This is a genomic window from Peribacillus alkalitolerans (genome assembly GCF_010882125.1).
GTDB lineage: Bacteria > Bacillota > Bacilli > Bacillales > DSM-1321 > Bacillus_BN > Bacillus_BN alkalitolerans.
In genome coordinates this window covers 1-57,529 of record NZ_JAAGVZ010000006.1, presented here as the reverse complement: position 1 = coordinate 57,529, position 57,529 = coordinate 1, and the positions used below count along the sequence as shown (strand labels likewise).

Sequence of the window (57,529 nt, the reverse complement as noted above, 5' to 3'; positions counted from 1 at the left end):
CCGCTTTCTTTTCAGTGCTTTCTCTGAGTTTAGTAATGAAGATATTATCGCATTCTTTGAAAAACTAGGAGTGGGATTAAAGGAAGAGGATCATGGTAGGATGTTTCCTATCAGTGACGATGCCGGCAGCGTAGTCCAGGCTTTGCTAACTCGTCTAAAAGAATTGAATGTTAAAACGTTTACGAATTCTCCTGTACAAACAATCGATTTTGAACCTGAAGGCATTCACACTGTTCACTTAAAAGATGGACAAGTTTTCACTGCAAAAAGTGTCATTATAGCGGTCGGTGGAAAATCAGTACCACATACTGGATCTACTGGAGATGGATATGCATGGGCAAAAAAAGCGGGTCATACAATAACAGATTTGTTCCCAACGGAAGTACCTCTTCTATCAAATGAACGTTTTATTCAATCGAAAACCCTTCAAGGTCTAAGTTTACGTGATATTTCACTTTCTGTACTGAACCCTAAGGGAAAACCGTTGGTAACCCATCGAATGGACATGATATTCACCCACTTCGGCATTAGTGGACCGGCTGTATTACGTTGCAGTGGCTTTGTTGTCCAAGCGATGAAAAAATGGAAACTTCAAGAAGTGACGATGAAGCTAGATGCGATTCCTGATCAGAAAAATGAGGAGCTGTTCCAACACATCATTAAAACGGTAAAAGAAGAACCAAAACGCGCTATCAAAAACAGCCTTAAAGGGTTAGTACCCGAGAGATATCTCCAGTTCTTGATGGAAAAAGCAGGCCTTGATGGAAGCGAGCAAGGGGCATCCATTTCTAATGAAAAACTAAGAAACTTTGTATCTCTTTGCAAGGAATTCACTTTTACGGTAAGCGGGTCACAACCAATTGAAAAAGCATTTGTAACTGGTGGAGGGGTTTCGGTAAAAGAAATTCATCCAAAGGAAATGAGTTCAAAAATCATGGATGGCCTATTTTTCTGCGGAGAAGTATTAGACATTCATGGCTATACTGGTGGATACAATATTACTTCAGCATTAGTTACTGGACGACTTGCAGGGGTCAATGCAGCGAAGCATAGCTTACAAAGTAAGTATTAGAATTTAAGCCATTTTAAGTGGCTTTTTTTTTTATAAAGACATTAAAGCTGAAAGAGGTGTTGGGATTTGGCTTCAAGTATAAAAAATTCTTCGAAAAAATGGATTATCAAAAAGATTGATAACCTGTCAAATGTGGACTTGGGAGAATTATTATCCGAGAGTAAGGAGCAAGGCTTTCGATTTTTAGACCGATTATTGAATGATTACAAAGAAGGAAGGAATTGTTTCAGTCAAAAAGGAGAAATTCTCTGCGGTGTTTTTGATTCCGATGGAAGAATCATAGGTATAGGTGGAGTAAACTTTGAAAGTGAAGAAGTTTGTCGCTTAAGAAGGTTTTATATTCTTTCATCAGCTCGTCGATTAGGTATAGGTAAGGAACTTGTTCAATATCTAACAATATACTCCTCCCATCATTTCAAAGTTATGGTTTTGCACACAGATACAGAGAATGCTAGTAGGTTTTACGAGAGCATTGGCTTTCAACCTGATAGTCCCTATGAAAATACCACACATTTTAAGATCTTATAATAAAAGGGGCTGTCCACTAAGTCTCTAAAATGAAATCAGGACGGAGAAACGACCAGTTTTTCCGTCCTGATTTGTCCCTAAGTCATTCAAGGCATCGAATTTAAACCTTTTCGACTAATCACACTAGATGGCAAGCAACAAAATGATCGTTGCCAACATCGCGATACTCAGGTGCTTTTTGGGCACAAAGTTCTGTAGCCATCGGACATCTTGTACGGAATTTACAGCCCGAAGGTGGGTTTACCGGACTTGGGATATCACCTTTTAAGATGATTCGTTCACGTTTTGCTGTTGGATCTGGAATTGGTACGGCAGATAAAAGTGCTTTCGTATAAGGATGCAACGGATTAGTGAATAGCTCTTCCTTTGAAGCTAATTCTACGATATTGCCTAAATACATAATGGCAATTTTCGTGCATAAGTGCTCAACAACGCTTAAATCATGTGAAATAAAGAGATAAGATAACCCACTCTCTCGCTGCAGGTCACTAAAAAGGTTAATAATTTGAGCTTGAATAGATACGTCTAGCGATGCAACAGGTTCATCCATCACGATAAATTCTGGATTCAAAGCCATTGCACGGGCTATCACGATTCGCTGACGCTGCCCCCCGGAAAATTCATGTGGATATCGGTCAATATGATAAGGAGATAATCCACACTTTTCCATCACTTCTAACACCTTCTGACGGGCTTCGGTTTTGGAAACGAGTCCGTGTTCGATCATAGCTTCACCAATCGCTTCTCCCACTCGGATACGTGGGTTTAACGAACTAAATGGGTCCTGAAAAACAAGCTGTGTTTGGACGCGAAGGTTCCGTAGCTCTTTTTTTGTCAAAGAAAAAACATCTTTCCCCTTAAACTTTACTTCACCTTCTGTTTTATCATTCAGGCGTAAAATAGTCTTTCCAATCGTGGATTTACCACTTCCGGATTCACCAACGAGTCCAAAAATTTCCCCTTTTTCAATCTTAAAGCTCACACCGTCAACCGCTTTAACTGAATCTCCAACTTTCTTAAACATTCCCTTTGAGGAAGAATAATATTTTTTCAGATTGTTAACCTCTAATAATACTTCACTCATTCGTTTTCACCTTCTTCATATAACCAGCATGCTACCTTATGACTATTAGATGATTTGGTAAATACCGGTTGCTTTGTACGACAAATATCAGTTGCATATTCGCATCGGTCAGCAAAATAACACCCCTCTTTAAGATTGACCAGATTCGGGACTTGTCCTGCTATGGTATAGAGACGATCCTTTCGTTCTCCAATCACAGGCTTTGCTTTTAACAATCCTTTCGTGTAAGGATGCTTCGGATTGGAAAAAATCTCAAGAACTGTTCCCTCTTCCACCACTTTACCTGCATACATGACCACGACATAATCGGCCATTTCCGCTACAACGCCAAGGTCGTGGGTAATCATCAGTATCGATGTATTTATTTCCTTTTTAATATCACGTAAAAGATCTAAGATTTGAGCTTGAATGGTCACATCCAAAGCAGTCGTCGGCTCATCAGCAATGATAATCTTAGGGTTACAGCTTATGGCAATGGCAATCATTATCCGCTGTAGCATGCCTCCGCTTAATTCATGTGGATACATGTTGATAATCTTTTCAGCATTTGGAATTCCCAACATGGTGATAAGTTCCATTGATTTTTTATAAGCATCTTTTTTGCTTAACAATAAATGCTCCTGAAGCGGCTCAATCATTTGTTCCCCAATGGTAAAAACAGGATTTAACGAAGTCATTGGCTCTTGAAAAATCATGCCAATTTCATTCCCCCGCAGTCGTCGCATATCTTTTTTATTTAGCTTCAAGAGATTTCTTCCGGCAAAGTTTACCTCTCCACCTTCAACCTTACCATTCTCCGGAATGAGCTGCATAACCGATAAAGCTGTAATACTTTTACCACAGCCTGACTCTCCAACGATACAAACGGTTTCCCCTTCACGTATAGTAAAACTTACGTCATTAACTGCTTTTACGACGCCACTTTCCGTGTAAAAGTTCGTTTGTAAATGATTTACTTCTAATATCACGTCACTCATGTCGTCATCCCTACCTTCTCATTTTCGGATCAAGAGCATCTCTCAATCCGTCTCCGAGTAAATTAATCGATACTACCGTTAGAAAAATCGCTGTTCCAGGAGGAATCCAAAGCCATGGTCGTTTTCTGAAATCCATAAAGCTATTTGCTGCATCCATCATATTCCCCCATGATGGTGTTGGTGGTACAACACCAAGCCCAAGAAAACTCAAAGCTGACTCACTCAAAATAGCACCAGCCACATTTAATGTCGCAACCACTAGCAAAAGTGGCACCGTGTTCGGAATGAGATGATGTAAGATTTTACGTCGATCACTTAAACCAAGTACCTCAGTTGCCTGCATAAAAGGTTGTTCTTTCAAGGATAGGATTTGTCCGCGGACAAGTCTCGCAAGTCCTGGCCAACCAACAAAACTAAGCATTATCATAATGATATAAAGACGGTATTCAGCAGGGACTTTCCACTCCGATAAAATGGCCCCCATAATAAGGAGTAGTGGCAGCCCAGGTATTGACATAAGAATATCAGCCAGGCGCATTATGACCATATCGATAATGCCACGATAGAACCCAGAAATAGCTCCTAATAGAGAGCCAATCAGGATCGATAAAACCATAGATACAAGACCAATTGTTAACGAAATTTGCCCTGCCATCATTAGCCTAGTCAGTACATCTCGCCCATAATTATCCGTTCCAAGCCAATGATCCGAACTCGGTGGCTGATTCATTATTGATACATCAGTACGGTCGAGAATATAGGGTGAAAAATAAGGACCAATAAAACTTAATAAAAACATAAAAATCAAAAAGAACAAGCTAACCATTGCCAATTTGTTCTTTTTTAAACGGCGATAGGTCTGCTTCCACATCGAAGGAGATTTTATAATAGTATTCATTTTCTGATTAGGTACTGTGGGTTTGATTATTTCCAATCTGCTTCCCTCCTTTATTTCAATCTGATCCTTGGATCAACCGCTGCATAGGTGATATCTGCTAAAAAGTTTCCGATAATCGTTAAGCAAGAAAGAAACAAAGTAAATGCCATTAATACTGGATAATCTCGGAAACTAACAGATTCCATCTGAATTCTTCCTACACCAGGCCAATTAAAAATTTGTTCGATAATAATAGCACCTGAAAAAAGACCAGGCAATTCAAAAGCAAGAAGAGTAATGGTTGGTAGAATCGCATTCTTTAACGCATGTTTAAAAATGACCACTCGTTCCTTTAAACCTTTGGCACGTGCGGTTCGAATATAATCTTGCCGAATCACCTCAAGCATTCCAGTGCGAAAATATCGTGTTAATGACCCAATGCTTAAGAGAGTTAAAACAATAACAGGCAGAATCATATGTTTTCCTACTTCCAAAATATACGCATAACCCGTACTTTGACTTCCTGTATCAATCATCCCACCAATCGGTAGAATTTGTAGATCAACACCGAACCATTTAATAAATAGTAAACTAATAAAAAACGATGGAAATGACATAGCCGTAAAAACAAATAAAGTAACCAATCCATCAAACCAAGAATACTGTTTAATAGCTGATAATACACCTGTCAATAAAGCGATTGACCAAGTTAGGAATAATGAGAGTAAGGCGACTATAAAAGAATTCCATATATATTTATTAAGCAGGGAGATTACATTTTCCTGATGCTTTAACGAGTATCCGAAATCTCCTTGTAGAGCATTGCCTAGCCATGTAAAGTAGCGTTGTAACACAGGTTGATCTAATCCATAAAGGGCTTTTAATTCTTGAGCCCTTTGCGGAGATAAATTGATGTTTGAATCAATGTAATCACCTGGAAGCATGGCAAACAAGAAGAAAATGATAAATGATGTTCCAAATATAATAACAATCATTTGCAAAAATCTTTGTAAAATATACTGTTTCATCCGCTCTCCTCCATTGAATAAAGTGCCAAGCTCTTGCTTGGCACTTTATTGATTACTTCTTAATTGAAATGTTCGGCAAACTAGCTCCAATGCCAGTAAAGTTATCAGGTTGTAATCCTCTAATTTGTCCACTGATTCCTTTTGCACTTTGGCTATAGTTAACAAGAATGAATGGAGGGTCAATGCTCATTTCTTTATAAAGCTGGTGATAAATTTCTTTACGTTTTTCAATGTCTAATGTATTTAGTCCTTTTGCAATTAACTCATCTACTTTAGGGTTGGAATAACCTGAAATATTATTTGGATTATCCGTCGCAAACTCTTCAATAGGATCACTTGGGTCAAGAATTTGAGATGTTGAAACGGCTGCAAAGTCATAATCCTTTTCATTTAATTTTGCAACTAATGCATTAAAGTCCATAATTTCAGGTTCGAATTTAATTCCGATGTCTGCATAGTTTTCTTTTGCAATCGGGATAATTGGATCATCAGCAGCTCTTGTTAAATAGCTAATAGTGAATTTTTTGCCATCTTTCTCACGAATTCCATCTTTCCCAACTTTCCAGCCTGCTTGATCCAACAATTTCTTAGCCTCTTCGGCATTAAATTCATATTTATTAATTCCCTCATCATTAAATGCCCATGAAACTGGCGAAACTGGAATGGTCGCAACCTGTCCGTAGCCTTTAAATTTCACATCGACTATTTTTTGACGATCTAAGCCGTAAATAAGTGCTTGCCTTACCTCTTTATCTTTAAACTGTGGACGAGCATTATTTACATAAATATACCCATAATTATTTACAGGTCCTACTTGGATGTCTGCAAAACCTAAACTTTTCAATTGTTCCACCGTATCGTCATCTGCAGAGAAGCCAGCATAATCAAGCTCGCCTGTTTCAAATAACTGTAGAGAGGTGGATGTATCAATTACTTTATAAATTAAATTTTTCGTTTTTGGTTTACCTGAGTAGTAATTTTCATTCGCAACATAACGAATTTCTTGGCCTGGCACATATTTTTCAAATTTATAAGGACCTGTTCCAAGTGGTTTTGCATATAGGTCTTTTAAATAATCCAGTTTACCAAATTGATAGCCTTTTCCATAATAAGCCTTAGATAATACTTGGTCACCTAATAGAATTAGTGATTTAGCATTAACTTTTTCTGTCGTAATTTGAATTGTCACTTTATCGATTACTTTAATACCTTCAATGGATTGCGCTTTGCCTTCTTTATATTCTTTTCCTCCTTTAATAGCAGCAAGGGAAATATCTTGGTAGCCTGCGTATGCTGGATCATGTAAAAGCGTTAAAGTAAATGCGACATCATCAGCAGTCAAAGGAGAACCATCACTAAATTTCAAACCATTTCTTAAGTGGAATGTATAAGTAAGTTGATCATCCGATACATCCCATTTTTCCGCTAGAATCCCCACCGGTTTCCCGTCTTTATCTAGGTTTACTAACGATGCAAAAATCGGACTCGTTGCGTTTCCATCCCAGCCATTTTCATAGAAATACGGTAGAAATACTCCACCTGGTTCTGAAATGCCCGCAATAAACGTATCCTTTCTTGCTTTTGTTTTTTCTGGTAGTGCCGACAAGTCTGTTGCTTCATATTTTTGAATTTGAGCACTTGTAACATTTACACTTTCCGTTTTACCTTTCGGTGCATTTGATTCTTTTTCACTTGAACTGTTTAAAGCGCAAGCTGATAGAATCATAGAAAGCATGATGACAGAAATTATACTTATAAAACTCTTTTTCAACTCTTTCACCCCTGTGTAATATTTTTTAGTTTTGAATCTACCCAATCAGCTTTGATCTTTGCCTGTTATCCTCCTATGTATATCTTCAAAGTTTTAAAGTCGACCATTCCGATTGGTTTTATAAGAACAGATTTTACTCGCATAAGATAGGGGTGTCAATAATTCACTTTGAAAATTTTCAGATAAAAAAAGTGACTGCCAGAAAGTCAGTATAACCCCTAAAGTAGACACTAAAAAGCAACTAACTTTCTGGTATAACCCCTAAAGTAGACACTAAAAAGAAACTGACTTTTATCCCTCGTGGTAAATCAATATACATCTATTTTTTGGTTTTTTTATGTCTAAATTATTCAATAGTTTTCATAAATATGATTTTGAGTTATAGAAAAAGGCCGATATTTATTTCAAGAAGGGTTAACCCGTAGTCAAATCGCAGAGAAGCTTGATATTCCAACTAAGAAATTAATCAATGAGTGGGTTCTTAAATATGAAAGACTTAGAGAGGAAGGATTAAAAGACAAACGAGTTAAAAAGAAACCCTTAAAAAGAAAGCAACCGTCTGACCGCTCCCCTCTCATTCAACACTTTTCAAATCTTATAGTAAAAGGGAGGGACTTATTTATTAAGTCCCTCCCTTTTAATCATCCCCTATAAATAACCATCGCACTAAAACAATAAATTTGATCATCTTCATCTTCTTGGATGGCAGCAACATTGTATTTGATGTCAACTAACTGATCGTCATCTAAGTTATATAAAAAAGAGTTGATATCTTTTTCTAAATCCTTTTCGTGTTCGTGGTCGAATAATTTCACTTTAATCATACTCATGACTCTCCCCGTTTTTGTTTCCATTATTGACAGATTGGGAGAGTTTTAAAACAAGAGGTTTACAGTTTAATCTCTATTTCCCCAGACCAGCTATACATGCCACCCTCCATATTAATAGCCTTAAAGCCATTTTCCAGGAGATAACGACATACCATTTCACTACGCACACCAGCCGCACAGACGATGATATATTCTTTATCTTCCTCTAACTTTTCTAAGCTTGAAGGAATTTCATTCATACGAATATGCATGGCTCCTGGAATCATCCCGTTAGCTACTTCAAAATCCTCACGGACATCTATCAACAGGAGCTGCTTGCCCTGATCCAGAGATTGTTCCACCTCTGATGCACTGATTGTTTTGATTTCTTCCATTTTTTAAGTCCCTCGCTTAATCGATTAATTAGAAAACTTTGCTAACACCAAGCCTTAGCTTTAGCGATTGGCAAGTCGAATCCTACGTCAAACGACTTCTAAATTGGCGCAAGATATAAGTTTAAATAATAAAAGGACTAACCATAAAGATTAGTCCTTCCATTATAACAAAATTAGTTAGCAACAATATTTACTAATTTCCCTGGTACTGCAATGACTTTACGAACAGTTTTGCCATCGATTTGTTCTTTTACGCTGTCATTTCCTAATGCGATTTCTTCTAGGTTTTCTCTAGTTGCATCTGCAGGAACGACTAATTTAGCTTTTACTTTACCATTGATTTGAACGACGATTTCTACTTCATCATCCACAAGTTTCGCTTCGTCGAAAGCTGGCCAAGTAGCATAAGTAATACTTTCTTCATGACCTAGCTTATTCCAAAGCTCTTCCGCGATGTGTGGACAAATTGGAGAAAGAAGCTTAACAAATCCTTCTATATAAGCTTTTGGCAAGGCTTCTGCTTTATAAGCATCGTTGATGAACACCATCAATTGTGAAATGGCTGTATTGAAACGAATGCCCTCATAATCCTCTGTAATCTTCTTAACAGTAAGATGATATACTTTTTCAAGCTTGCCGGAATCATCGCTGTCTACCAATTTGCTTGTAATTTTCCCTTCATCATCTACTAATAAGCGCCATACACGATCCAAGAATCGACGAGAACCATCTAATCCATTTGTGGACCAAGCGATTGAAGCTTCCAAAGGTCCCATGAACATTTCGTAAAGACGTAATGTATCGGCACCATGGCTTTCCACGATGTGGTCTGGATTCACGACATTCCCCTTGGATTTACTCATTTTTTCATTATTTTCACCTAGGATCATACCTTGGTTAAATAATTTTTGGAACGGTTCCTTAGTTGGGACTACACCGATATCATACAAAAATTTATGCCAGAAACGAGCATATAACAAGTGTAGAACAGCATGCTCAGCACCACCAATATAGATATCGACAGGTAACCATTCCTTAAGCTTCTCTGCATCTGCTAATGCTTCTTCATTTTTTGGATCAATATATCGAAGGTAATACCAGCAGCTACCGCCCCATTGTGGCATTGTGTTCGTTTCACGGCGGCCTTTTCGACCGTTTTCATCCGTTACATTTACCCATTCCTCAATGTTTGCAAGCGGAGATTCGCCTGTACCAGAAGGTTTGATATCCTTTGTTTTAGGTAGAACAAGCGGTAATTGATCTTCGCTTAATGCTGTGCTTGTGCCATCTTCCCAATGGATGACTGGAATTGGCTCCCCCCAATAACGTTGACGGCTGAATAACCAATCACGTAAGCGGTAAGTGATTTTCTTTTCACCAATGCCTTTTTCTTGAAGCCAAGAAATCATTTTAGTGATGGCTTCTTCTTTACCCATTCCATTTAAGAAATCAGAGTTGATATGAGCTCCGTCTCCAGAGTAAGCTTCTTTTTCGATTTCGCCTCCAGCAACTACTTCCACAATCGGAAGGTCGAACTTTTTAGCAAATTCGTAGTCGCGCTCATCGTGGGCAGGAACCGCCATGATAGCACCTGTTCCATAGCTCATCAACACATAATCCGCAATCCAGATTGGCATTTTCTCACCGTTTATAGGATTGATAGCATACGCACCTGTAAAAACGCCTGTTTTGTCTTTGGCCAAGTCAGTTCTTTCTAAGTCACTTTTGCTTTTCACTTGGTCAAGATACGCTTCAACTGCATCTTTTTGATCAGCTGATGTAATTTTTTCAACAAAAGGATGTTCCGGAGCTAACACCGCATAAGTAGCTCCAAACAAAGTGTCAGGGCGAGTCGTGAAGACTGTGAAACTCTCACCATGGCCATCGATTCCAAAAGTTACTTCTGCACCTTCGGAACGTCCAATCCAGTTACGCTGCATTTCTTTTAAGCTTTCTGGCCAATCTAATTCCTCTAAATCCTCCAACAAACGGTCTGCATAGGCTGTGATTTTCAAAATCCATTGTCTCATTGGACGACGCTCAACAGGATGTCCTCCACGTTCACTCTTGCCATCGATGACTTCCTCGTTCGCCAATACCGTTCCAAGTGCAGGACACCAGTTCACTGGTACTTCATCAACAAATGCCAAGCCTTTTTCATACAACTTAGTGAAAATCCATTGTGTCCACTTGTAATAACTAGGATCTGTAGTATTTACTTCACGATCCCAATCGTAGGAGAAACCTAAGGCTTTAATTTGACGACGGAAAGTATCTATATTTTTCTCAGTGAATTCCGCTGGATCATTTCCTGTGTCTAATGCATATTGTTCTGCCGGTAAACCAAATGCGTCCCACCCCATTGGATGTAGCACATTGAATCCTTGCATACGCTTCATACGTGAAAGGATATCCGTTGCTGTGTAACCTTCAGGATGACCTACATGAAGCCCTGCACCTGAAGGATACGGGAACATATCCAATGCATAGAATTTTTGTTTTCCCTTTTCTTCTTGTGTTTTGAACGTTTTATTGTTCTCCCAATACTGCTGCCATTTCTTTTCAATGCCTTGATGATTGAAACTCATACATCTTCCTCCTACATTCAATATGTTCCTTGAACCGAATTAGGAAATGAGAAATAGAAAAACCCCTCATCCCTAAAAAAGGGACGAGAGGTTTGTATGTATTCTCCCGCGGTACCACCCTAGTTGGCGCAAAAAATGCACCCCGCTCGTTCATCCGTAACGTGGACAAAACGTCAGGCACTAATTTTACTTCATGCCTGCAGCTCCAAGGCGAGTTCACCATCAATCCCGGTTGGCTTGCACCAAACGCCAACTCTCTAAAACGGGTTCTAACAGTTACTACTCCTTATCAAAGCCTTTTATTAAATTTATCAGTTCATTATATGGTTATTCTAGACAATTCCAACTAAAAAAGCAAGAAGGCTTACCATCATACTTTTACTTTTTCTAATAGTATGAGCAGTAAGCCATTTCTGTTACAGCAATTTATGATATTAAGATGCTTGACCTTTCACATAAACGGTTTTCTCACGCTTTAATACTCGGTCATACACGATTGTTGTACCCATGGCCACAACGAACAGGATCATAAATGTCGCAAACATCAGTTGCATTCCATACCAATCCACTAAAAATCCGCCAAGTAAAGGACCAATCATCCTACCAGCTGTCGCAGTACTATTGACAAGACCTTGGTAAAATCCTTCTTTTCCTTTAGGTGACAACTCACTAGCAATTGTAGGGACTGCTGGCCAAACAAACATTTCTCCTATCGTTAAGATCACCATTGCAGTCAAGAAGCCAGTAAAGTTACCGGCAAATGAAGCAACCGCAAATGAGCCAATAAAAATGACCAAACCTATTAGGATTTGTTTCTTTAAATTTTTGGCAAACTTATTCACTAATCTATTCACAATCGGTTGACCTAAAACAATCAATGCTCCATTAATTGTCCACAATAAGCTATATTGCTTTAAAGAAATCCCGATATCCTGTGTATAACTTGCAATGGTGGTTTGCCATTGTACATAACCTACCCAGCATAGTAGATAACCTGTGCATAAAATAAGAATGGCTGTTAGTATCGACTTATTTTTTACAGGCTTTCCTTCCGTCATGATGTTAACAGATTGTGCATAATCGCTTCCCATATTCTTAAAGCCAAACAACACTAGTCCGAAGAAAATCACATACATTAGTGTATTCGCGATGAATATATAGTTAAAAGAGTAACTGGCAATTAAACCACCTAATGCTGATCCAATTGCTACCCCTAAGTTTTGTGCAACATAGACGGCATTGAAGGTCCTTCTTCCCCCTTCAGGCCAAACCGCTCCCGCAAGAGCATATATGGCTGGAAACACGATTCCGGAACCAAAACCAATAATGGTTAAAAAGATTACATAATAAGGCCAATCATGAAAAATACATAATCCTATTAACGCAATCAACGTTATGAGGATTCCTGTCAAAATCGATTTATAGCCTCCGACTTTATCATATAAGGTACCCCCGATCAGGTTTCCAAACACACTCGCAAATGAGTTGAGTAACAGAACAAAACCTGCGACTGAAAGAGATTTCCCTAACTCATTATGTAGATAAATCGTATTCAACGGCCATAAGAAAGAAGCTCCAGTTACATTGACCACCATACCGATCACAATAAGCCATAGATTTTTCGGCATATTTACCCTCCTTCTATTTCGAGTGCCAAAATAATTGTATGTGGCAGGAGTGAAAGTTGCAACGGAAATCTGTACCCATTGAAATAGTAAGTTTTTCATGAATTTTCTAATAACTTAAACCAGTAATTTATTAAGAATTATTAAGAATTTTGTCAGCCATTTCTTAAGATTCCTTTTGTACCATTGACAATATGTTACATACAGGAGGAATTAGTATGAGTTCATTATTCTTTATTAATCTATTCTTAACAAAGCCCAAACAAACAGGCGCAATTTTGCCTAGTTCAAAGTATCTTGCAAATAGAATGGTTGAGCATATAGACTTCAAGCATAGTGATTGTATTGTGGAATATGGTCCAGGCACCGGGATTTTTACAGACTTACTACTGGGATACCGTCATCCATTGACTACTTTGGTAATTATTGAAAATGATGAGGATTTCTATTTATTCTTAAAGCAGAAATATAAGAATGAGGAGAATTTGTTTATCATTCATGGATTAGCAGAAGATGCTAGCTACCATTTGGAGAGATTAGGGATCCAAAGTGTAAACTACGTGATTTCAGGTTTGCCGTTTGCCAACCTTCCACCCAATAAGTCCGAAGAAATAATGGCAAGCACATTGTCAATATTGGAGGAAACTTCTGGGACTTTCATTACATTTCAATATTCGCTGTGTAAATTACCTCTATTTAAACGTTTCTTTCCGTCAATAGATATAAAAAAGGTTCGAAGAAATATACCACCTGCTAATGTTCTAATTTGTAACACGAGCGCAACGCTAATATAACTGAAAAATCACATACTATCTGGAGTTATTTTTTCTTCTGTTTTAGACATTCACTTTCATCCTCTAACCTTTTAAATAAACCCCCAACCTTAAAAAGGCTGGGGGCTGAAAATAATCAATCTCCATTAAACATATCAAATAAGCCCCGAGCAATGCTACCTTCGTCCTTTGTCCCTCCACCAGCTGGCATTGCAGCAAACACTCTACTTGCCAAACGGCTGAAAGGTAACGATTGAATCCATACTGTACCTGGTCCTCGTAATGTAGCGAAAAATAGACCTTCTCCTCCGAATAATGCAGTTTTAACCCCTTTGACCATTTCGATATTATAGTCAACTCCGCTAGTCATGGCTACTAGACAGCCAGTATCCACACGGAGCAATTCGCCAGGTGCTAGTTCCTTTTTAATGATCGTACCTCCCGCATGAACGAAAGCCAGGCCATCTCCTTCAAGCTTTTGCATGATAAATCCTTCTCCTCCGAAGAAGCCAGCTCCAATTTTTCGTTGGAATTCAACTCCTACGGAAACTCCTTTAGCTGCTGCCAAAAACGCGTCTTTTTGACAAATAATTTTTCCGCCGAGCTCACTCAAATCCATCGGAATGATTTTCCCTGGATAAGGTGATGCAAATGAAACATGTCTCTTTTCGTGTCCATTGTTAGTAAATGTAGTCATGAAAAGACTTTCGCCCGTTATTACCCTTTTCCCAGCGCTGAACAATTTCCCCATCAAACCACCGCCGCCAGAAGCGGAACCGTCTCCAAAAATAGTTTCCATATGTATTTGATCTTCCATCATCATTAAACTTCCCGCTTCAGCTACAACTGTTTCCTTAGGATCCAATTCTACTTCCACAAACTGCATATCATCGCCATAGATCTTATAATCGATTTCGTGATTGTTCATAATAAACCTCCATTTGAAATAGTTAGAATACTTTTATTGTAAATGAGCAATTTAGTAATTGCTACTTTATATACTACGAGTAACTTATTCCCAAGTTTCAAATTTTTTTCCCAACTTATCGAACCTTCTTTTATCCTTCATTCATTAGAAATCTTGGCTATCGCCAAGGCTATGTCTAGTTCCCATAAACTTTAATCCTAAAATTAGCCACAAAGTCATCTTATTTCTTTGCTGCCAATTTATGCATAAAGTAAAGTAATAAATAGGTCATCCGAAAATTCGAATGACCTACCTTCATTTATTCTTGACGCTGCTTGGATTTTATCGGTTGGCCACCTGACTGCTCATATCTCTTTTTTGCTTCTTTTACTGGATCATAATCTTTCCCAAGCTCAACATCTTGATTGTTAATGCCATTACGTGTTTTTTGCTCTGGATTATTTTGTTTAGATCTTTTCTTCATGTGAACCTCCAGAATTAATGTTTTAAATGAGACATGTCACTTTGTAATTGCATAAGCTGCATTTTCATACGAGCTAACTGTTCACGTTGTTGACCGTTACAGCTATCATTCATTTTCTGTATTTCATAAATGGCCGATTCTAGAAGTTGTTGACTTTGCGTGAAATGTTCATCGTTGTAATGCTCTTGTTTCGAACCTTCTATATACTGCTCCTGAGCGATTCGGATTACATCCTCACAGTTCTGTACTAAATTTTCCACAGATTCTCTAGTAGCCATTTTTCGCCCTCCTGCATCTGTTTCACTTTCATCAACCAAGATTAAACAAACGTTTGAAAAACCATTGTGTGATGATTTAACCAACCATCCCTATTATCTTGCCTAATAAGGGTTACCCTTATTGAAAATAAAGTTGGAAAGGATGGAAGCTGACTTTAAGTGTATCCAACAATGTGCTATTGGTAGCAAGTTATGGTTCATGATAAAATAGTGGTTATGCTTATCATACCGAGCGGAAGTTTAAAAGGAGGTATTCATTTGAATAGTACCGTAACAAACCCATTTCCTTTTGCAAGTGACAATAAACGCTACCATACTTGGAATTATCATTTAAGAAATGTGTTTGGACATAAAGTATTTAAAGTCGCTCTAGATGGAGGCTTTGATTGTCCCAACCGTGATGGCACTGTCGCATTTGGAGGTTGTACCTTCTGTAGTGCCGCTGGGTCAGGTGACTTTGCTGGGGATCGTGCTGACGATTTAGAAAAGCAATTCACTGACATCAAAGATAAAATGCATCTAAAATGGAAAGACGGAAAATACATGGCTTATTTCCAAGCGTATACGAATACACATGCACCTGTTGAAGTATTACGTGAGAAATTTGAGGCGGTCTTAAAACAAGAGGGAGTAGTCGGATTATCCATTGCCACTAGACCTGATTGTCTTCCTGATGATGTTGTGGAATATTTAGCCGAATTAAATGAACGGACTTATTTATGGGTGGAGCTTGGTCTTCAGACGGTACATGAGAGAACGGCACTTTTAATTAACCGAGCCCATGATTACCAAGCCTATATTAATGGTGTTAACAAATTAAGGAAGCATAATATACGGATATGTTCTCATATTATCAATGGATTACCGTTGGAATCTCCTGAAATGATGATGGAAACAGCTAAAGAAGTTGCCAAATTAGATGTCCAAGGTATTAAGATACATCTTCTGCACTTATTAAAGGGCACTCCTATGGTTAAACAATATGAAAAAGGCATGCTTGAATTTCTTACGTATGAAGACTATGTAAGTTTAGTATGTGACCAGTTAGAAATTTTACCGCCTGAAATGATCGTACACCGAATTACTGGTGATGGCCCAATCGATTTAATGATTGGACCTATGTGGAGCGTCAATAAATGGGAAGTATTGAATGGAATCGATGCAGAACTAAAAAGACGCAACAGTTGGCAAGGCAAACATTACAATATGCGAGTTGAGGTATAACATGAAGCTCCAAAGAATTCTTCCATTCGCTCGTGAGTTATTGCAGATGGCCGTTCAAGAAGGAGACGTTGCTGTGGATGCTACAGCTGGAAATGGTCACGATACGTTATTATTGTCAAAGCTAGTGGGAGAAGCAGGACATGTTTTCTCGTTTGACATTCAAGAACAAGCCATTGAAAATACAAGGGCTAAATTAGCTGAAAATGAATTGAATCATCGTGTCACACTAGTCCATCATGGTCATGAACATATAAAAAAATATATAACAAAGGATTTATATGGGAAAGTGACAGGAGCCATTTTTAACCTAGGGTATTTGCCTGGCGGTGATAAATCCATTGCTACCTACTCACAGACAACCATAGATGCAATAGAGCAGTTGCTTGAGATAATGGCCCCAGAAGGAATCATTGTCCTTGTCATTTATCATGGTCATGAAGAAGGAGCGAAGGAAAAAGAAGACCTCCTCGAATTTGTTACTTCATTGCCACAAGATTTGGCACATGTCCTGAATTATAGCTTCATGAATCAAAAAAACAATCCTCCTTTTATTATCGCGATAGAAAAAAGAGGGAAATAAATAGTTTAAAAAGAGGTCATTGAACCTCTTTTTTTATTTTAGCTGAACAGAATTTCTTTTGTAGCCCTATAATCACTTGGCGCTAATCCTGCATATTTCTTAAAAATGCTGCTAAAGTAATTAGGAGTATTGAAGCCCAACTCATCAGAGATTTGTTCAATAGTTTGATTTGTATGCCGGAGCACCCAGATTGCCCTTTGTAACCTAACAAATGTTACATACTCCACAAAACTCCTGCCTGTCTCTTTTTTAAATAATCGACTAAAGTAGGTAGGACTAAAACTAGCCTGTCCTGCTGCTTCGGAAATCGGAATTTCATCCATAAAGTTAGAATTAATATAGTCAATGACTTTTCGTATCTGCTCGTTTTTAGTGAAATCATCATAATAGCGTAGCTGTAGTTTATTTGAAGGGGGAGTTCTTCTTGCTTTTAATGCTTCTCTATAAGCTTGGTGGAGTTTTAACGGATCTTGATAAATTGATCCCACCCCAATGTATAATTGGATTCCATATTCTTCTTTAAGTACATGGATAATATGAAGAAGGACGTTTTCCCCGTCCTTCCAGTCTTGGAAATGTGTATGCGCACCAGGAACTCTGAGAAGCATCAATAAATGTTTGCGAAAGGATATAAAGGAGGTTGCCCCTACCAGTTTGGCAAAGTGCTTTTGTAAGGTTCTTTGAATAAGGCTTGTAGCCTGCCATCCCTCTAATTTCTCCCTCTCAGGATCACAAACGAAACCTTGGATAAATACAACACAATTCGGGATAGTGATGTCTGTCAAAAATGATCTAGCTTGTACAACTTCTTGTTCGTTAGAGATTTCCCCTCTTAATAGTCGTCTTAAAAACGCCTCCTGAAAAGGGACATTAAACTCATGAAGTGATTTTTGCTGTTCAATTTCCTTGAAAATCCCTCTATAGTCCGTTACATCTTTTGATAAAAGGTGCACTTCCTCGACCACTTTTCGAATGTTACGGATAAAGCTATTCCTTTTTAATGGTTTTATGAACATGGATTGTAGCTTCAACTCAACGGCAATCGGAGAGGTATGGACCCACTCTTGCGATAATAAAGGAAAAATCATGCATTGCTGATTATTTTTCTTATATCTATGTATTTTGACCCAATCAAATAAATTTTCGATTTCCATTATAAATACATTTGGTTTTTTATTCGTTTTTGCTTCCCCAAATTGAAAGCGATCAGGATATACTTCATGAATCCAATTCATGATTTTTGCTTTTTCACCATCGTCATTAATTTGTAATTGGATGTGTAGCACAATGATATCCTCCTCAAATTACAATATTCCCCATAATCATCATACCACATAATTTTTAGAATTTAGCAAATATTTATACGTTTTGGACAATATTGTGTAAGGTATCTGTTAATCCTCTCGCGTAAAATGATGTAAAAATAACCTTTTTCAAAATATTTTGACAAAGGTAAACCATTTTAAGAGGGGGATTTATCATGGCAAATGAGTACTCGGAATATGCGTATGTAGAAGCCGGTACGATCGATGTTTCAGAGTTGGAACCATTGGATGAAACAACATCAAGAATCATGAAGGATGAATTCAAAACAGGATTCAGGCTAACCTTGTTTTACTATGTTTTTATATTAGCCATTCCAATTTTAAACTGGTATGCTGCAGATTTTATGTTTTCTAGAATGTGGGGCGGAATGACTTATTCCTGGTTTTTAACAAGCATTGTCGCCATGGCAATGGCTTTTGTGATCGCATTTATCCATACTAAGCTCTATGAAAAACGTGTTCAAAAATACGAAAGTCTTGATGAGAAATCAGCTGATGGGAGGAAGCTTGGATGATGGCCACACTATTAGAACCAAAAATGCTGATGACGATTCTCTTGATGGGAACGATCGTCTATATAACTTATTTGACAAAAAGAAATGCTACATCTTCTGACTTTTTCGTAGGAGGCCGTAGCTTTGGATGGTTTACAAATGGATCCGCTATCGGTGGAGATTATTTAAGCGCTGCAACTTTCCTTGGAATTGCAGGATTAACATTTCAATTGGGATACGATGGAGCTTACTATGCATTCTGCTTTTCAATCGGGCTGACTCTATTAGCAATCTTCGTCGCTGGTCCATTACGTCGATTTGGCGCTTATACTGTTGCTGATTTTCTAGCTTATCGTTTTCACAGTAAAAGAGCTCGTATTGCTGCAGTTGCAGTAGTCTTAGCCATCTCTGGATTTTACGCTGCACCTCAATTATTAGGAGCTGCACAAATTTTAAGTATGTTTTTTGGTACTAGCTATGAATTCGGAATTATCTTTACATGTACTGTAATGATTTTCTATGTAGGTATAGGTGGAATGAAAGGGACGACCATCAACCAAGCACTTGAGCTTTGGATTCGTCTAGGAGCATTCATCCTTATGGTTGCTGCTGCAATCTATGGCGGCTTACACTATGATAAGATTTTATTGGCGATAAATGAATTTACAGGAACTGTAAGCAATACTTCTCAATTTGCACTAGATGGTAAAGATGTTGCAGTAAACGGTGAGTCATGGACAGGAACTGGAAACTACTTCCCTACTTTTTGGCAAACCATTTCGATGACTATTGGTCTTTCATTAGGTACAATCGGTTTGCCTCATATCTTGTTACGTTTCTATACGAACCCTAGTGCAAAGGCAGCTCGTAAATCTGCACTTATGGCAATTGGAATTGCAAGCGTATTCTTCTTCTTCGCTGTATATCTTGGTGCTGTTGGCCGCTCCATTTTCATTGCTGGAGACGCAGGCGACCAAGTTATGAAGGACTTAGTAGCAGGTGGTAATAACATGGTTATCCCTTCTACAGCCCAAGCTTTAGGTGGAGAATGGTTACTAGGATTGGTTATCGCAGGTGCATTTGCAGCAATTTTCTCCAATCTATCAGGTTTATTTATCGCGAGCTCTGGAGCATTAGCTCATGATCTATATGCGTCCCTTTTCCGTAAGAATATTACTGAAAAACAACGTGTAGTTGCAGGTAAAGTATCAATATTAATCCTTGGTGTCCTTTATGGTGCATTAGGCTTAATGGTTAAAGAAGCATCTATTGGACACTTGGTTGCACTTGCATTCACTGTAGCTGCAAGTACGTTTACTCCAATCTTTATATTAGGAATTTGGTGGAGAGGGATGACAGAGAAAGGTGCCATCGCAGGACTTGTTATTGGTTTGGCCGTTTCCATGTACATGATTTTCTTGCCACAAACATTACCAACCTTCCTACAGTTTAAGGTTCCTGGGTTGATCACAGTTCCAATTGGATTCTTATCTGTATACATCGTTTCAAAATTGGATCGTAGAGTTCCAGCAGATGTTAATGAATTTATGAAAAAAGTACACTCAAAAGAATCTGAAGCAGCATAATAGAAAAGCGGAGAGCGCCCTGAAGATAGGTACGTCAGATAATAACCGCCACGTCCTGTGCGTCGCGGATGGCGCTTGAAGCTAGACACTGTTCTAAGATAAAAAAAATAATACTATCTAATAATAAAGCCCTAACCTTCATAGTAAGGTTAGGGCTTTTAGTTATGTTGCCCTTGCTTTTAAAGGCATGATTTTTTTAAAGTTCCTATACAAGCGAGCATTTATGTAAAAGAACATGGACTGAATCCCACCCTGTCTTACAAGTTTCCGGGAAAGTTTCTTTAAGTCCTTACGCTTTTCGACCTTGTCATCAGATAAATACAATCCCAACAGTCCTCTATGAATTAACCGATGAAATCTTTTGTGTGGCATGTGATCAAGAAACTGATCTGCTTTTTGTATGAAATGGGAAAGTCGATTATACATTTCTTCTTCGTTTGAATAATAGAAGCAAAAATTCAAATCCCCACCTTCAAGATCTTCTTCTTGATCGATAAAATAATCAAGCATTATATGAAGGCCTTGAATATATGGAAAATAGCCTTTTCGAATCATTTCTACCGATTCCTCTTTAAAGTCAGGCCTTAATGCATATGAAATTAAGCAAAAAATCCCTAGGGTCGATCCAGAACAAGCCGAAAACTCATACCATGACATTTCAGGAAGCTTGTCCTCATGACGATTAAACCATTTTTGAAGCCGTTCCACTCGCTCATCTTTGGTGACATGCTTATGTACCTGTAAATCACAATAATATCCACATAATTCTCTAAGTGGTTCTTCTATCATTTTGTAATTATGAAGGATTCGATTGAGTGACTGACATGTTTCTACCAAAGAAGCCAAATAGCCACCATCATCCTGCTCCTGTCTATAACGATAATAATTGGTAGGAGCCGATTCCTGAAGGAGGGCATGATACATGGATTCATGAAGAGCTTCAAAATCCTTTGGATCCATGGATGTACTTCGATCGCATAAATTATCCAAATAATCACTAATCGTTTGATACGCAATAATGAATCGGATCGCTTCAGTTTTTCGTTCTTCTGCAAGTAATGATAATATGGCACCACCTTCACAGTGGAAGTCTTTCCATTCAATACTGGCCATTGCTTGCTTTCGTAATTCTACATTCGGAATCCTTTCCGCTTTGCTTTTCCAAACATGTAACTCTTTGTGAACGAGTGGAAATATCTGTTTATATACCGAGTTCATCAAACGAATAGGTGTTGCAGGGATACCCATACCTTTACTCCTCTCAAACAATAAACCCTAATGTCCTTAAACGAGTTTCTACGAATCCTTTAGCATAGTTGAATACATCTTCTCTTTCAGGTTCATTGAAAATTTCATGATAAAGTTTCGGCCATTCTTTATATTGCTTATCACTCACTAATATTAAATTAAACCACTCTCTAACCAGCTTTTTATCTACAATTAAATCTTCTCCAGCCTGCATGAGCAAGATTGGTACATCTTCAATTTCGGGAATTTTTTCAAATGCTTCTTTTATATTTGTCACAAGTTCACGGTACCATCTGACCGATACTTTTGTGATATATAGCGTATCATTCACATCAATTTCCCGAACCTCATCATTACGTGTTGCCATCTGGATAGTTAATCCTGAATTCATGCGTAAGCTTGGCCACGCTACATTTAATAAATATAACATGGCATTTAATGGCTTAGCAGGTACATGAATCAAGCCTAGGCAAGGAGAGGATAAAATTAAACCACTTATGTTGAGGTTTTCTTCTTCTTGAAGAAGGCGAATTGAGACTAGCCCACCCATGCTATGCCCGTGAAGAAAAACCGGTAGGCCATAGTCAAAAGCCATTTCTAACCAAGTTTTCACTTCATGGAGGTATTCTTGAAAGGATTCGATATGGCCTCTTCTTGAGCGTGTTGTCATTCCTTGACCTGGCAAATCCCCCATGACGACATGATAACCAGCTAATCTCCACATTTCAACAAGCCATCTATATCTTCCGTGATGCTCCATAGCCCCATGTACGATGACGATCACTGCTTTGGGTTCGCCTTCAGCTTCCCATTTCCACATAAAAAGACCCCCTGTTAAGACTATACATTACAAAAAAATATTTAATAATTTATTCTTACCCACTTACTTCCTATCCAAATATGCTCTATTCTTGAAAAAGAGTGATTATCTTATTACATCATATTAACATACTACCCACACAAACAAAGGAGGAGACATTTTGAACATTTATCCCTACAAAGAAAAATCACCTGAAATTCATGATTCTGTATATATTGCCGATTATGCTGTGGTAACAGGTGATGTGAAAATAGGTGAGCAATCCAGCGTTTGGTTCAATACAGTGATACGCGGTGATGTCGCACCTACGATCATTGGAAAAAAGGTTAATATTCAAGATAATAGTGTACTCCATCAAAGCCCAAATAACCCATTAATCCTTGAAGATGAAGTCACAATCGGTCACCAAGTAGTTCTGCACAGCTGCAAAATTCGAAAAGGTGCATTGATTGGGATGGGATCGATTGTCTTAGACAATGCAGAAATAGGTGAAGGTGCCTTCGTTGGAGCAGGAAGCCTTGTTCCACAAGGAAAAGTAATCCCCCCGAATACCTTAGCTTTTGGTCGACCTGCCAAAGTCATTCGAGAATTAAATGAAGATGATATTAAAGATATGCTCCGAATCAATCGAGAATATGCGGAAAAAGGGCAATATTATAAATCGATACAAAAATAATGAACGACTTAATGGAGTTTTTCCTATAGAAAATTCTATTAAAAAATCTTGCGGTCAATACCGCAGGATTTTTTTCGTTGAAGAATTTTTTTACGGCTTCATTCTCATTTGATTTCAATATTTATCTCTTTCCATATTGCCGTTATCAATCTCCGTGAAAGTACAAAAAAACGGAGCCAAATTAGGCTCCGTTTCTCATTTAAATATTATTTTGATGCATCCGCTTTTAAAGCTACTGCTTTGTCAGTACGCTCCCATGGAAGATCTACATCTGTTCTTCCGAAGTGACCATATGCAGCCGTTTGTTTGTAGATTGGACGGCGAAGGTCAAGCATTTTGATGATTCCAGCTGGACGAAGGTCGAAGTTGTTACGAACAACGTCAACTAGTACATCTTCACTTACAGTTCCAGTACCGAAAGTATCTACTGAGATAGATACTGGTTGTGCTACACCAATTGCGTAAGCAAGTTGGACTTCAACTTTATCAGCTAAGCCAGCAGCTACGATGTTTTTTGCAACATAACGAGCGGCATAAGCAGCTGAACGGTCTACTTTAGTAGGATCTTTACCAGAGAATGCTCCACCGCCGTGACGTGCATATCCACCGTACGTATCAACGATGATCTTACGACCTGTTAAACCAGCGTCACCTTGTGGTCCACCGATAACGAAACGGCCAGTAGGATTGATGAAGTATTTTGTATTTTCATCGATTAATTCCTTAGGAACAACCGGATTGATTACATATTCTTTAAGATTACGTTGGATTTGCTCCAATGTAGCTTCTGGATGGTGTTGAGTAGAGATAACGATTGTATCGATACGAACAGGCTTATCATTTTCATCATATTCCACAGTAACCTGAGTTTTACCATCTGGACGAAGGTAAGGAAGAATCTCTTCTTTTCTTACTTCAGTCAAACGGCGTGCAAGTTTATGGGAAAGAGAAATTGGTAATGGCATAAGTTCTTTTGTTTCGTTACAAGCAAATCCGAACATAAGACCTTGGTCCCCAGCTCCAATTGCTTCAATTTGCTCATCAGTCATTTGACCTTCACGAGCTTCCAACGCTTGGTCAACACCCATAGCGATATCAGGAGATTGTTCGTCAATAGAAGTCAAAACCGCACATGTTTCAGAGTCGAAACCATATTTCGCACGAGTATAACCGATTTCCTTTACAGTTTCACGAACGATTTTTGGAATGTCCACATAAGTGGAAGTGGTGATTTCACCTGCTACTAAAACTAATCCTGTTGTTACGGATGTTTCACATGCTACACGAGCATTTGCATCATTTGCTAAAATCGCATCTAGAATGGAATCTGAGATTTGATCGCAAATTTTATCCGGATGGCCTTCTGTTACAGACTCAGAAGTAAAAAGTCGACGTTTTTTAGACATCTTGTTTCCTCCTCAAATAATAAAATATGGTTTGAGGCGCCAGCATGAAACACGCAATATGATTTCCATCAAGGCATTTCACAAAACGCATTACTTTAACCTCTAGTTTTGAACGGAACTCATTTCCCATTGTTTAGTATCCCTCAGAACACATCATTTATCATATGTAGTACTTTGGGAATCAAAGCCAATAAAAAAACCTTTCCCTGATTGCGAGGAAAGGTTGATTGTTTCAACATTTAGCCTTTCGCTCTTATCGTTCAAGGGCTTTTGCCTTGCCTCAGGTTAGCACCGTCGCTTTTAAAATGATCGATCATAGACCATTTTTTCATTCAGCAGGTTGCTGGGCTTCATCGGGCCTGTCCCTCCGCCAGCTCGGGATAAGAGAATCCGTACAAGGTAGAATCATATCGTAAATTATCGAATTATGTCAATGGTTTTTCAATAGATTTGTTTTGTTATTTTTTGTATTTACTTTTGAAAAAATTTATAACATGTTACGGCTTTTTGACAATTGAATTATAAACTCTATAATTTTACGTGAATGTTTTATACTATATAAATAAGGATACTTCTAATCCATATAATTGGGGGAACGTTTTTTTAGAAAAGTTATATATTAGTATAGACTATTCAAGTTAATGTGTTATACTATTTAAGAGCAAATTAATCAACGATAACTTAACAAAGGAAGGTATCTCATACATGAATTCAGTTAGCATTTCTAATGAGCTACACGATCTATTAAAGGGTAATAATGTAAGCGTTCAATTTTCTGTTCCACAACTAGTGGAAAAGGTATTAAACCGTAAAGAAGGAATTTTGACTTCAACTGGTGCAGTTAAAGCTGAAACTGGTAAGTATACAGGTCGTTCGCCTAAAGATAAATATATTGTAGAGGAAGCATCTACAAAGGACAAAATCGATTGGGGTCCAGTTAACCAACCTATATCCGAAGACGCGTTCTTAAAATTATACAATAAAGTCATATCATACTTAAAAGAAAAAGACGAACTTTTTGTTTTTAAAGGTTTCGCTGGAGCGGACAAGAAGTTACGTTTACCAATCCAAGTTATTAATGAGTATGCGTGGCATAATCTATTTGCCCACCAACTATTCATCCGTCCTAATGAAGAAGAATTACGTGGACATGAAGCAGAATTCACTGTTATCTCTGCTCCAACTTTCAAAGCAGATCCTGCTGTTGATGGTACGCTTTCTGAAACATTCATCATGATTTCATTTGAACATAAGACAGTCTTAATCGGTGGAACTGAATACGCAGGTGAAATGAAAAAGTCCATTTTCTCTGTAATGAACTACCTTCTACCTGAGCAAGAAATCTTACCAATGCACTGTTCTGCAAACGTTGGTAAAGAGGGTGATGTAGCCCTATTCTTCGGTCTATCCGGTACTGGGAAAACAACTTTATCAGCTGATACAAACCGCAAGCTTATTGGTGATGATGAGCACGGCTGGTCTTCAAACGGTGTTTTCAATATTGAAGGCGGTTGCTATGCAAAATGTATCAACCTATCTCGTGAGAAGGAACCACAAATTTTCGATGCAATCCGTTTTGGCTCTGTTTTAGAAAACGTTGTAGTCGATGAAGATACTCGTGAAGCTGATTATGATAGCAATGCACTGACAGAAAATACTCGTGCTGCGTATCCAATACAAGCGATTGATAACATTGTTGATCCTAGCATTGCTGGACACCCTAATACAATCATTTTCCTTACAGCAGACGCGTTTGGGGTATTGCCTCCAATCTCTATGCTGACTAAGGAACAAGCTATGTATCACTTCCTTAGCGGGTACACTAGTAAGCTTGCTGGTACAGAACGTGGAATCACTTCTCCACAAGCGACATTCTCAACTTGCTTCGGTTCTCCATTCTTGCCATTAGCGGCAACTCGTTATGCTGAAATGCTTGGTCAAAAAATTGACGAGCACAACGCAAAAGTGTTCCTAGTGAATACAGGCTGGACTGGTGGAGAATATGGTGTAGGGAACCGCATGAAGCTTGCTTATACACGTGCTATGGTACAAGCAGCGCTTGAAGGGGACTTAAATAATGTTGATACAATTACAGACGATATCTTCGGTCTGGAAATCCCTCAACACGTACCTGGAGTTCCTGATGAAGTCCTACAGCCAAACAAAACTTGGGCAGATCAAGCTGCTTACGAAGCAAAAGCTAAAGAATTGGCTTCTAAGTTCCAACTAAACTTCAAAAAATTCTCGAACGTACCGTCTGAAATTGAATTACTAGGCGGACCTAAGGATTTAGTTTAAAACACAAAAAAGAAGGTTGCTCAAATAACAAATTTGAGCAACCTTTTTTATGTTCATCTGAAGACAGTATTTATACCTTTTTAACAAATTCGGATTTTAATTTCATAGCTCCAAATCCTTCAATTTTGCAATCAATATCGTGATCGCCTTCAACCAAACGGATATTCTTTACTTTAGTCCCTACTTTGATGACTGAAGATGTTCCCTTTACTTTAAGATCTTTGATTACGGTGACAGTATCCCCATCTATTAAGATATTTCCATTAGAGTCCTTGAAAACTTTATTATCTTCCGCTACTTCAGCGTCTGAACCCAAAGTCCACTCATGTCCACATTCTGGGCATACTAAAAGGCTTCCATCTTCATAGGTGTATTCTGAATTACATTTCGGGCAATTTGGCAAATTAGCCATTTTATCAGTTCCTCCAAAAATCGGTTTTAGTTACTGGAATTTAGTGAAACTAACTCATAAATAATGGTTGTTTCATTACTTGTCCACTCTATTTTTTTAATAATTGCAGTCCCACTGGACTCACTTGCAATTGTTTTTCGGATATCAATTGGAATATCAATCGGATATAGACGATACCCTTCCTTTACTAAAGAGAAGTTGTTGTCATTAATTCTCTTTTCTTTGCCTTTTGTAACAATCATCGTATTTAATTCAAGAGGCATTCCCATCTATAAAAACCCCTTTCTTCTTTTTCTTTATTTTATCATTTCTCTCACTGTCTTTTCATCCAATTCGTTAAATCCAGTACTATTTTGCGATTGATTGCAGGTGGAAAATAATGCGTATATTGGTCGAAATACCAGCACTCTACCTTCTTCCCTAACTCCTGTAGCCTTCGTTCCAATCGTATGGCGTGCTCAACTGAGACATTGCTGTCTTTCTTTCCATGAATAATTAATATTGGTGAAGTCAGTTGTTCTAGACTGTATAGAGGTGTCCTTTCACGGTATCGCTCAGGCACCTTATTAGGGGTTCCACCAATTACCCTCTTCATCATCCTTCTCATATCTTCTCTCTCCCAGTAGGTAAGTTCCATATCTGAAACTCCTCCCCAAGTTACGATAGAAACCGCTTCGGGAAATTCAACTGCTGTTTGCAATGCCATGACCCCTCCTCGTGAGAAGCCAAAAATATGTATTCGGGTCTTTTTCACCCTAGGGTGCTGCCTTAATAAGTTAAACCCATTAAATGCGTCATATCGGTCTTCACCTGCAAAATCTTCATTTCCTTCGCCCCCTTGATTTCCTCGATAGTGAGGAGCAAATACAATAAATCCCTCTGAGGCAAACTGAGCAATTCTCGCAGGACGAACCTTGCCAACATTTTTTATGCCTCCACGTAAATAAAGGAATCCATCATAATTACCTTCCTCTACTGGTTCTGCCAGGAGACCTTTTACTTTAAGCCCTAAAGAAAGATAAGTAACGGAAAAAAGTTTAACTTTAGGATTAGGTGAGGGGAAAGCTTGTTTTTCTAAAATACACGTGTCATTCATTCGATTTACCTCCCCTAGTTGATATAGGCATTCACACATTTTTTTTTCCTTCATACGATATGTTAAACCTTCACCTAGATAATTACACCTATTTTAAGGAGGATCTCATAATGAAAAAATGGTGGAAAACCGGACTTAGTTTATTTGTAATGTTTATTATGCTATTTGCTGTTTCAGCTTGTGGCAAGGATGAAGTAAAAACCATCAAGGTTGCTGAAGTTACACGTTCTATCTTCTATGCACCTGAGTATGTTGCCCTGGAAAAAGGATTTTTTGAAGAAGAAGGTTTAAAAGTGGAATTGACAACCACTTGGGGCGGAGACAAGACCATGACAACTCTTTTATCTGACGGTGCTGACATCGCTTTAGTTGGGTCTGAAACATCCATTTATGTGTATGCACAAGGCTCAGACGACCCAGTCATTAATTTTGCGCAGCTTACACAAACAGATGGTACTTTCTTAGTATCTAGGGAAAAAATCGAGAATTTTAGTTGGGATATGTTAAAAGACAGTACCTTCTTGGGTCAAAGGAAGGGTGGCATGCCTCAGATGGTTGGAGAATTTGTGTTGAAGAAGCATGGCATTGATCCTCAGAATGATTTAACCCTGATTCAAAACGTTGATTTCGCTAATATCCCGAACGCATTTGCTTCTGGAACTGGCGACTTTGTTCAATTATTCGAACCTACCGCAAGTGTTTTTGAAAAAGAAGGAAAAGGGCATATTGTTGCTTCTTTCGGTACAGAATCTGGCCATGTCCCTTATACGACATTCATGGCTAAAGACAGCTATATGAAGGAAAACGAAGAATCTATTGAAAAATTCACTCGTGCAATCAAGAAAGCACAGGATTGGGTAGCCAACAATAGCGCTGAGGATATCGCTATGGTCATTCAACCGTATTTTGAAGATACAGAATTAGACCTGATTGCGACTGTGGTAGACCGATACAAGAGCCAGGGCTCTTATGCTACTGATCCTATCCTGGATGAAAAAGAATGGCAAAACCTTCACGACATTATGGATGAGGCTGGAGAGCTTCCGCAGGCGGTAGACCATGATGTTTTAGTTAACACTAGCATAGCTGAAAAAGTTTCCAATGAATAAGGAGGGACATCCAAATGAGCTTCCTCAAGTTACAGCATATTCATCACACTTACTTTACAAAAGATAATGCCACGACAGCCTTGAGAGATGTTTCTTTGGATATTGAGGAAGGGGAGTTCATCTCCTTCCTCGGCCCAAGTGGCTGCGGTAAAACAACATTGCTTTCCATTATCGCTGGACTATTATCACCTACCATAGGATCAGTCTATTTAGCGGGGCAACCGTTGACGCAAACTAAAGATTCATCTATAGGTTATATGCTACAGCAGGATTACCTGTTTCCATGGAAGACCATCAAGGAAAATATATTGCTTGGCTTAAAATTACAAAAAAAAGATGATGTATCCACGACCATCCAAACTCTGCAGCTGCTCCATGAAATCGGATTACAAAATGTAGAAGATCAATTCCCGAAACAGTTATCAGGTGGAATGAGGCAGCGTGTCGCACTGGTTAGAACCTTGGCAACAAATCCTAAGCTTCTTCTTTTGGATGAGCCATTTTCAGCTCTGGACTATCAAACAAAACTGAAACTTGAAGACCTAGTTTCATCCATACTTAAAAATTTTCAAAAAACCGCAATCCTCGTAACTCATGATATTGGAGAAGCCATTTGCATGAGTGATCGTGTCGTACTTCTTGCTGCCAACCCTGGAAGAATTCATCAAATTTTCACGATCCCTGATGACCTTAGAAACCTATCGCCATTTCAAGCAAGAAACCATTCACTATTCCCTTCCCTATTTCAGAAGGTATGGAAGGAGTTTGAAAAACTTGAACAGTACACAACAAAGTCTTAAGGAGTTACACCACTCATATAAGCGTTCACTTATTATTGAAAAAAGGTGGATTCGTTTTTATCAAGTTCTTATTTTTATCACGTTTTTTGTAAGTTGGGAGTTTTCAAGCCGTCTCAAAGTCATAAATCCGCTTATATTCAGCTCACCCACAAAGGTTTGGAATCTTTTTATACAAAAGCTTGGTGACGGAACATTACTCACAAATTTAGGGATTACAGTCTTTGAAACGGTGCTTGGGTTTATACTTGGAACCCTGCTTGGAACAGTTCTAGCAGCCATTCTCTGGTGGTCACCATTTTTATCTAGAGTACTTGATCCGTACCTAGTAATACTGAACGCAATGCCTAAAGTTGCTCTGGGTCCTATCCTGATTGTCGCGCTTGGAACAGGGTTTACATCCATCATTGCAATGGGAGCCATCATCTCTGTCATCATTACCACTATTGTCGTCTATACAGCCTTTAAAGAGGTAGATCCTAACTATATAAAGGTACTCCAAACATTTGGAGCCTCACGTCAGCAATGCTTCAAGGAAGCAATCCTGCCCGCTTCCTTTCCGACGATTATTTCAACCTTGAAAGTGAATGTCGGATTATCCTGGGTAGGAGTTATAGTCGGAGAGTTTCTCGTTTCAGCAAAAGGATTAGGGTATATGATCATTTATGGTTTCCAAGTCTTCAATTTTACTTTAGTATTACTATCCTTATTGCTTATAGCGTTATGTGCAACCATTATGTATCAGCTGGTTGAATTGCTCGAAAAGAAGTTAATCAGAGAATAAGATCCAGAAAATGATGATCTGCAAATGTAAAAGACCGATTGATACCAGCCTGAAATCTTTTAATAAAGGATTTCTGCAAGTAAAAATCGGTCTTATATTCGTTAGAGGGTTAATTGTTGAACTATCTTGAGACTTTGTAGGATAACTTGGTCTTTCATGATAAAACTGAATTGGTCGTCATGAAAAGTCTCTGGCAGCTCATCTAATAAAAAATAACCGTCCGTTTCAAGAAATTGCTCCAAAGGGTAGATATAACTTAATGTAGCAAAATATACAGTCTTTACGAAGCTGCCTTGGTCTGAATCTACTTTATAATTCCCTATATAAGTGAGTTTTTCTATCTCAGCACCGGTTTCTTCTCTAACTTCTCTAATCGCTGCTTGTTGTAGTGTTTCACCCTTTTCCAACTTCCCACCAGGAAATTCAAGCCCTCTTTCCTTGTGCCTGGTTAGAAGCCATTTCCCCTTCCATTTACAAATGACTAAAACATGCATGGAAGGTTCATTAAAATATTGACCATCAGTGGTAAATGTGACTGTGAATCCTTTTTTATCGAGGAATGTATGTACCATTTCTTCCCCTCCCATAGTCATCATACCATGATGGCCAAACAAATCAATTCTTTAAAATTCCCATGCTTTCAATATGTTTTTTTGCTGTATCATCACCAAGTCTGTGAATCATCTCGTACACTTTGTGAAGTGTTTTATCATATGCATCATTTTCACGGTCAAAGTGATATTGAATATATGGAACATGGGCACGATAAAAATTCTCCTGTTCATTCGCATAATTTTTGTCAAAGTACTCACGCAACTGTGTAATTTCATCATCTGACGCTTCAATTTTAAAATTCCATGGGCTGCTTTCTGGATCCTGAGTAATCAGACCATCTCCAACCCCAATATAATACGTTCTCTTTCCATGATTCAAGGTTCATCTTCCCTTCCTTTCTATTTCCCTTATTTTCTCAAAGATGTTACACAATCATTCATTTTTATGTTGCAAATAAAATGTAAAGAATTTTCAGTCAATTTAAAGAATATAGATTAAAAAAATGATAGTAGGGTATAACAAAATAGACATGATTATACATACCGTTATCATCTAATATTTTTTGATTTATACCAACAACATCGGCCATACCCCATTACATATGCTGACCCAATTACATGAAGGAGCAGGTGAATAATGTGAAATTGATTGACGAATTATTCGAGATGTATCGGACAAAATTAACCGGGGATGAAGAGGACATCGATATCCTTGCTTTTGCGGTATTAGAACAATTAGATCGAAATGAAATTATAGCCATGATTAAAGAGCTAGATGAACAGGAAATAAAGGATTTGATGGGGCTTTATTTAATTGAAACTTTAAAAGGCAAATTTGCAAAAGAGGATATGACACATTCAAAGCATTACCCTTATAACGTACAAAGGAATTTTCATTAGAAAATTAGAATTAAATTGTACAAAAAATTGAAGGCTTTGGTAGCTCCAAACCTTAGCGTAGGCGCTTGTTTAGTTGCACTCAAGTACTATCTATCTCTACTTGCAACCTTTTGGTTATTTCTATGCGATATAAGAAATCAGGGTTTAAAATAAACCGTAGCCATCATTCGGAAGGCTACGGTTTATTTCATGCTTTCACATCAATTTTCCCACCCGCCACAGGGTGAGGAGCGTGAACTGTACTGTGTTGAGACTGTTGAAAATCATTTAGCATCACTGCAGCTTGTGCAACTTGGGTAGTGAGAGAACTTTGAAGGATATTCATATTCAAAGTGTGTCTCAAATCCGCTAATTGTCGATTCATCATTGAACTTATTTCCATGAGTAACATTCCTTTCAGAAATGCGTAGAGCGCCCGATTAATACCATATGACCTAGAGGTGGACAAGAAAACCCCAAGGTCGCGTCATACCTGCACTAGCACGTCCTGTGCGTTGGAGCTAGATACTGATTTAACTGAGTAAAAAACAAGAGCCTCCCCATTAATATCGGAAGGCACTAACAAAGATTCAATATTATTTACCCAAGTATGCCTTTAGCATCCAATTATGCTTCTCCAGGCTTGTCTGCATTTCGCCAAACATGTCTGCAGTGGCATGATCTCCAGCTTCTTCAGCGAATTCAATTCCTTCTTTCAGTTCTTTCACAACTGTATTAAAATCGCTAATAATCGTTTCAACCATTTTTTCAGTCGATTCTCTTCCCGTTGCTTCTTCTAGAGTCGTCAACTCCATATATTGCTTAATGGTTGCTGCAGGTTTTTCCCCGAGAGCAAGCAATCTTTCAGCTACCTCATCGTAATAAGTCGATATTTCAACATATAACTCTTCCAATTTTTTATGAAGCTCGAAAAAATGAGGTCCATTCACGAACCAATGATAATGGTGCAATTTTGTGTAAAGTAAATTAAAGTTAGCAATTTCCTTATTAGCTACATCGACCATTTTCTTCTGAGACATATCATATCCTCCTTACTATTCCTACACTGTTCATTTTCCCCATAAAACAAGTTATAAACCAAGATATAAATTGCCATTGGTATTATTGTCACTGACGAGGAAATACGTTTCTGATACAATAGACAGGAAAGGACGTGTTCATTGATGATGTATATATTGGTAATTGCCATCATAATAATTTTTATCGTACTGATCCTTAGTGTTTTAACCACTTCAAAGGCATATGATTTCAAACATACTGTAGATCCTATAAAGGATAACCCACATTTACAACGTGAAGATGAAAATGAACAAAAAAATACGAAATAAAAAGGAGCAGCCGATTGCCGCTCCTTTTTATTGTTACTGGATAGTAATTACGCAAACACTTGATGTAACTCTTCTTTAGAATGTTGCAACCAATATTTCATTAACTTCTTAGCGCCTTCAAGATCGTGAAGTTTCGCTTGCCCACACTGTTTTTCATTAGCAGCTGGAATGTCAGTAATTTCAACAGACTCCTTTAAAGTATCTTCAAGAACGTCAATGATTTCTGTTACAGTAGGTTCTCCGCTAACAACTAGGTAGAAACCTGTTTGGCATCCCATTGGAGAAATGTCGATGATATCGAAATGATCGTATTTTTCGGAATGCTTTCGAATATTAAATGCAAGCAAGTGCTCTAATGTATGAATTGAATCAGGCTTCATAGCCTGTTTATTTGGCTGGCAGAAACGAATGTCGAATTTGTTAACAACGCCGTCACTTCCTACTTTATGAACACCACAGTGACGTACATATGGAGCTTTTACAGCATTATGATCTAATTCAAAACTTTCAACTGATGGCATAATATCCACTCCTCCTAAAAAACATCTAGGTCTATCATATACCTAATTCCGATTTTTTTCATCAACTTAGTATCATTTTATTCTATAAATTTTTGTAAGTGCTTCACAATCATGGAAAAAGATAGCCTACTCTTGGCTCTATATATAGTCACTATATACTTTGTTTATGTCTTAAATAATTGCTAATGCTTTGGCCACACTGTAACATAGGGTTGGATATATACTCTTCAATAATCTAAAGGAACTTCTATATGAAAAATTTATTAATTGGATTCATTAGATTTTACCAAATTGTCATTTCTCCCCTGAAACCACCAACGTGTCGATTTTATCCGACTTGTTCACACTACGGTCTAGAAGCAATCAAACGGTTTGGTCCATTAAAAGGTGGATGGTTGACGGTTAAGAGAATCGCTAAATGCCATCCATTGCATCCAGGTGGGATCGACCCTGTACCTGAAAAAAGTGAAGTACTAAAATCGAAAGAAATGAGATAAATTAATTTAGAAACACTTGCATCGGTACCTTTTTTGAGGTACTATACTCAAGTATAAATCGTAATCATTTCGTTTAATAACAAGGAGTACTATACTATGAAAAAAATTCTATTATCTTTTTTCCTTCTTTTAGCAGCGTTTTTAACAGGCTGCAATGCCGAAAAACCAAATAATTCATCCGATAATGAGGATAAAATTAAAGTTTATACTACCGTATTTCCACTGGAAGATTTCACAAAAAAAATTGGTGGAGACTATGTGGATGTAAATTCAGTCTATCCACCAGGATCAGATGAGCATACATTTGAGCCTTCACAAAAAGATGTGATTAAGATGGCTGAATCTAATCTATTCCTCTATATCGGACATAACTTAGAAGGATTTGTAGATCAATCAAAAGATATTCTTGAAAAAGAACAAGTAAGAACAGTGGCAGTTGGTGAAACAATAGAAATCGAGCAAACTCATCATGATGAAGAATCCTCAGAAGACCATATGCATGAAGAGAACAGCACTGAAGAACATCATGATGAACATGACCACGGCGATGTAGATCCTCATCTATGGTTAGATCCTATCTATAGCATCGGGATGGCTGAAACTATCAAGAATGAATTGGTAAAGCTTAAGCCTGATCAAAAAGTCTATTTTGAAAAAAATTACGACTTATTAAAAAAAGATTTAGAGGAATTAAACCAACAATTCGAAGAAACAGCTACTAATGGGAAAACGAATAAATTCATTGTTTCTCATGCTGCATACGGCTATTGGGAGAAACGGTACGGTCTTGACCAAATTAGTATTTCAGGATTGTCATCATCAAGCGAGCCTTCCCAAAAACAATTAAAAGAAATCATTGAAATAGCAAAGAGCAATAATATAAACTATGTACTTTTTGAACAAAATATTAACTCGAAGCTTGCCGATATTGTCAAAAAAGAAATTGGAGCTAAGCCACTTACTTTGCATAATCTTTCTGTACTAACTGAAAATGATGTTAAAAACAAAGAAGATTATTTTTCCTTAATGAAACATAATCTTGAAACATTGAAAAAGGCTTTGAACTGAATACAGCTTACTAAAGACACTTATTCTGAGTGTCTTTTCATTTTTTATTTACCTATGACCTAATAAAAAAACAAAACTAATACTTATTAGAAAACTACCTGACAGGCGATTTTTAGATGAAGACAATGGGGTAGTTATACGGATACTGTATTCCAAATGTTTACAAGACGAGGGAATTCCTACTATGTCGCAATCAAATTATCAAAATAAGGGAACCACATAAAGGAATGAAGAATACTTATTTCAGATGTTTAAAGAAGAGCTTGCAAATATGAATGCAGTCACTTTTCCAATATGTGTAGATCCGTTCACTATCCTTTGGAATTATGAGTTCGGTACGCTAGACCATTTGCCATCCGAAATAGATAGTATTATTGGAGATAAAGCTAGAGGGTTGGGGTTAATTGAATAATTGTTCAAACGCTTAAAGAGGCATGCACATTGCTTGCCTCCTAATTCCATCCTAATATTCTTCTTGCAAGCCATATTTCAGGCGCAAAAATTCAAGCTCTTCTTCTGCAATTGCAGTTATTTCCTTTATTACATACCATGGTACTTTACGAAGCAACAAGATTTCGGCTATTAAATAAGGCTTTTTGTGAATTCTCATATATAACCACCTGAAGTATGATTTTTCTGAAATTTCTATCTTTATCATATTATAACTGAAATCATGAAAATAAAATATCATCATATGCCTAATTTTATTAGAAAATTTTTCAATTGCAAATCAGCGGCACAAAAGGTAATAGGTAATTTCCCCATTTAAAAAGCAGTAAAGTCTGCAATCCCTTTACTGCTCATCTATATACTTCACTTTTAGTACCCATTAATCTAAGGGCTTCTTCGTCAATTTCAAAACCTATACCAGGAGAGTTGGACAACTTAATTGTACCATTTTGAACTTTAATTCCAGGCATGATAATATCTCTTTCCCAATAATGAGTTGAGGACGAAAAATCACCTGGTAATGTAAAGTTTGGTAAAGAAGCCAATGCCAAATTAAACGCTTTTGAAATCCCAAATTCAATCATCCCTCCGCACCATACAGGAACTGAATGATCCTGGCAGAGATTATGAATTTTAATTGCTTCGCTTAAGCCGCCTACTCTTCCTAGCTTTATGCTTAAAATGTCACAGCTTTGCATATATAAAGCGGATTTTGCCATGGAAAAGCTAGTAATACTTTCATCGAGGCAAATAGGTGTATTGATTTGTTTTCGTAAAGTTGCATGGTCAACAATATCTTCATGGGAAAATGGTTGCTCAATCATCATCAGGTTAAATAAATCTAGTTTCCTCATCTGCTCCATATCGTTTATGTCGTATGAGGAATTCGCGTCCACCATAATTGGTAAATCCCGATATACAGTCCTGATTCCAGCTAACAACTCTTCATCATGGCTAGGATGGATTTTTATTTTATATCTTTTATAACCTTGATCATAAACCTTCTCGATAGAGGAAAGAGCATCTTGTAAAGAGGTTGAAGCTATGACTACTCCCGCTTCTACTTCTTGTTTCGTTCCCCCAATCAAGCGGTAGAGAGGTTGGTTGTTCATTTTGGCATACAAGTCCCAAATGGCACATTCAAGGCCGGCCTTTGCCATCCGATTCCCCCTGATTGGGGCAAGAAGACCTTCCAAATCATTAGGGTGATTAATGGTTTTTTGAAGAATAGCAGGAATCAAAAAGTCTCTCAATGCATGTAAACACGTCTTGATTGTTTCCTCCGTATACCACGGGCTTGAAAAAGCTACCACTTCACCATATCCTTTACAACCATCAATCTCTACAAGTTCAAGAATGATCGCTTCACGCTCTTTAACTACTTCAAGATGGGTAGAAAAAGGCTTATTTAAGGGGGACCGAATGACATGAACATGAATTTCCTTAATGTTCATTCAGAATGCCTCCCCTCATTGATCAAGTTTGAAAGATTCCTTCTCACTAGCTTATTGGATGCGTTTCGCGGCAGTTCTTTTACAAAGTAAAATGTTTTGGGGACTTTATACGCCGCCAGCAACCTTCTACAATATAATTCTAACTCCTCCGAAGAGACATCCATACCTTCGTGTAACACGACAAAACCGACTGGGGACTGACCCCACACCTCATCTTCAAATCCTGTAACACCTGCTTCATAAATGGCTTCATGTTGCATGAGGACATTTTCTATTTCGGCAGGGTAGATATTTTCACCGCCTGAAATGATCAAGTCAGACCTCCGATCAAGAACATATAAAAAACCATCCGAATCTAAATATCCTATATCACCAGTGAAAAACCAACCTTCTTTCATAGACCGTAAGTAGGCTTCTTCGTTATATAAATATCCCTTTGTCACATTCGGTCCCTTTACCGCTATTTCACCAGGAGCTCCTTTAAAAGCCTCACCCTGATCATCCATAATTTTAATGGAACATGGAAATAGTGGTTTCCCAGCAGATCCTAGCTTGCTTAAACTATACTCTGGGGATAGAGTGACGATTTGAGATGAAGTTTCTGTCATTCCATAAGTCTGGTATACCGGAATCCCCTTCTGTTTACATGATTCTAGAATATTCAAAGGAGCTGGTCCTCCACCAAGCAGCATGCAACGAAATGAAGAAGGATATGTTTCTTTCCCCAATCCAAGCAACATTCTGTTTAGCATTGATGTAACGACTGAAGCAATTGTTACTCCCTGTTGATTTATTGCTTCGTTCGCTTTCTCCTCAAGGAAACGCTCATGTAAAATGACCTTCATTCCATAGAAAAGACTCCGGAACAAGATGGATAGTCCACTAATATGAAAGATTGGCACGGTACACAGCCAGCAATCCTCTTCACGTAACCCTAGGTTCAGTACAGAACCAACAGCACTCCACCAATGATTACCGAACGATTGCATGACCCCTTTTGGCTTTCCTGTTGTTCCAGAAGTATACATGATGGTAGCTGTTCGATTCATTTCATACTCTTCCAATATAGGGGCTTCTATTTCATCCACCATTTTGGCTTGTGCCATAATCATATCTATCATTATGGGATTAAAAGCCTGTGCCTTATCAATGAATAAGCGATCACTAAATAGAAAATCTGATTTCGAATCTTGGATCTGATAGTCCAATTCCGCTTCCAAAAGTTTATTATTTAACATCACAATTTCTGTCCCCAGCTGCAATAGAGCATGAAACACATACACAGCGTCGATGTGATTTCGGACTAATAATGATACCCGACTTTCCCTTCCTACCCCCAACTTATGTAGAACTGTAGCCACTTTCTGAGTACACTTAAATAATTCTTGAAAACTGACTTCTTCTTTTTCGAAAGAAATGGCGATTCTATTTGGTGAAAGATCTGCCCTTTTTTTCAACCAATTGGGCATTGTTTCTAAATATTGCACGATGACCCATCCTTTACTCATAATGTAGAGCAAAATTGCCTTTGCTTCTTTGGTTTGTAAATAGCAAAACAGCCTGACAAGAAATCTCGTCAAGCTGTGCATTCACAAATCATATCATCAAGGGAATCTTGGGAATTGACCAAAATCAGGCTTACGTTTTTCTTTAAATGCATCTCTACCTTCTTTTGCTTCATCCGTTGTGTAATAAAGAAGCGTTGCATCTCCTGCAAACTGTTGGATACCTGCAAGTCCATCCGTGTCTGCATTGAAAGCTGCTTTCAAGAAACGTAGAGCTGTTGGGCTCTTTTCAAGGATTTCCTCACACCATTTTACCGTTTCTGCTTCAAGCTGCTCTAATGGTACGACGGTATTAACCAATCCCATATCAAGAGCTTCTTGCGCATTATATTGACGGCATAGGAACCAAATTTCACGAGCCTTTTTATGGCCAACGATACGTGCTAGATAGCCAGAACCGTACCCTGCATCAAAGCTACCCACTTTAGGGCCAGTTTGACCAAATACTGCATTGTCAGCAGCAATCGTTAAGTCACAAACGATATGTAGGACATGACCACCACCGATAGCATATCCTGCAACCATTGCGATTACTGGTTTAGGAATGACACGAATTAGACGTTGAAGGTCCAATACGTTTAGACGTGGAATTTGGTCTTCTCCAACGTATCCACCATGACCACGAACTGACTGGTCACCACCAGAACAGAAGGCTCTTCCACCTGCTCCTGCCAATACGATAACCCCAACATTTGCATCGTCTCGTGCATAAGCAAATGCATCAATCAATTCCATGACTGTCTTTGGACGAAAAGCATTATGTACCTCTGGTCGATTGATCGTAATTTTGGCAATACCATTGTATGTCTCATACAAAATATCTTCATAAGTACGTTCTGAAACCCATTCAAAATTCATGTTATTTTACCTCCTTCAATTTTCGACAAAAACCCACTTACTATTTTACCAAACTTTTCAGGTAGTTCCACATGAATTGCATGCCCTGCTCCTAAAATATTGTCCCATTGTACATCTTTAATATGCGAACACATTAATTCAGCAATTCGGACAAACTTTTCATCAAGCTCTCCTGTCAATAACAATACCGGTATTTTCAACTGTGATAGATGGTCCCACCATGAGGGCTGTACCCCAGTCCCCATGCCTCTTAAGCTATTGGAAAGACCGACGATAGTATTATTCATACGTTGCCTTCGAATATGATTTTGTGTTTCCAGAGGTAACGATTTCAAGGATTTGAATAAAGGGATGTTTTCCCAAAAATCAATAAAGGCTTCCAATCCCTGATCCTCCAATTTTTTTGCCAACCCTTCATCTGCAACCCGTCTATTCAGCCTTTCCTCTATTGTACTTAATCCAGGAGAGGCACTTTCCAGTACCAGAGAGGAAACATAGCCCTGATAAAGATGGGCAAAAGAAAGGGCCAATCTTCCACCCATTGAGTATCCAACAAGATGTACCTTTTCGATAGAAAGGCTATCTAAGATCGCAACAATGTCTCTACACACACTTTCCATGGTGTACCGTTCTGAATAATCAGGTGATCCAGTCAATCCATGTCCAATAATATCAATTGATATGGTTTGATAATCCTTACTTAATACGTTGACAAGATGGTCCCATGTATGGAGATCTCCTGTGAAACCATGGAGCAAAAGGACACTAGAACTAGAACTAGACCCATGTACCTCAACATTATATTCGACATGATTACTGAGGAATTTCATTATGGTCATTTCCTCGTGACATATTAATTTCCCGGGCAACAATTTCCCACAATTCTCGATGCTTTGTGACATTTTCTTCCCGCTCTGTGTTTACTTCGATCACTCTTAAGCCTTTTTGCTCGAATGCTTGTCTAAAACGTGCTTCGAAATCATCCCACGATTCAGCTCTATGATATTTCCCTCCATACATTTCAATCGCATGAGAAAAATCCATACCATGTGGGGTTCCGAACAGTTGTTCAAAATAGTCTTTCTCACTAGATTGTGGTAGGAAAGAGAAGATGCCCCCTCCATCATTATTCACAATCACAATGATGAGGTCCTGGCCGTTCATTTTTGCTGATAGCAAGCCATTCATATCATGGAAAAAGCTTAAATCCCCTAATAATAATACTGTATCATTATTTACCGAACTAACTCCAAGCGCAGTCGATACAAGACCATCTATCCCATTAGCACCACGATTGGCATAAATTTGAATGGTTTTATCGTGGTTATGGAAAAACGTATCGACATCACGAATTGGCATACTGTTACCCACAAATAAGGTTGATTGATCAGGCATGATTTCTTGCATTACTGTAACGAGTTTCCCTTCATTTAATGAATCATCATCCCGTATGGAATCAAGGCCTGATTTGGTTATAACGTTTAGGTCTTTCCATTTATTAAGCCATTCAAATTCAGTAGGACCATTGATTTCTTTATTGATTCCCTTACAGAATAAAGCATTATCACAGTATAAGATATGGGTTGCTACACCGGTGGGTTCTCGCCATCCAGAACCTGCATCCACAACTATATGCTGGGCATGAGTCTGCTTCTTCAGGAATTGGGTTAAAGATTTCGAGATGGGCATTGCGCCAAATCGGATGATGACATCTGGTACTAATTCTTCTGCTATATCTGGAAAGCGAAGAAATGTGTCATAGGTATCTACAACATTGGCCTTACTATGATAACCACTTCTAAGTTGTGATAGGGGATCAGCTAGGATAGGATATCCTAATTTTTCAGAAAGGCCACATATTTCTTCCGTAAAAGCTTTTTCTATGTAACCGCATACAATAACACCCTTTTGCTTTTTTCGAAACAATGAAGATAGTTTCTTATACTCCATTTCTTCTAACTGCTTATTCCCATTCCTTACTGTTACCGACATCTCATTCCAATGAGTGCCATATTGGAACAGCTTTGGATCATCTAAATATGGCACTAATGGCTCTCTTAAAGGGAAATTCAAGTGAACGGGTCCAGCAGGGGCTTGAATTGCAGTAGCAGCTGCACGTGCACTAACCGTACGTGCATATCGAACAATCTCTTCACTCTTTTCTGGCAAAGCCATCTCTGAAAACCACTTTACATGCTTACCGTATAGATGGATTTGGTCAATGGCTTGTGGGGCGCCTACATCCCTAAGTTCATGAGGTCGATCTGCGGTTAATACTATAAGTGGGACTCTCGAATAAGAAGCTTCGATAATCGCAGGATAATAATTTGCCGCAGCCGTTCCTGACGTACATAATAAAGCAACTGGCTCTCCCAACGCTTTAGCTAAGCCTAAAGCAAAGAACCCCGCTGATCGCTCGTCCACATTTACGTGTATCTTTATCCCGGGGTGCATAGCTAACAATAAGGCTAAAGGGGTTGAACGTGAACCCGGACTTACTACCGCGTGCTTCACGTTCACTTTAGTCAATTCATCTATAAAAGCTGATGCATATGCCGTTAAGGCTTCACGATATTCCATGAGAGATCCCTCCTAATGCATGTAACATCGGTTTAAATTTTATGGTTGTTTCATTATATTCTAAGGTAGGATCAGAATCTTCAACTATGCCACAGCCTGCAAATAAAGACACTTCTTTTCCTTGGATTAGCCCTGATCGAATAGCTACAGCAAATTCACCGTTACCATAGGCATCGGTCCATCCAATCGGTGAGGCATAGAAACCTCTTTCTAATGGTTCATGCTCTCTAATCCACTCTACAGCCTTTTCTTTTGGCAAACCACCAAGGGCTGGTGTAGGATGGAGGTTTTTCACCACTTTGAAAATGGAAAGGTCATCCTCACAATTTGCAATGACAGGAGTAAATAAATGTTGAATATGCTTGACTTTCATAAGCGTTGGCATTTCTGGGACGTTTACTTCTGAACTATACTTCTGTAGAGCCTCTTCGATCGTCTCTACAACAAACTGATGCTCCATCCGATTTTTGTGGTCTGAAAGTAACTCTTTTCCAAGCATTTCATCTTCCTCTTCCGACTTCCCACGTCTTATGGATCCAGCTAAACATGTTGAGAGAAGGGTGGTTCCTTGTTTTTTAATAAGTCTTTCAGGAGAAGCACCTACAAAGCAATCACTGCCTGATTCTAATGAAAAAATAAAACTAGTAGGTTGATCAGTTTTTAAATTTCTAAGAACGGCTTCAGAGGAAACTTTATCTTGAAATAAAAGCCTAGCTTCACGAGCCAATACCACCTTGTCCATTTTGCCTTCTTTAATATCATGGATAGCCGTCCCTACTTTTTCTAACCAAATATCAGTAGCGATTTCTTCCAATCCGTTACATACAGAATTAGAGTAATGTGTAGCTTTATTTAAGTCCTCTTGCAGGATTTCTTGAATAGACACTAACAGCTTCTGCGTTTCGTCACCTGGCTCGCATAAAAGATTGAGTGTAAGATATGTCTCATCCTTCATTTTAGTCAACATTCTTTTTGGAATGAAAAATAAAGAATCTCCAAATTGATCCCACATCATATGACCCTTCACTGTTTCATCAAAAGAAAAGCCACCGAACAAAAGAGGACCAGTAGCTAGCTTTGTATCTTCAGAAATGATGACTGCTCTCTGAATGATTTCTTGCCATTGTTGATGGATTTGTTCATAACGTTGCAGACCATTGGAAGAAGAGATTTTTTCTAATCTTCCTAATCCGGCAATTTCCAACTCTCCATCAGGCTCTTGCCAATAGAATCGTTCTCCTACAAATTGCTCTCTTCCACTTATATAAAAAGAAAGGGGGCTTAACGGCTGCATTTTTTTCACATAGCTAAACAAAACCAAATTTTTACTATCATTGGCTTTATTCACTGCAGTTTGCAGTCCGTCAAGGAGTTCTGTTCCATGCAATGTAGTCAATTTAATCCCCCCGTTTCCTTAGAATTTCCGCTATTAAACCTATTTAAAGATACACCTCATATTCCAGTTGTGTCAACAATTCAAGCCTGATTCAACAGGGTTTGGGCCTAGTTTTTTCCTTATTATTATAAAAATTCATTACCTCTATCCATATACTCCTCTTATAAATCATCAAACTAAATTAAGAAGGCACTGTGGAAATATATTCTATAGATGCATGTAAAAAGTCGTTGACACTCTTCACGCTCTTTTCTACACTTAAATTGTTATATTTTGTTCACAAATTAACAATCCATTATATAGAGTAAAGGGAGAGACACAATGCAAACACAAATTCAGTCTACACCTTCTCCTGTAGCACCTGGAAGAAAAAACTGGAAAGTCTGGTGGCACCTGACTAGACCACATACTTTGACTGCTGGTTTTGTACCGGTGCTTATTGGTACTGCACTCGCAATGCATAAATACGAAATCAATATACCTTTATTTCTTGCCATGCTATTGGCCAGTTTACTCATTCAAGCGGCTACAAATATGTTCAATGAATATTACGATTATAAAAGAGGCCTTGATAATGAAGAATCTGTCGGTATTGGTGGAGCCATAGTAAGGGAAGGCATAAAACCAAAAACGGTCATGGCATTGGCATTCGTCTTATATGGACTAGCTGCACTTCTTGGCGTATATATCTGTATGGAAAGCAGCTGGTGGTTATGTGCTGTTGGCTTAGTATGTATGCTAGTTGGCTACCTTTATACTGGTGGACCTGTTCCGATTGCCTATACTCCATTTGGAGAAATCTTCGCAGGTTTATTCATGGGTGTGTTAATCATACTCATATCATTTTTCATCCAAGCAGGTAGTGTGACACCTATGTCAGTATTTGTATCCATCCCTTCAGGACTTTTAGTAGGAGCAATCTTACTAGCAAACAATATCCGTGATCTGGACGGAGATAAAGAAAATGGACGAAAAACATTGGCAATTTTATTTGGCAGAAAAAATGCCATCTATCTACTTGCTGCTATGTTTATTACATCATACGGTTGGATCCTCGGGATGGTTGTCACTAACCAAGTTTCAATCTGGCTGTTACTTGTACTTTTAAGTGCTCCTAAAGCCGTAAAAGCTACAAAGGGATTCGTTGGAAAAACTGTTCCAATTACAATGATGCCTGCCATGATTGCGACAGCACAAACGAATACTATTTTTGGATTCTTGTTATCGATTGGTCTTTTTATCAGCTATTTTGTTAAGTAAATAAATGAAGCTCCCTTTTTTGGGAGTTTTTTTTATATATAGATGTTTCCATAAAGTTTGTTGCTTTTAAGCAATTTTACTTTAACCTACTGAGTTGATTGTAGCGGAGGGTACTTGACTCCTGCGGGAAAAAGAGGGAAGTGGGAGACCCCACAGGCGCAAGTCGCCGAGGAGGTCCCCATCCCTCTCCGCGGAAAGCAAGTACCTGGAGCGAAAATCAACGGACAACCTTTATTAGTCAAAAAACACCAATATACGCGAATAGAGCCCTTATTTTCTGTAGATCACAAAATTCCCACATCTTGTTTCGAGTTAAAGAAAAAGGGTAAGTATCCACTATACATTTTTAACATGTTATGGGAGAAGATTGTCCATACTAATTTAAGACATGTATAGAAGGAGTGCAAAACATATGATTTCAAATCAACAGATTAAAACCTTAAAAGAAGAGTTGCTGCAACAAAAAGCATCCTTAGAACATACGATTGAAAATACGAAACATGAAACCATTGAAGAAGGCGAGAAAGACACTGTTGGAGAACTTTCTTCATATGATAATCATCCAGCCGACTTAGGGTCAGAATTATACGAGCGTGAAAAGGACCTGGCATTAGGAGTACATGCCGAGTCAGAGTTATCTAAGATAGAACAAGCTCTTGCAGCAATGGAAAACGGAAGCTACGGTAAATGTAAAGAATGTGGGAAAGATATCCCTTATGAAAGACTCGAAATTGTACCGTATTCGTTGTACTGTGTAAATCATACCCCTGATCAAACGACTGCATCTGATCGACCGGGTGAAGAAGAAATACTGGAAGCTCCTCATAGGGATTCTTTTGATCGAAGAAAAAACCCATATATTATTGATCATGAAGACAGTTTCCAAGAAGTGGCCAGGTATGGTACTTCGGAAACCCCTTCCGATTATACAGGCGATCGCGAGGATTATAGCAGCCTATATCGTGATGCAGATGATATTGAAGGATTTACAGAGGAAATTGAAACCTTTGTGGGTAATGACTTGGCTGGTAACAACCGAAGACTTTATCCTAATAAAACACATGAGAAATACGAAGAAATATTAGAACGTGAAGATTTGGAATCACCGATTGGCGATATTCCATATAAGCGTACGGATGGGTATACTGAAAAAGATTAACGAAAAGCTCCATAGTCAGCCCCGAGAATAAGACGAGTTATTGAACGAGAGCGTTATTCATTCTATAGGGAACTTGACTTGTAATCTAGAGGCTCATACTGTGTCGCAGAATTAGGCGCTCGACTAAATTCTCATATCTTTTAAAAAAACCGTCAGCCTACATTAACAGGCTGACGGTTTTTTCGAAGTTACTTTACATAAATGGATGCAGGTTCAATGTCCCAAATCTCTTTTGCATATTCTCCGATTGTACGATCACTTGAAAAATGACCAGACATCGCTATATTCACAAGGCTTTTTTGGGACCATTCTCGATCCTTTACAAAATCCGCTCCGATTTTCATATGAGCGTTGGCATACGAAGCAAAATCCTTTAACACAAAGTATTGATCATTTTCCGCTAATAACGAATCATATATCGTTTCGAAATGACTGTACGAATCGGATAAAAGACCATTAATTAATCCATCTACGACTTGTTGAATACGTTTGTCGTAGTGATAGTATTCCCGTGCATGGTACCCACCATTTTGGTAGTAATCCAGAACCTCATCAGAATGTAATCCAAAAAGATAGATGTTTTCCTGTCCCACTCTATCCGCAATCTCAACATTTGCCCCATCCAGTGTTCCAATCGTAACAGCACCATTCATCATGAATTTCATATTCCCAGTACCTGAAGCTTCCTTACTGGCTGTTGATATTTGTTCACTTACATCAGCACCCGGGAAGATTTCTTCCGCAAGGGAAACTCTATAATTCTCTAAGAATATTACTTTAATGAATTCAGATGTATCCTTATCATTGTTGACCTTTTCAGCTACAGTGTTGATCAGCTTAATAATTTTCTTGGCATAATAATACCCAGGAGAAGCCTTGGCCCCAAAAATGAAGGTTTTGGGATAAGGTTTGAAGTTCTTATCTTCTTTAATACGATTATATAAATACAAAATATGAAGGACATTTAAGAGTTGTCGTTTATATGCATGCAATCTCTTTACTTGTACATCAAAAATGGAGTGTAAATCAACCTTTACACCAGTCTGTTGATAAATCCTGGTTGCCAGCTGTATTTTCTTAATTTGTTTTGTATTCTTCAGCTCTTGTAGGAAGTTTGAATCTTCCTTGTAGTCAAGGAGCTCCTCTAGTTTTTCTGGGTTTCTAATCCAGTCTTGACCAATTCCCTCACAAATGAGTTTAGTCAATTGAGGGTTCGCTTTTAACAACCATCTTCTATGAGTAATTCCATTTGTTTTATTGTTAAATTTGTCTGGCTCATTATTATAAAACAAATTCATTTCACGATGTTTGAGTATTTCAGTATGGAGATGAGCAACTCCATTTACACTATGACTGCCAACAATAGCTAAATGAGCCATGCGGACTTGATCATGGGCTATGATGGCCATTTCTTCAATCCGCTGCCATTCCCCAGGATACTTTTCCCATAGGCCTCTACAAAAGCGTTCATTAATTTCTTCAATAATCATGTAAATACGTGGCAGCAATGGTTTAAAAATACGAATTGGCCATTTTTCTAATGCCTCTGATAGCGTAGTATGGTTGGTGTATGAAATGGTTTTTGTTGTAATTTCCCACGCGTCTTCCCAATTCATTTTTTCTTCGTCCAGAAGGATTCTCATCAGTTCTGGGATGGCTAGAACAGGATGTGTATCATTGATGTGTATAGCTACCTTATCCTGCAGTCCATGAAAACTATGGTTTTTATTCTTGTATGAACGCAATATGGAACGAATGCTAGATGCCACTAAAAAGTATTGCTGCTTCAATCGAAGAATTTTACCCTCATCGTGTGTGTCATCGGGATAAAGAAATTCGGATACAGCTTCCGTCTCTTTCTTGTACTGCATGATGTCCTTTTGGTATGGGAAAGGAGAAGGCTCTGCACTCCATAGCCTTAAGGTATTCACCGTCTTATTTTGAAACCCAACAATAGGCAAATCGTAAGGAACTGCAAGGATTGTTTCAGCATCTACATGTTCAAAACAAAGTCTTCCATCCTCAAAATAGGATCGGATTTTGCCCCAAAAAGGTATTTCGACGGCTAAATCAGCTTTCCTCACTTCCCATACGTTGCCATGCCTAAGCCATTGTTCAGGAAGTTCGACTTGAAATCCATCAACAAATTTCTGTTCAAACAAACCATGCTTATAACGAATACCACAACCGTGACCAGGTAGTTCCATCGAAGCTAAAGAATCAAGGAAGCAAGCAGCTAATCTTCCCAAGCCTCCGTTTCCTAGTCCAGCATCAGACTCTGCTTCTTCAATTTCTTCAAGGTGAATGGATAAGTCTTTTAATCCTTCTTTTACAACGTCTGTAAATCCCAGATTCAAAAGGTTATTTCCAAGCAATCTTCCAAGCAAGAATTCAATCGAAAGGTAATAAACGGTTTTTGCTTTTACAGCACGGTAACTCTCATTTGTCGCGATCCAATTAGCGCTAATATGCTCCCTAACCATTTGACCCAGCACTTGGTATTGATCCTGCTTGCTTGTTTCTTCAAAAGGTTTTCCATATGTCATTTCAAGCTTTTTTAGGAATACCGATTTAAATTCATCCTTATTAGAGAACATGAGTACCACTCCTGCTTGCTAGCTCAGCATACAGCGAATTATATTTAAAAGCAGACTGCGCCCAACTATTGTCTCTATTCATCGCTTCTTTCACGATACCATCCCATGTTTCTTTGTCATGGTAAAAATGAAAAGCACGACGAATGGTATAGAGCATGTCGTGAGCATTGAATGAGGAGAACGTAAATCCATTACCTTCACCAGTATGCTCGTTATAAGAATGAACTGTATCGTTCAGGCCACCTGTTTCTCGTACGATTGGAATAGTTCCATATCGCATAGCAATTAACTGTCCAAGTCCACACGGCTCAAATTGTGAAGGCATTAAGAATAGATCACCACCAGCATAAATCCTGTGTGCCAATTCTTCATTGAAGCCAATAAAGCTCTTCATTTTTTGAGGGTATATTCCCTCCATTTCACGAAAGAATTGTTCAAACTCATAATCGCCGGTACCTAATACAATCATTTGGATATCTTCCTGCATTAGTTCGTGAAAAACAGCCTTTACTAAATCGAATCCTTTTTGTTTCGTTAAGCGCGAAACCACCACCACAAGAGGTGTGTCACTTCGTTCCTCTAAAGCAAAATACTTTTGGATATATTGTTTATTCTTTTCTTTCCTCTTGCGGGTTTTTACACTGTATGGCTTTACTAACAACGGATCTTTTTCTGGATTATAATAATCATCATCGATTCCATTTAATATTCCCATCAAAGATCGTTTTCTAAAATTCAGCAAACCTTCAAGACCTTCTCCAAAATATGAAGTTTGAATTTCATCCATATAAGTGGGACTTACAGTCGTGATTAAATCTGCCGAAACAAGAGCAGCTTTCATAAAATTCACGTTACCATGGAACTCCAGATGATCTGGAGTGAAGTATCGTTCACTAATCCCTAGCAAATCATCCAATATCGATTTTGGAAAAACCCCTTGAAACAAAAGATTATGAATGGTGAAAACCGTTTTAATATTGGCGTACCCTGGTCTGCGCTGATATTCAGTTTTATATAGAAATGGAATCATCCCAGTGTGCCAATCATGGCAATGTAGAATATTGGGGCTGAAATTGATGGCTCCTATACTTTCCAATACGGCACGGCAAAAATAAGAAAAACGTTCTCCATCATCGAAATGTCCGTACATGGCTTCTCGTTTAAAGTAATGTTCATTATCTATGAAATAGTAAAGGATACCTTCATGTTGAAGTTCCTCAATACCACAATACTGCTGTCTCCAACCTACAGGAACAGTGATTTCTGCTATTTTTTTCATGTCATCCTTTAGGTGTTGTGAGATGGAACCATACTTTGGAAGAATGACTCTTACATCCGTGCCTTGCTTTTTTAATTCTTTCGGTAAGGAGCCAGCGACATCTGCCAATCCCCCTGATTTTTCAAAGGGAACACATTCTGATACAACAAATAATACATTCACGTATTCATCAACGCTCCTTGTATAACACCCTTCTTAATGACTGTCGGCCGGCCTGGTCGAATCGGGATGATTTCTACTGAATCTTCAATTTTAACATCTTTATCCATGATTACAGAGTCCAAATAACAGTTTTCCCCAATATGGGTCTTTTGCATAACAATACAATTTTTAATTATAGAGCCTTTATTTATTTTAACTCCCCTTGAGATTATGCTATTTTCCACATGACCTTCAATGATACAGCCGTTTGCAACCATTGAGTTCTTAATGATCGCATCCTTTCCATAGTGAGTAGGAGGTTCATCTTTTACCTTTGTATAAACGGGGTGATTCTTTCTAAAGAGCTGTCTCCATACTTCTGGTTCGAGAAGGTCCAAGCTGGTTTGATAATACGACTCTACTGAGTCAATTTTGACGAAGAATTCATGGTACTGGTACGAACAAGATACATAATCATGGTTATCGTCCTCGATTACATCCTTTATACATGTATACCCAGTTTCATCTTTCGTTTCAATCAACTCGATCAATAGTTCTCTCTTTAATAAATAAATCTCCAATGAAGAGTCATCTTTAGTCAGTTCTGTGATATCACAGCCATTTTGGATATGACGCTCAAGCACTTCATTAAAATCCATATTAAATACAGAGTAGCAGTTCGCTACCACCACATGCTCTTGCATACTACGCTTGAAATAGTTCATATGATACCCAAAATGGTGAAACGCACCGATCTGTTCAACGGGAACATCAAATATTGGTGCAGGGAAAAAGAATAATCCATCCTTTTTTCGATTTAAATCCCAGTTTTTCCCAGACCCGAGGTGGTCCATTAATGAACGATAATTGTACTTAGAAAAAACACCCACGCTTGAAATCCCAGAATTCACCATGCTTGAAAGAACAAAATCAATAAGTCGGTATCTTCCCCCAAAGGGAAGTGCAGCTAATGTTCGATGTCCAATTAGGTCCTTTAATGATTTATGAAATGTCGTAGCATCAATAACACCCAATAATTTAGTACTCATGATTTTCATCCTTTCACAGTCCTGTGTTCGCTCTCCAACATGTAATATTACTATCAGAAGGGACAGTGCTTAAAAGAATACGAATTTATCATAGTTGAATGTTAAACAGTATTCTCTTTGATCTCTGCCACTGTCCCATTATTACTAACTATTCGTTGCTAAATCGTACATTTCTTCACAAACCAGTACAACTTCCTTCCCTTTTGGACGAATGACTGTTCCTCTAGGAATTCTGCAATTAGGAGGAACTATGGCATTTTCAATCCAAACATCCTCTTCAATTACTGCATCCGGCATGACAACGGTCTTGCTTACTGATGAATTCTTTCCGAGACTAACCCCTTGAAAAATCACAGATTGGGATACATTTCCTTCAATAAAGCATCCTTCATTGATGAGAGATCCAGAAACCCTTGCTCCAGGAGCGATAAATTGAGGAGGCTGATTAGGATTAACAGAGTAAATCTTCCATTGTTGGTCGAATAAATCTAGTTCACAATCATCATCCAATAAATCCATATTCGCTTCCCATAGGCTTTTAACTGTCCCTACATCTTTCCAATATCCATTAAACGGAAATGCAATGACTTTCTTTTTCTCTTTTAATAAAGCAGGGATGATGTCTTTTCCAAAATCTCTCGTCGAGGTAATATCCAAAGCATCCTTTTCTAGACTTTCCTTTAACGTTTTCCAGTTAAAAATATAAATTCCCATTGAAGCTAGATTATTTTTCGGTGCCTCTGGCTTCTCTTCAAACTCGATAATATCCATATCTTGATTCGTGTTCATAATACCAAAACGACTTGCTTCGTCCCACGGAACCTCTATAACGGAAATGGTGGCATCAGCACCTTTTCGTTCGTGGTAACTAAGCATTATCGAATAATCCATCTTGTAGATATGATCACCTGATAAAATTAACACGTATTCCGGATCGAATTGTTCAATATAATTCATGTTTTGATAGATGGCACTGGCTGTACCTGTATACCACTTCACCTCAGAGGTTTCTGCATACGGTGGCAAGACTGTGACTCCACCATTTTTTCGGTCAAGATCCCATGCGCTTCCTATTCCTATATATGAATTGAGGACAAGTGGTTGATATTGGGTCAAGACACCAACCGTATCAATATCTGAATTTGTACAATTGCTTAAAGTAAAATCAATGATTCGATACTTACCACCATAAGGGATGGCTGGTTTCGCAATTGTTTTAGTTAAAGAATTTAACCTACTTCCTTTGCCCCCTGCCAGAAGCATGGCCACGCACTTTTTTTTCACCATTTGCCCTTCTCTCCCTTCTCTTTTTAACCGGTTTTAATATACTTACCCCAAATGGAGGAACCTTCATGGAAATATGATGCGGTTGGCCGTGAAAGATTCCTAGATTTGCAGTAATAGGTTTGTTATTGACATGCCCTAATCCTCCAAAGCTTATATGATCGCTGTTCCAAACTTCTTTATATTTGCCTTCTAAAGGAACACCTACCTTATAATCTTCATAGGCTATATTTTTAAAATTGCAAACAAATATCAATTGATCTTCTTCCTTACTCCCCTTCCTTATAAAAGAAAAGATGGACTGTTGATAATTATTCACATCAATCCATTGAAAACTTTCTGGTAGAAAATCTAACTCATTTAACGGTTTCGACTTTTTATAAAATTCGATGAGTCCTTTAACATATGCATCCATTTTTTGGTGCATGTCATAGTCAAATAAATTCCAATCAAGCTCTTCAAGGTCTTTCCATTCAGAAAACTGTCCAAACTCCCCACCCATAAATAACAACTTCTTACCGGGGTGCCCCATCATATACCCATACAGCAAACGGAGTTGGGCAAACTTTTCTTCATAATTTCCAGGCATTTTGTTTAATAATGATTTCTTTCCATGCACTACTTCATCATGTGAGAAAGGTAAGACATATTTTTCGCTAAAAGCATACATCAAGGAAAATGTGACTTTATGATGCAACTCTCCTCGTTTATCAGGCACTGTTTCCATGTACTCAAGGATGTCGTTCATCCATCCCATATTCCACTTATAGCTGAAACCCAATCCACCCTTATCAACTGGAACCGTCACACCAGGCCAATCAGTGGAATCTTCTGCAAATAGAAGGATAGAAGGGTCCTGACTCATTAAAGTGTCATTCAGTTTTCTAAGAAATGCCGCAGCATGTGGATTTTCTCCTTTTTCATTCCCATTCCAGTACAACATATTTGCAACAGCATCAATTCGAAATCCATCAATATGATAATGGTTTATCCAAAAGGAGGCATTAGAAATTAAAAAGCTATGTACTTCACTTTTTGCTAAATCGAAATTGGCAGTACCCCAAACTGCATTTTCGCGATCATTGGGATAAAGGTAATCATACGTAGGGCTTCCATCAAACAAATACAATCCATGTTGATCCTTGCAAAAATGTCCAGGAACCCAATCTAGAATAACCCCAATTTGATTTTGGTGGCACTGATCAATAAAATACATGAGGTCATGAGGCGAGCCAAACCGGCTGGTCGGTGAAAAATATGAAACACCCTGATAGCCCCATGAACGGTCAAAAGGATGTTCTACTAAAGGTAATATTTCGATGTGTGTAAAACCGTGTTCTTGTACATATGGAATTAAAAGATCTGCCATTTCTCTATATGAATAGAAACTTTCATCTTCTTTTCGTTTCCACGTACCAAAATGCAGTTCATAAATGAATAGTGGCTCTTTTGCTGAATGTTTTCCTTTTCGTTTTTTTATCCATGTCTTATCTTGCCATGAATATCCATTAAGATCATAAACAATGGAAGCAGTCCCAGGTCTCAGTTCAGAATAAAATCCATAAGGATCTGATTTAAGTGACTTTTTGCCACTTGAAGTCTCAATTTCGTATTTATAAAGAGAGCCTTCAAGATTCAAAGGAACAGAAAGTCTCCAAATACCCTCATGATTCACTTTCTTTAACTCGTAGCCTTCACCCTTCCAACCATTAAAACTACCCACTACGCATACGCTCTTGGCTTGAGGAGCCCAAACTGTAAATGTTGTGTAGTGACTTCCATCCTTAACACTTAAATGGCAACCAAATACATCGTGTGCTTTGTGCAAATTTCCTTCATGGAATAGATGAATCTCGAAATCTGTAGGGGAAATATGAATCATAATTGCAACTCCTGAAATCTGTATTGGAAAACTTGAAAATAAGTATTAAAGATATTACATAATATATATCTATCCACTTACTTTTGAATTTAGGATACTAATTCATTTCTCCCTAAAAAGTTTATTTCCTCTAAATTTTTAAAATTTTCGATTTTTAATACTTTCGATGGATAAAACAAGCTGCGGAAAATTATTTTAGTATATATTGTAGGATTGTAATTTACGTTATTGTGATGTTTAATTTCAAGCGGATTTTGTAATTTAAGCGTTTAATTTATATTGGGATATTTTGTAAATTATTCTTTGAGTAGAGAGTAAATCGACTTAGTTATATAGAAACTGGAGGACACACATAAAATAGAAGATTATTAGTTTATGTCTTTTTAGAAAAGACCATAGAAAAAAACCACTATCCTGAGATAGTGGTTTTTATGACCCGTACGGGATTCGAACCCGTGTTACCGCCGTGAAAGGGCGGTGTCTTAACCGCTTGACCAACGGGCCAATATGGCGGAGAAGGAGGGATTTGAACCCTCGCGCCGGTTACCCGACCTACACCCTTAGCAGGGGCGCCTCTTCAGCCTCTTGAGTACTTCCCCATATACATAAAAAATGGCTCCGCAGGTAGGACTCGAACCTACGACCGCTCGGTTAACAGCCGAGTGCTCTACCACTGAGCTACTGCGGAATGGTGGGCCTAAATGGACTCGAACCATCGACCTCACGCTTATCAGGCGTGCGCTCTAACCAGCTGAGCTATAGGCCCATTCAAGGCATTAATATTGGAGCGGGTGATGAGAATCGAACTCACGACATCAGCTTGGAAGGCTGAGGTTTTACCATTAAACTACACCCGCGTTTCTATGGGGCGACTAAAGGGAATCGAACCCTCGAATGTCGGAACCACAATCCGATGCGTTAACCACTTCGCCATAGCCGCCGTAATATTAAAAATGGTGGCTCGGGACGGAATCGAACCGCCGACACAAGGATTTTCAGTCCTTTGCTCTACCGACTGAGCTACCGAGCCAAAACAAATGGCGGTCCCGACGGGAATCGAACCCGCGATCTCCTGCGTGACAGGCAGGCATGTTAACCGCTACACCACGGAACCATTTGGTTGCGGGGACAGGATTTGAACCTGCGACCTTCGGGTTATGAGCCCGACGAGCTACCAGACTGCTCCACCCCGCGATAATAGAAACGATACATTTTTTAAAAAATATGGCGGAGGAAGAGGGATTCGAACCCCCGCGGGCTTTAACACCCCTGTCGGTTTTCAAGACCGATCCCTTCAGCCGGACTTGGGTATTCCTCCGTATTGAACACAATAATAAATAATGGTGGACCTTGTAGGACTCGAACCTACGACCGGACGGTTATGAGCCGTCTGCTCTAACCAGCTGAGCTAAAGGTCCTTCATTTTTTTGGTAGCGGCGGAGGGGATCGAACCCCCGACCTCACGGGTATGAACCGTACGCTCTAGCCAGCTGAGCTACACCGCCAAAAAATAAAGTTGAATTAAATTGGTGGAGCCTAGCGGGATCGAACCGCTGACCTCCTGCGTGCAAGGCAGGCGCTCTCCCAGCTGAGCTAAGGCCCCTTAATGAATATAAATGGGATTTAAATGGTCGGGAAGACAGGATTCGAACCTGCGACCCCTTGGTCCCAAACCAAGTGCTCTACCAAGCTGAGCTACTCCCCGTATATAATATGGCGCGCCCGAAAGGAGTCGAACCCATAACCTTCTGATCCGTAGTCAGACGCTCTATCCAATTGAGCTACGGGCGCATCATATAAGTGGTGCCGAGGACCGGAATCGAACCGGTACGGTAGTCACCTACCGCAGGATTTTAAGTCCTGTGCGTCTGCCAGTTCCGCCACCCCGGCAAATTAGATTGGAGCGGAAGACGGGATTCGAACCCGCGACCCCAACCTTGGCAAGGTTGTATTCTACCACTGAACTACTTCCGCAAGTGGTGCGGATGAAGGGACTTGAACCCCCACGCCGTAAGGCGCCAGATCCTAAGTCTGGTGCGTCTGCCAATTCCGCCACATCCGCTAAACTAAATGGTGAGCCATGGAGGACTCGAACCTCCGACCCTCTGATTAAAAGTCAGATGCTCTACCAACTGAGCTAATGGCTCGTACAAAATTAAATGGTGCCGGCGATAGGAGTCGAACCCACGACCTACTGATTACAAGTCAGTTGCTCTACCAACTGAGCTACACCGGCAACATAATATGGTGGAGGATGACGGGATCGAACCGCCGACCCCCTGCTTGTAAGGCAGGTGCTCTCCCAGCTGAGCTAATCCTCCATATTTAAAGCCTGGCGACGTCCTACTCTCACAGGGGGAAACCCCCAACTACCATCGGCGCAAAAGAGCTTAACTTCCGTGTTCGGAATGGGAACGGGTGTGACCTCTTTGCCATCATCACCAGACAAATTATTAGAGACAAATATTATTATAATATGTTTTCTCTAAAATGCAAGAATAATTTTTTATTCTTTCAAAACTAGATAACAATAAGGGTTTTTGCAACACATGAGTATATAAATTGTGGTTAAGTCCTCGATCTATTAGTATCTGTCAGCTACACGTGTCGCCACGCTTCCACCTCAGACCTATCAACCTGATCATCTTTCAGGGAT

At 38.6% G+C, this 57,529-nt stretch carries 55 protein-coding genes, 21 tRNA genes, 2 rRNA genes, 1 riboswitch and 1 other annotated feature (1 of these 80 cut by a window edge); of the genes, 19 read left to right on the top strand and 59 right to left on the bottom strand.

Annotated features, from left to right (window positions below; translation table 11 throughout):
* Both G3O09_RS09110 and G3O09_RS09105 read left to right on the top strand, forming a co-directional pair.
* Positions 1-1,072, top strand: the 3' portion of a protein-coding gene (locus tag G3O09_RS09110) for a BaiN/RdsA family NAD(P)/FAD-dependent oxidoreductase (RefSeq protein ID WP_163101172.1). 203 nt of this gene lie to the left of the window's left edge; 1,072 of the gene's 1,275 nt are visible here — the last part of the coding sequence; its start codon lies beyond the left edge, outside the window; its stop codon occupies positions 1,070-1,072.
* A gap of 66 nt (positions 1,073-1,138) precedes the next feature.
* A complete protein-coding gene (locus tag G3O09_RS09105) occupies positions 1,139-1,600 on the top strand; it encodes a GNAT family N-acetyltransferase (RefSeq protein WP_163101171.1) in 462 nt (153 codons plus the stop codon).
* Positions 1,601-1,718: 118 nt separating this feature from the next.
* On the opposite strand, the gene G3O09_RS09100 is transcribed toward G3O09_RS09105, so the two are convergent.
* The 9 genes from G3O09_RS09100 to G3O09_RS09060 form a co-directional block, all read right to left on the bottom strand.
* On the bottom strand, positions 1,719-2,684 hold the full coding sequence (locus tag G3O09_RS09100) for an ABC transporter ATP-binding protein (protein ID WP_163101170.1): 966 nt from the start codon (positions 2,682-2,684) through the stop codon (positions 1,719-1,721).
* Positions 2,681-3,661: an ABC transporter ATP-binding protein gene (locus G3O09_RS09095; protein WP_163101169.1), complete on the bottom strand. Its 981-nt coding sequence runs from the start codon at positions 3,659-3,661 to the stop codon at positions 2,681-2,683. The genes G3O09_RS09100 and G3O09_RS09095 overlap by 4 nt, the downstream gene beginning before the upstream one ends.
* Before the next feature lie 10 nt (positions 3,662-3,671).
* Complete coding sequence (gene opp4C, locus G3O09_RS09090; protein ID WP_163101339.1) at positions 3,672-4,559, bottom strand: oligopeptide ABC transporter permease; 888 nt, start codon at positions 4,557-4,559, stop codon at positions 3,672-3,674.
* A gap of 50 nt (positions 4,560-4,609) precedes the next feature.
* The gene (locus tag G3O09_RS09085; RefSeq protein ID WP_163101168.1) at positions 4,610-5,566 is read right to left on the bottom strand and encodes an ABC transporter permease; all 957 of its coding nucleotides are present in this window, start codon (positions 5,564-5,566) and stop codon (positions 4,610-4,612) included.
* Between the two features lie 52 nt (positions 5,567-5,618).
* Positions 5,619-7,301, bottom strand: coding sequence for an ABC transporter substrate-binding protein (locus G3O09_RS09080; RefSeq protein ID WP_163101338.1), 1,683 nt, complete (start codon positions 7,299-7,301; stop codon positions 5,619-5,621).
* Between the two features lie 677 nt (positions 7,302-7,978).
* Positions 7,979-8,161: a sporulation protein Cse60 gene (locus G3O09_RS09075; protein ID WP_163101167.1), complete on the bottom strand. Its 183-nt coding sequence runs from the start codon at positions 8,159-8,161 to the stop codon at positions 7,979-7,981.
* Positions 8,162-8,226: 65 nt separating this feature from the next.
* Entirely contained in the window at positions 8,227-8,541 is a 315-nt protein-coding gene (locus G3O09_RS09070) for a rhodanese-like domain-containing protein (protein ID WP_163101166.1), read from the bottom strand.
* A 173-nt stretch (positions 8,542-8,714) separates the two neighbouring features.
* On the bottom strand, positions 8,715-11,129 hold the full coding sequence (gene leuS / locus G3O09_RS09065; RefSeq protein WP_163101165.1) for a leucine--tRNA ligase: 2,415 nt from the start codon (positions 11,127-11,129) through the stop codon (positions 8,715-8,717).
* Positions 11,130-11,205: 76 nt separating this feature from the next.
* Positions 11,206-11,431, bottom strand: a binding site (T-box leader).
* Between the two features lie 132 nt (positions 11,432-11,563).
* Positions 11,564-12,757, bottom strand: a complete 1,194-nt coding sequence (locus tag G3O09_RS09060) for an MDR family MFS transporter (RefSeq protein ID WP_163101164.1) — start codon at positions 12,755-12,757, stop codon at positions 11,564-11,566.
* 215 nt (positions 12,758-12,972) lie between these two features.
* On the opposite strand from G3O09_RS09060, the gene G3O09_RS09055 reads away from it, so the two are divergent.
* A complete protein-coding gene (locus G3O09_RS09055; protein ID WP_163101163.1) occupies positions 12,973-13,548 on the top strand; it encodes a class I SAM-dependent methyltransferase in 576 nt (191 codons plus the stop codon).
* A gap of 115 nt (positions 13,549-13,663) precedes the next feature.
* Here G3O09_RS09055 and G3O09_RS09050 read toward each other — a convergent pair whose 3' ends face one another.
* The 3 genes from G3O09_RS09050 to G3O09_RS09040 form a co-directional block, all read right to left on the bottom strand.
* Complete coding sequence (locus G3O09_RS09050) at positions 13,664-14,455, bottom strand: TIGR00266 family protein (protein WP_163101162.1); 792 nt, start codon at positions 14,453-14,455, stop codon at positions 13,664-13,666.
* A 298-nt stretch (positions 14,456-14,753) separates the two neighbouring features.
* Positions 14,754-14,918, bottom strand: a complete 165-nt coding sequence (locus tag G3O09_RS09045) for a glycogen biosynthesis protein GlgD (RefSeq protein WP_108672205.1) — start codon at positions 14,916-14,918, stop codon at positions 14,754-14,756.
* Between the two features lie 14 nt (positions 14,919-14,932).
* The gene (locus G3O09_RS09040) at positions 14,933-15,196 is read right to left on the bottom strand and encodes a YtzC family protein (protein WP_163101161.1); all 264 of its coding nucleotides are present in this window, start codon (positions 15,194-15,196) and stop codon (positions 14,933-14,935) included.
* A gap of 258 nt (positions 15,197-15,454) precedes the next feature.
* Between G3O09_RS09040 and mnmL the strand changes: the two genes are divergently transcribed.
* Both mnmL and mnmM read left to right on the top strand, forming a co-directional pair.
* Positions 15,455-16,420: a tRNA modification radical SAM protein MnmL/YtqA gene (gene mnmL / locus G3O09_RS09035; protein WP_240338392.1), complete on the top strand. Its 966-nt coding sequence runs from the start codon at positions 15,455-15,457 to the stop codon at positions 16,418-16,420.
* A 1-nt stretch (position 16,421) separates the two neighbouring features.
* Positions 16,422-17,000: a tRNA 5-(aminomethyl)-2-thiouridylate-methyltransferase MnmM gene (gene mnmM / locus G3O09_RS09030; RefSeq protein ID WP_163101160.1), complete on the top strand. Its 579-nt coding sequence runs from the start codon at positions 16,422-16,424 to the stop codon at positions 16,998-17,000.
* Positions 17,001-17,038: 38 nt separating this feature from the next.
* Here the strand turns inward: mnmM and G3O09_RS09025 are convergent, their stop codons facing one another.
* Entirely contained in the window at positions 17,039-18,286 is a 1,248-nt protein-coding gene (locus tag G3O09_RS09025; protein ID WP_163101159.1) for a helix-turn-helix domain-containing protein, read from the bottom strand.
* A gap of 194 nt (positions 18,287-18,480) precedes the next feature.
* Here G3O09_RS09025 and G3O09_RS09020 point away from each other — a divergent pair, with 194 nt between their 5' ends.
* Both G3O09_RS09020 and G3O09_RS09015 read left to right on the top strand, forming a co-directional pair.
* A complete protein-coding gene (locus G3O09_RS09020; RefSeq protein WP_163101158.1) occupies positions 18,481-18,840 on the top strand; it encodes a hypothetical protein in 360 nt (119 codons plus the stop codon).
* Complete coding sequence (locus G3O09_RS09015) at positions 18,837-20,405, top strand: sodium/solute symporter (RefSeq protein ID WP_163101157.1); 1,569 nt, start codon at positions 18,837-18,839, stop codon at positions 20,403-20,405. Before G3O09_RS09020 ends, G3O09_RS09015 begins: the two co-directional genes overlap by 4 nt.
* Before the next feature lie 162 nt (positions 20,406-20,567).
* Here G3O09_RS09015 and G3O09_RS09010 read toward each other — a convergent pair whose 3' ends face one another.
* Both G3O09_RS09010 and G3O09_RS09005 read right to left on the bottom strand, forming a co-directional pair.
* A complete protein-coding gene (locus G3O09_RS09010; RefSeq protein WP_163101156.1) occupies positions 20,568-21,653 on the bottom strand; it encodes a tetraprenyl-beta-curcumene synthase family protein in 1,086 nt (361 codons plus the stop codon).
* 13 nt (positions 21,654-21,666) lie between these two features.
* Positions 21,667-22,473: an alpha/beta hydrolase gene (locus G3O09_RS09005; RefSeq protein ID WP_163101155.1), complete on the bottom strand. Its 807-nt coding sequence runs from the start codon at positions 22,471-22,473 to the stop codon at positions 21,667-21,669.
* Positions 22,474-22,633: 160 nt separating this feature from the next.
* On the opposite strand from G3O09_RS09005, the gene G3O09_RS09000 reads away from it, so the two are divergent.
* Positions 22,634-23,149: a gamma carbonic anhydrase gene (locus G3O09_RS09000; RefSeq protein ID WP_163101154.1), complete on the top strand. Its 516-nt coding sequence runs from the start codon at positions 22,634-22,636 to the stop codon at positions 23,147-23,149.
* A 206-nt stretch (positions 23,150-23,355) separates the two neighbouring features.
* On the opposite strand, the gene metK is transcribed toward G3O09_RS09000, so the two are convergent.
* Entirely contained in the window at positions 23,356-24,555 is a 1,200-nt protein-coding gene (gene metK, locus G3O09_RS08995; protein WP_163101153.1) for a methionine adenosyltransferase, read from the bottom strand.
* Positions 24,556-24,805: 250 nt separating this feature from the next.
* Positions 24,806-24,942: riboswitch (SAM riboswitch) on the bottom strand.
* 318 nt (positions 24,943-25,260) lie between these two features.
* On the opposite strand from metK, the gene pckA reads away from it, so the two are divergent.
* Positions 25,261-26,853: a phosphoenolpyruvate carboxykinase (ATP) gene (gene pckA / locus G3O09_RS08990; protein WP_163101152.1), complete on the top strand. Its 1,593-nt coding sequence runs from the start codon at positions 25,261-25,263 to the stop codon at positions 26,851-26,853.
* A gap of 70 nt (positions 26,854-26,923) precedes the next feature.
* Here pckA and G3O09_RS08985 read toward each other — a convergent pair whose 3' ends face one another.
* Genes G3O09_RS08985 through G3O09_RS08975 form a run of 3 tightly spaced genes read right to left on the bottom strand, consistent with a single transcriptional unit; the run spans position 26,924 to position 28,361 of the window.
* Positions 26,924-27,265, bottom strand: coding sequence for a zinc ribbon domain-containing protein YjdM (locus G3O09_RS08985; RefSeq protein ID WP_163101151.1), 342 nt, complete (start codon positions 27,263-27,265; stop codon positions 26,924-26,926).
* A 26-nt stretch (positions 27,266-27,291) separates the two neighbouring features.
* Positions 27,292-27,534, bottom strand: coding sequence for a DUF2584 domain-containing protein (locus G3O09_RS08980; RefSeq protein ID WP_163101150.1), 243 nt, complete (start codon positions 27,532-27,534; stop codon positions 27,292-27,294).
* A 44-nt stretch (positions 27,535-27,578) separates the two neighbouring features.
* On the bottom strand, positions 27,579-28,361 hold the full coding sequence (locus G3O09_RS08975; RefSeq protein WP_163101149.1) for an alpha/beta hydrolase family protein: 783 nt from the start codon (positions 28,359-28,361) through the stop codon (positions 27,579-27,581).
* A 110-nt stretch (positions 28,362-28,471) separates the two neighbouring features.
* Between G3O09_RS08975 and G3O09_RS08970 the strand changes: the two genes are divergently transcribed.
* The 3 genes from G3O09_RS08970 to G3O09_RS08960 are packed head-to-tail and all read left to right on the top strand — an operon-like array spanning position 28,472 to position 31,051.
* Positions 28,472-29,470, top strand: coding sequence for an ABC transporter substrate-binding protein (locus G3O09_RS08970; protein WP_163101148.1), 999 nt, complete (start codon positions 28,472-28,474; stop codon positions 29,468-29,470).
* A 14-nt stretch (positions 29,471-29,484) separates the two neighbouring features.
* Positions 29,485-30,270, top strand: a complete 786-nt coding sequence (locus G3O09_RS08965) for an ABC transporter ATP-binding protein (protein WP_163101147.1) — start codon at positions 29,485-29,487, stop codon at positions 30,268-30,270.
* Complete coding sequence (locus tag G3O09_RS08960; protein WP_240338391.1) at positions 30,245-31,051, top strand: ABC transporter permease; 807 nt, start codon at positions 30,245-30,247, stop codon at positions 31,049-31,051. The genes G3O09_RS08965 and G3O09_RS08960 overlap by 26 nt, the downstream gene beginning before the upstream one ends.
* 101 nt (positions 31,052-31,152) lie before the next feature.
* On the opposite strand, the gene ytkD is transcribed toward G3O09_RS08960, so the two are convergent.
* A complete protein-coding gene (ytkD, locus tag G3O09_RS08955) occupies positions 31,153-31,623 on the bottom strand; it encodes an RNA deprotection pyrophosphohydrolase (protein WP_163101145.1) in 471 nt (156 codons plus the stop codon).
* A gap of 43 nt (positions 31,624-31,666) precedes the next feature.
* Positions 31,667-31,984, bottom strand: coding sequence for a hydrolase (locus G3O09_RS08950; protein ID WP_163101144.1), 318 nt, complete (start codon positions 31,982-31,984; stop codon positions 31,667-31,669).
* Between the two features lie 260 nt (positions 31,985-32,244).
* Between G3O09_RS08950 and G3O09_RS08945 the strand changes: the two genes are divergently transcribed.
* On the top strand, positions 32,245-32,505 hold the full coding sequence (locus tag G3O09_RS08945; protein WP_163101143.1) for a DUF6154 family protein: 261 nt from the start codon (positions 32,245-32,247) through the stop codon (positions 32,503-32,505).
* Between the two features lie 187 nt (positions 32,506-32,692).
* On the opposite strand, the gene G3O09_RS08940 is transcribed toward G3O09_RS08945, so the two are convergent.
* Together G3O09_RS08940 and G3O09_RS08935 are read right to left on the bottom strand one after the other, a co-directional pair.
* Positions 32,693-32,887, bottom strand: a complete 195-nt coding sequence (locus G3O09_RS08940; RefSeq protein ID WP_163101142.1) for a polyribonucleotide nucleotidyltransferase — start codon at positions 32,885-32,887, stop codon at positions 32,693-32,695.
* 193 nt (positions 32,888-33,080) lie between these two features.
* Positions 33,081-33,524, bottom strand: coding sequence for a Dps family protein (locus G3O09_RS08935; RefSeq protein WP_163101141.1), 444 nt, complete (start codon positions 33,522-33,524; stop codon positions 33,081-33,083).
* A 144-nt stretch (positions 33,525-33,668) separates the two neighbouring features.
* On the opposite strand from G3O09_RS08935, the gene ytzI reads away from it, so the two are divergent.
* A complete protein-coding gene (ytzI, locus tag G3O09_RS08930) occupies positions 33,669-33,833 on the top strand; it encodes a YtzI protein (protein WP_163101140.1) in 165 nt (54 codons plus the stop codon).
* Positions 33,834-33,880: 47 nt separating this feature from the next.
* Here the strand turns inward: ytzI and G3O09_RS08925 are convergent, their stop codons facing one another.
* Complete coding sequence (locus G3O09_RS08925) at positions 33,881-34,354, bottom strand: S-ribosylhomocysteine lyase (RefSeq protein WP_163101139.1); 474 nt, start codon at positions 34,352-34,354, stop codon at positions 33,881-33,883.
* 251 nt (positions 34,355-34,605) lie between these two features.
* Between G3O09_RS08925 and yidD the strand changes: the two genes are divergently transcribed.
* From yidD to G3O09_RS08910, 3 genes are all read left to right on the top strand, one after another.
* A complete protein-coding gene (yidD, locus tag G3O09_RS08920; protein WP_163101138.1) occupies positions 34,606-34,851 on the top strand; it encodes a membrane protein insertion efficiency factor YidD in 246 nt (81 codons plus the stop codon).
* Between the two features lie 96 nt (positions 34,852-34,947).
* Positions 34,948-35,919 (top strand): metal ABC transporter solute-binding protein, Zn/Mn family, encoded by a 972-nt coding sequence (locus G3O09_RS08915; protein WP_163101137.1) that lies wholly within the window; start codon positions 34,948-34,950, stop codon positions 35,917-35,919.
* A gap of 271 nt (positions 35,920-36,190) precedes the next feature.
* Positions 36,191-36,331, top strand: a complete 141-nt coding sequence (locus G3O09_RS08910; protein ID WP_163101124.1) for a hypothetical protein — start codon at positions 36,191-36,193, stop codon at positions 36,329-36,331.
* Between the two features lie 51 nt (positions 36,332-36,382).
* Here G3O09_RS08910 and G3O09_RS08905 read toward each other — a convergent pair whose 3' ends face one another.
* From G3O09_RS08905 to G3O09_RS08875, 7 genes are all read right to left on the bottom strand, one after another.
* Positions 36,383-36,529, bottom strand: a complete 147-nt coding sequence (locus G3O09_RS08905; protein WP_163101136.1) for a hypothetical protein — start codon at positions 36,527-36,529, stop codon at positions 36,383-36,385.
* A 190-nt stretch (positions 36,530-36,719) separates the two neighbouring features.
* Positions 36,720-37,823, bottom strand: a complete 1,104-nt coding sequence (gene menC, locus G3O09_RS08900; protein ID WP_163101135.1) for an o-succinylbenzoate synthase — start codon at positions 37,821-37,823, stop codon at positions 36,720-36,722.
* Positions 37,820-39,310: an o-succinylbenzoate--CoA ligase gene (locus G3O09_RS08895; protein WP_338048408.1), complete on the bottom strand. Its 1,491-nt coding sequence runs from the start codon at positions 39,308-39,310 to the stop codon at positions 37,820-37,822. The genes menC and G3O09_RS08895 overlap by 4 nt, the downstream gene beginning before the upstream one ends.
* 117 nt (positions 39,311-39,427) lie before the next feature.
* The gene (gene menB, locus G3O09_RS08890) at positions 39,428-40,246 is read right to left on the bottom strand and encodes a 1,4-dihydroxy-2-naphthoyl-CoA synthase (protein WP_163101134.1); all 819 of its coding nucleotides are present in this window, start codon (positions 40,244-40,246) and stop codon (positions 39,428-39,430) included.
* Positions 40,243-41,076, bottom strand: coding sequence for a 2-succinyl-6-hydroxy-2,4-cyclohexadiene-1-carboxylate synthase (gene menH / locus G3O09_RS08885; RefSeq protein WP_163101133.1), 834 nt, complete (start codon positions 41,074-41,076; stop codon positions 40,243-40,245). Before menH ends, menB begins: the two co-directional genes overlap by 4 nt.
* Positions 41,060-42,826 carry a 2-succinyl-5-enolpyruvyl-6-hydroxy-3-cyclohexene-1-carboxylic-acid synthase gene (gene menD, locus G3O09_RS08880; protein ID WP_163101132.1) on the bottom strand — a complete coding sequence of 589 codons (1,767 nt, stop codon included), beginning with the start codon at positions 42,824-42,826 and terminating at the stop codon, positions 41,060-41,062. The genes menH and menD overlap by 17 nt, the downstream gene beginning before the upstream one ends.
* Positions 42,813-44,222 (bottom strand): isochorismate synthase, encoded by a 1,410-nt coding sequence (locus G3O09_RS08875; RefSeq protein ID WP_240338390.1) that lies wholly within the window; start codon positions 44,220-44,222, stop codon positions 42,813-42,815. The genes menD and G3O09_RS08875 overlap by 14 nt, the downstream gene beginning before the upstream one ends.
* A 321-nt stretch (positions 44,223-44,543) precedes the next feature.
* On the opposite strand from G3O09_RS08875, the gene G3O09_RS08870 reads away from it, so the two are divergent.
* Entirely contained in the window at positions 44,544-45,482 is a 939-nt protein-coding gene (locus G3O09_RS08870; RefSeq protein WP_163101131.1) for a 1,4-dihydroxy-2-naphthoate polyprenyltransferase, read from the top strand.
* Between the two features lie 412 nt (positions 45,483-45,894).
* Positions 45,895-46,641, top strand: a complete 747-nt coding sequence (locus G3O09_RS08865) for a TraR/DksA C4-type zinc finger protein (protein WP_163101130.1) — start codon at positions 45,895-45,897, stop codon at positions 46,639-46,641.
* Positions 46,642-46,829: 188 nt separating this feature from the next.
* On the opposite strand, the gene G3O09_RS08860 is transcribed toward G3O09_RS08865, so the two are convergent.
* The 28 genes from G3O09_RS08860 to G3O09_RS08725 form a co-directional block, all read right to left on the bottom strand.
* Positions 46,830-49,238, bottom strand: a complete 2,409-nt coding sequence (locus tag G3O09_RS08860) for a glycogen/starch/alpha-glucan phosphorylase (RefSeq protein ID WP_163101129.1) — start codon at positions 49,236-49,238, stop codon at positions 46,830-46,832.
* Positions 49,228-50,679: a glycogen synthase GlgA gene (gene glgA / locus G3O09_RS08855; protein WP_163101128.1), complete on the bottom strand. Its 1,452-nt coding sequence runs from the start codon at positions 50,677-50,679 to the stop codon at positions 49,228-49,230. The genes G3O09_RS08860 and glgA overlap by 11 nt, the downstream gene beginning before the upstream one ends.
* The gene (locus tag G3O09_RS08850) at positions 50,676-51,707 is read right to left on the bottom strand and encodes a GlgC family sugar phosphate nucleotidyltransferase (RefSeq protein WP_163101127.1); all 1,032 of its coding nucleotides are present in this window, start codon (positions 51,705-51,707) and stop codon (positions 50,676-50,678) included. The genes glgA and G3O09_RS08850 overlap by 4 nt, the downstream gene beginning before the upstream one ends.
* A gap of 144 nt (positions 51,708-51,851) precedes the next feature.
* Complete coding sequence (locus G3O09_RS08845) at positions 51,852-52,994, bottom strand: glucose-1-phosphate adenylyltransferase (RefSeq protein ID WP_163101126.1); 1,143 nt, start codon at positions 52,992-52,994, stop codon at positions 51,852-51,854.
* Positions 52,942-54,873, bottom strand: coding sequence for a 1,4-alpha-glucan branching protein GlgB (gene glgB / locus G3O09_RS08840; RefSeq protein WP_163101125.1), 1,932 nt, complete (start codon positions 54,871-54,873; stop codon positions 52,942-52,944). The genes G3O09_RS08845 and glgB overlap by 53 nt, the downstream gene beginning before the upstream one ends.
* A gap of 432 nt (positions 54,874-55,305) precedes the next feature.
* Positions 55,306-55,377: transfer RNA gene (locus tag G3O09_RS08835), tRNA-Glu, on the bottom strand.
* 4 nt (positions 55,378-55,381) lie between these two features.
* Positions 55,382-55,472 (bottom strand) — tRNA-Ser (locus G3O09_RS08830).
* Between the two features lie 14 nt (positions 55,473-55,486).
* Positions 55,487-55,561 (bottom strand) — tRNA-Asn (locus tag G3O09_RS08825).
* A gap of 1 nt (position 55,562) precedes the next feature.
* Positions 55,563-55,639 (bottom strand) — tRNA-Ile (locus G3O09_RS08820).
* 17 nt (positions 55,640-55,656) lie between these two features.
* A tRNA-Gly gene (locus G3O09_RS08815) sits at positions 55,657-55,730 on the bottom strand.
* 7 nt (positions 55,731-55,737) lie between these two features.
* A tRNA-His gene (locus tag G3O09_RS08810) sits at positions 55,738-55,813 on the bottom strand.
* Positions 55,814-55,827: 14 nt separating this feature from the next.
* Positions 55,828-55,903 (bottom strand) — tRNA-Phe (locus G3O09_RS08805).
* An 8-nt stretch (positions 55,904-55,911) separates the two neighbouring features.
* Positions 55,912-55,987, bottom strand: a tRNA-Asp gene (locus G3O09_RS08800).
* A gap of 3 nt (positions 55,988-55,990) precedes the next feature.
* A tRNA-Met gene (locus G3O09_RS08795) sits at positions 55,991-56,067 on the bottom strand.
* Positions 56,068-56,098: 31 nt separating this feature from the next.
* Positions 56,099-56,191 (bottom strand) — tRNA-Ser (locus tag G3O09_RS08790).
* Between the two features lie 23 nt (positions 56,192-56,214).
* Positions 56,215-56,291, bottom strand: a tRNA-Ile gene (locus G3O09_RS08785).
* Positions 56,292-56,301: 10 nt separating this feature from the next.
* Positions 56,302-56,378 (bottom strand) — tRNA-Met (locus tag G3O09_RS08780).
* Between the two features lie 22 nt (positions 56,379-56,400).
* A tRNA-Ala gene (locus G3O09_RS08775) sits at positions 56,401-56,476 on the bottom strand.
* A 25-nt stretch (positions 56,477-56,501) separates the two neighbouring features.
* Positions 56,502-56,578, bottom strand: a tRNA-Pro gene (locus G3O09_RS08770).
* A gap of 9 nt (positions 56,579-56,587) precedes the next feature.
* Positions 56,588-56,664: transfer RNA gene (locus G3O09_RS08765), tRNA-Arg, on the bottom strand.
* A 10-nt stretch (positions 56,665-56,674) separates the two neighbouring features.
* Positions 56,675-56,763: transfer RNA gene (locus tag G3O09_RS08760), tRNA-Leu, on the bottom strand.
* A 9-nt stretch (positions 56,764-56,772) separates the two neighbouring features.
* Positions 56,773-56,847: transfer RNA gene (locus G3O09_RS08755), tRNA-Gly, on the bottom strand.
* A 3-nt stretch (positions 56,848-56,850) separates the two neighbouring features.
* Positions 56,851-56,935: transfer RNA gene (locus G3O09_RS08750), tRNA-Leu, on the bottom strand.
* A gap of 9 nt (positions 56,936-56,944) precedes the next feature.
* A tRNA-Lys gene (locus tag G3O09_RS08745) sits at positions 56,945-57,020 on the bottom strand.
* Between the two features lie 13 nt (positions 57,021-57,033).
* A tRNA-Thr gene (locus G3O09_RS08740) sits at positions 57,034-57,109 on the bottom strand.
* A gap of 9 nt (positions 57,110-57,118) precedes the next feature.
* Positions 57,119-57,194: transfer RNA gene (locus G3O09_RS08735), tRNA-Val, on the bottom strand.
* A 9-nt stretch (positions 57,195-57,203) separates the two neighbouring features.
* A 5S ribosomal RNA gene (gene rrf / locus G3O09_RS08730) occupies positions 57,204-57,319 on the bottom strand.
* Positions 57,320-57,437: 118 nt separating this feature from the next.
* Positions 57,438-57,529 (bottom strand): 23S ribosomal RNA (locus G3O09_RS08725); the annotation flags it as partial.

Bases quoted from the DNA above. Each gene is read 5' to 3' on its own strand.
- G3O09_RS09060 (WP_163101164.1), bottom strand. From the start codon at position 12,757: ATGCCGAAAAATCTATGGCTTATTGTGATCGGTATGGTGGTCAATGTA.
- pckA (WP_163101152.1), top strand. From the start codon at position 25,261: ATGAATTCAGTTAGCATTTCTAATGAGCTACACGATCTATTAAAGGGT.
- G3O09_RS09015 (WP_163101157.1), top strand. From the start codon at position 18,837: ATGATGGCCACACTATTAGAACCAAAAATGCTGATGACGATTCTCTTG.
- ytkD (WP_163101145.1), bottom strand. From the start codon at position 31,623: ATGGTACATACATTCCTCGATAAAAAAGGATTCACAGTCACATTTACC.
- G3O09_RS09005 (WP_163101155.1), bottom strand. From the start codon at position 22,473: ATGTGGAAATGGGAAGCTGAAGGCGAACCCAAAGCAGTGATCGTCATC.
- G3O09_RS08910 (WP_163101124.1), top strand. From the start codon at position 36,191: ATGAATGCAGTCACTTTTCCAATATGTGTAGATCCGTTCACTATCCTT.
- G3O09_RS08940 (WP_163101142.1), bottom strand. From the start codon at position 32,887: ATGGAAATAAGTTCAATGATGAATCGACAATTAGCGGATTTGAGACAC.
- G3O09_RS08975 (WP_163101149.1), bottom strand. From the start codon at position 28,361: ATGAATGACACGTGTATTTTAGAAAAACAAGCTTTCCCCTCACCTAAT.
- G3O09_RS09075 (WP_163101167.1), bottom strand. From the start codon at position 8,161: ATGATTAAAGTGAAATTATTCGACCACGAACACGAAAAGGATTTAGAA.
- G3O09_RS09045 (WP_108672205.1), bottom strand. From the start codon at position 14,918: ATGAAGAAAAGATCTAAACAAAATAATCCAGAGCAAAAAACACGTAAT.
- G3O09_RS09020 (WP_163101158.1), top strand. From the start codon at position 18,481: ATGGCAAATGAGTACTCGGAATATGCGTATGTAGAAGCCGGTACGATC.
- G3O09_RS08915 (WP_163101137.1), top strand. From the start codon at position 34,948: ATGAAAAAAATTCTATTATCTTTTTTCCTTCTTTTAGCAGCGTTTTTA.
- G3O09_RS08870 (WP_163101131.1), top strand. From the start codon at position 44,544: ATGCAAACACAAATTCAGTCTACACCTTCTCCTGTAGCACCTGGAAGA.
- menB (WP_163101134.1), bottom strand. From the start codon at position 40,246: ATGAATTTTGAATGGGTTTCAGAACGTACTTATGAAGATATTTTGTAT.
- G3O09_RS09040 (WP_163101161.1), bottom strand. From the start codon at position 15,196: ATGGCTACTAGAGAATCTGTGGAAAATTTAGTACAGAACTGTGAGGAT.
- G3O09_RS09010 (WP_163101156.1), bottom strand. From the start codon at position 21,653: ATGGGTATCCCTGCAACACCTATTCGTTTGATGAACTCGGTATATAAA.
- G3O09_RS08985 (WP_163101151.1), bottom strand. From the start codon at position 27,265: ATGGCTAATTTGCCAAATTGCCCGAAATGTAATTCAGAATACACCTAT.
- G3O09_RS08970 (WP_163101148.1), top strand. From the start codon at position 28,472: ATGAAAAAATGGTGGAAAACCGGACTTAGTTTATTTGTAATGTTTATT.
- G3O09_RS08860 (WP_163101129.1), bottom strand. From the start codon at position 49,238: ATGTTCTCTAATAAGGATGAATTTAAATCGGTATTCCTAAAAAAGCTT.
- G3O09_RS09050 (WP_163101162.1), bottom strand. From the start codon at position 14,455: ATGAACAATCACGAAATCGATTATAAGATCTATGGCGATGATATGCAG.
- G3O09_RS09080 (WP_163101338.1), bottom strand. From the start codon at position 7,301: ATGCTTTCTATGATTCTATCAGCTTGCGCTTTAAACAGTTCAAGTGAA.
- G3O09_RS09085 (WP_163101168.1), bottom strand. From the start codon at position 5,566: ATGAAACAGTATATTTTACAAAGATTTTTGCAAATGATTGTTATTATA.
- G3O09_RS09055 (WP_163101163.1), top strand. From the start codon at position 12,973: ATGAGTTCATTATTCTTTATTAATCTATTCTTAACAAAGCCCAAACAA.
- glgB (WP_163101125.1), bottom strand. From the start codon at position 54,873: ATGATTCATATTTCCCCTACAGATTTCGAGATTCATCTATTCCATGAA.
- G3O09_RS08905 (WP_163101136.1), bottom strand. From the start codon at position 36,529: ATGAGAATTCACAAAAAGCCTTATTTAATAGCCGAAATCTTGTTGCTT.
- mnmM (WP_163101160.1), top strand. From the start codon at position 16,422: ATGAAGCTCCAAAGAATTCTTCCATTCGCTCGTGAGTTATTGCAGATG.
- menC (WP_163101135.1), bottom strand. From the start codon at position 37,823: ATGAACATTAAGGAAATTCATGTTCATGTCATTCGGTCCCCCTTAAAT.
- yidD (WP_163101138.1), top strand. From the start codon at position 34,606: ATGAAAAATTTATTAATTGGATTCATTAGATTTTACCAAATTGTCATT.
- G3O09_RS09095 (WP_163101169.1), bottom strand. From the start codon at position 3,661: ATGAGTGACGTGATATTAGAAGTAAATCATTTACAAACGAACTTTTAC.
- G3O09_RS08845 (WP_163101126.1), bottom strand. From the start codon at position 52,994: ATGGTGAAAAAAAAGTGCGTGGCCATGCTTCTGGCAGGGGGCAAAGGA.
- leuS (WP_163101165.1), bottom strand. From the start codon at position 11,129: ATGAGTTTCAATCATCAAGGCATTGAAAAGAAATGGCAGCAGTATTGG.
- G3O09_RS08980 (WP_163101150.1), bottom strand. From the start codon at position 27,534: ATGGGAATGCCTCTTGAATTAAATACGATGATTGTTACAAAAGGCAAA.
- G3O09_RS08850 (WP_163101127.1), bottom strand. From the start codon at position 51,707: ATGAGTACTAAATTATTGGGTGTTATTGATGCTACGACATTTCATAAA.
- G3O09_RS09100 (WP_163101170.1), bottom strand. From the start codon at position 2,684: ATGAGTGAAGTATTATTAGAGGTTAACAATCTGAAAAAATATTATTCT.
- menD (WP_163101132.1), bottom strand. From the start codon at position 42,826: ATGGAATATCGTGAAGCCTTAACGGCATATGCATCAGCTTTTATAGAT.
- G3O09_RS08935 (WP_163101141.1), bottom strand. From the start codon at position 33,524: ATGTCTCAGAAGAAAATGGTCGATGTAGCTAATAAGGAAATTGCTAAC.
- G3O09_RS08965 (WP_163101147.1), top strand. From the start codon at position 29,485: ATGAGCTTCCTCAAGTTACAGCATATTCATCACACTTACTTTACAAAA.
- metK (WP_163101153.1), bottom strand. From the start codon at position 24,555: ATGTCTAAAAAACGTCGACTTTTTACTTCTGAGTCTGTAACAGAAGGC.
- G3O09_RS08865 (WP_163101130.1), top strand. From the start codon at position 45,895: ATGATTTCAAATCAACAGATTAAAACCTTAAAAGAAGAGTTGCTGCAA.
- opp4C (WP_163101339.1), bottom strand. From the start codon at position 4,559: ATGAATACTATTATAAAATCTCCTTCGATGTGGAAGCAGACCTATCGC.
- G3O09_RS08925 (WP_163101139.1), bottom strand. From the start codon at position 34,354: ATGCCATCAGTTGAAAGTTTTGAATTAGATCATAATGCTGTAAAAGCT.
- G3O09_RS09070 (WP_163101166.1), bottom strand. From the start codon at position 8,541: ATGGAAGAAATCAAAACAATCAGTGCATCAGAGGTGGAACAATCTCTG.
- ytzI (WP_163101140.1), top strand. From the start codon at position 33,669: ATGATGTATATATTGGTAATTGCCATCATAATAATTTTTATCGTACTG.
- menH (WP_163101133.1), bottom strand. From the start codon at position 41,076: ATGAAATTCCTCAGTAATCATGTCGAATATAATGTTGAGGTACATGGG.